The 57,671-nt window shown below is 46.0% G+C and carries 52 protein-coding genes and 1 riboswitch (1 of these 53 running past the window's edge); of the genes, 38 read left to right on the top strand and 14 right to left on the bottom strand.

Features of this window, described 5'->3' with window-relative positions; all coding sequences use genetic code 11:
* Positions 1-387, top strand: partial view of a hypothetical protein gene (locus GJB61_RS32020; protein ID WP_229522505.1) — the 3' end only. Its footprint begins 783 nt before the window's first position; 387 of the gene's 1,170 nt are visible here — the last part of the coding sequence; its start codon lies off the left edge, out of view; it ends in the stop codon at positions 385-387.
* A gap of 102 nt (positions 388-489) precedes the next feature.
* On the opposite strand, the gene GJB61_RS28445 is transcribed toward GJB61_RS32020, so the two are convergent.
* Both GJB61_RS28445 and GJB61_RS28440 read right to left on the bottom strand, forming a co-directional pair.
* A complete protein-coding gene (locus GJB61_RS28445) occupies positions 490-1,320 on the bottom strand; it encodes an arsenite methyltransferase (RefSeq protein ID WP_154122414.1) in 831 nt (276 codons plus the stop codon).
* A 62-nt stretch (positions 1,321-1,382) separates the two neighbouring features.
* Positions 1,383-1,832, bottom strand: coding sequence for a MarR family winged helix-turn-helix transcriptional regulator (locus GJB61_RS28440; protein WP_154122413.1), 450 nt, complete (start codon positions 1,830-1,832; stop codon positions 1,383-1,385).
* Positions 1,833-2,130: 298 nt separating this feature from the next.
* On the opposite strand from GJB61_RS28440, the gene GJB61_RS28435 reads away from it, so the two are divergent.
* The 14 genes from GJB61_RS28435 to GJB61_RS28370 all read left to right on the top strand — a co-directional run bounded on the left by GJB61_RS28435 (position 2,131) and on the right by GJB61_RS28370 (position 18,502).
* Complete coding sequence (locus GJB61_RS28435) at positions 2,131-2,874, top strand: SDR family oxidoreductase (RefSeq protein ID WP_154122412.1); 744 nt, start codon at positions 2,131-2,133, stop codon at positions 2,872-2,874.
* 372 nt (positions 2,875-3,246) lie between these two features.
* Positions 3,247-3,972: a FadR/GntR family transcriptional regulator gene (locus GJB61_RS28430; RefSeq protein WP_154122411.1), complete on the top strand. Its 726-nt coding sequence runs from the start codon at positions 3,247-3,249 to the stop codon at positions 3,970-3,972.
* A gap of 14 nt (positions 3,973-3,986) precedes the next feature.
* Positions 3,987-5,183 carry a M20 metallopeptidase family protein gene (locus GJB61_RS28425; RefSeq protein WP_338116182.1) on the top strand — a complete coding sequence of 399 codons (1,197 nt, stop codon included), beginning with the start codon at positions 3,987-3,989 and terminating at the stop codon, positions 5,181-5,183.
* Between the two features lie 23 nt (positions 5,184-5,206).
* Positions 5,207-6,760, top strand: a complete 1,554-nt coding sequence (locus GJB61_RS28420) for an ABC transporter substrate-binding protein (protein WP_154122410.1) — start codon at positions 5,207-5,209, stop codon at positions 6,758-6,760.
* 80 nt (positions 6,761-6,840) lie between these two features.
* A complete protein-coding gene (locus GJB61_RS28415; protein WP_154122409.1) occupies positions 6,841-7,758 on the top strand; it encodes an ABC transporter permease in 918 nt (305 codons plus the stop codon).
* Between the two features lie 19 nt (positions 7,759-7,777).
* Positions 7,778-8,707 (top strand): ABC transporter permease, encoded by a 930-nt coding sequence (locus tag GJB61_RS28410; RefSeq protein WP_154122445.1) that lies wholly within the window; start codon positions 7,778-7,780, stop codon positions 8,705-8,707.
* Positions 8,708-8,736: 29 nt separating this feature from the next.
* Entirely contained in the window at positions 8,737-9,711 is a 975-nt protein-coding gene (locus GJB61_RS28405; protein ID WP_154122408.1) for an ABC transporter ATP-binding protein, read from the top strand.
* On the top strand, positions 9,708-10,721 hold the full coding sequence (locus GJB61_RS28400) for an ABC transporter ATP-binding protein (RefSeq protein ID WP_154122407.1): 1,014 nt from the start codon (positions 9,708-9,710) through the stop codon (positions 10,719-10,721). Before GJB61_RS28405 ends, GJB61_RS28400 begins: the two co-directional genes overlap by 4 nt.
* On the top strand, positions 10,708-11,493 hold the full coding sequence (locus tag GJB61_RS28395; protein WP_154122406.1) for a creatininase family protein: 786 nt from the start codon (positions 10,708-10,710) through the stop codon (positions 11,491-11,493). Before GJB61_RS28400 ends, GJB61_RS28395 begins: the two co-directional genes overlap by 14 nt.
* Positions 11,494-11,508: 15 nt before the next feature.
* Complete coding sequence (locus GJB61_RS28390) at positions 11,509-12,699, top strand: trans-sulfuration enzyme family protein (protein WP_154122405.1); 1,191 nt, start codon at positions 11,509-11,511, stop codon at positions 12,697-12,699.
* A gap of 14 nt (positions 12,700-12,713) precedes the next feature.
* Positions 12,714-14,720, top strand: a complete 2,007-nt coding sequence (locus GJB61_RS28385) for a S9 family peptidase (protein ID WP_154122404.1) — start codon at positions 12,714-12,716, stop codon at positions 14,718-14,720.
* Between the two features lies 1 nt (position 14,721).
* A complete protein-coding gene (locus GJB61_RS28380) occupies positions 14,722-15,186 on the top strand; it encodes a hypothetical protein (protein WP_154122403.1) in 465 nt (154 codons plus the stop codon).
* A gap of 199 nt (positions 15,187-15,385) precedes the next feature.
* Positions 15,386-16,957, top strand: coding sequence for an FAD-dependent oxidoreductase (locus tag GJB61_RS28375; protein ID WP_154122402.1), 1,572 nt, complete (start codon positions 15,386-15,388; stop codon positions 16,955-16,957).
* Positions 16,958-17,039: 82 nt separating this feature from the next.
* Positions 17,040-17,103: riboswitch (Fluoride riboswitch) on the top strand.
* 64 nt (positions 17,104-17,167) lie between these two features.
* Positions 17,168-18,502, top strand: a complete 1,335-nt coding sequence (locus GJB61_RS28370; protein WP_154122401.1) for a voltage-gated chloride channel family protein — start codon at positions 17,168-17,170, stop codon at positions 18,500-18,502.
* Positions 18,503-18,520: 18 nt separating this feature from the next.
* Here the strand turns inward: GJB61_RS28370 and GJB61_RS28365 are convergent, their stop codons facing one another.
* Positions 18,521-19,678: an oxalate decarboxylase family bicupin gene (locus GJB61_RS28365; RefSeq protein ID WP_154122400.1), complete on the bottom strand. Its 1,158-nt coding sequence runs from the start codon at positions 19,676-19,678 to the stop codon at positions 18,521-18,523.
* A 146-nt stretch (positions 19,679-19,824) separates the two neighbouring features.
* On the opposite strand from GJB61_RS28365, the gene GJB61_RS28360 reads away from it, so the two are divergent.
* Genes GJB61_RS28360 through GJB61_RS28355 form a run of 3 tightly spaced genes read left to right on the top strand, consistent with a single transcriptional unit; the run spans position 19,825 to position 21,663 of the window.
* The gene (locus GJB61_RS28360; RefSeq protein ID WP_154122399.1) at positions 19,825-21,378 is read left to right on the top strand and encodes a tetratricopeptide repeat protein; all 1,554 of its coding nucleotides are present in this window, start codon (positions 19,825-19,827) and stop codon (positions 21,376-21,378) included.
* A complete protein-coding gene (locus GJB61_RS32015) occupies positions 21,378-21,581 on the top strand; it encodes a hypothetical protein (protein WP_229522510.1) in 204 nt (67 codons plus the stop codon). Before GJB61_RS28360 ends, GJB61_RS32015 begins: the two co-directional genes overlap by 1 nt.
* A complete protein-coding gene (locus tag GJB61_RS28355) occupies positions 21,508-21,663 on the top strand; it encodes a hypothetical protein (protein WP_229522509.1) in 156 nt (51 codons plus the stop codon). Before GJB61_RS32015 ends, GJB61_RS28355 begins: the two co-directional genes overlap by 74 nt.
* A 91-nt stretch (positions 21,664-21,754) precedes the next feature.
* Here GJB61_RS28355 and GJB61_RS28350 read toward each other — a convergent pair whose 3' ends face one another.
* Both GJB61_RS28350 and GJB61_RS28345 read right to left on the bottom strand, forming a co-directional pair.
* The gene (locus GJB61_RS28350) at positions 21,755-22,618 is read right to left on the bottom strand and encodes an IS3 family transposase (protein WP_154122397.1); all 864 of its coding nucleotides are present in this window, start codon (positions 22,616-22,618) and stop codon (positions 21,755-21,757) included.
* Entirely contained in the window at positions 22,615-22,932 is a 318-nt protein-coding gene (locus tag GJB61_RS28345; protein ID WP_154122396.1) for a transposase, read from the bottom strand. Before GJB61_RS28345 ends, GJB61_RS28350 begins: the two co-directional genes overlap by 4 nt.
* Before the next feature lie 265 nt (positions 22,933-23,197).
* On the opposite strand from GJB61_RS28345, the gene GJB61_RS28340 reads away from it, so the two are divergent.
* Entirely contained in the window at positions 23,198-24,505 is a 1,308-nt protein-coding gene (locus GJB61_RS28340) for an Nramp family divalent metal transporter (protein WP_154122395.1), read from the top strand.
* 77 nt (positions 24,506-24,582) lie between these two features.
* Here GJB61_RS28340 and GJB61_RS28335 read toward each other — a convergent pair whose 3' ends face one another.
* The 3 genes from GJB61_RS28335 to GJB61_RS28325 all read right to left on the bottom strand — a co-directional run bounded on the left by GJB61_RS28335 (position 24,583) and on the right by GJB61_RS28325 (position 27,740).
* Positions 24,583-25,890, bottom strand: coding sequence for an ABC transporter substrate-binding protein (locus GJB61_RS28335; RefSeq protein WP_154122394.1), 1,308 nt, complete (start codon positions 25,888-25,890; stop codon positions 24,583-24,585).
* A gap of 123 nt (positions 25,891-26,013) precedes the next feature.
* Positions 26,014-26,850 (bottom strand): carbohydrate ABC transporter permease, encoded by an 837-nt coding sequence (locus GJB61_RS28330; RefSeq protein WP_154122393.1) that lies wholly within the window; start codon positions 26,848-26,850, stop codon positions 26,014-26,016.
* Positions 26,850-27,740 (bottom strand): carbohydrate ABC transporter permease, encoded by an 891-nt coding sequence (locus GJB61_RS28325; RefSeq protein WP_154122392.1) that lies wholly within the window; start codon positions 27,738-27,740, stop codon positions 26,850-26,852. Before GJB61_RS28325 ends, GJB61_RS28330 begins: the two co-directional genes overlap by 1 nt.
* Before the next feature lie 250 nt (positions 27,741-27,990).
* Between GJB61_RS28325 and GJB61_RS28320 the strand changes: the two genes are divergently transcribed.
* From GJB61_RS28320 to GJB61_RS28285, 8 genes are all read left to right on the top strand, one after another.
* Positions 27,991-29,820 carry a sensor histidine kinase gene (locus tag GJB61_RS28320; RefSeq protein ID WP_154122391.1) on the top strand — a complete coding sequence of 610 codons (1,830 nt, stop codon included), beginning with the start codon at positions 27,991-27,993 and terminating at the stop codon, positions 29,818-29,820.
* Positions 29,821-29,835: 15 nt separating this feature from the next.
* Positions 29,836-31,410: a response regulator gene (locus GJB61_RS28315; protein ID WP_154122390.1), complete on the top strand. Its 1,575-nt coding sequence runs from the start codon at positions 29,836-29,838 to the stop codon at positions 31,408-31,410.
* Between the two features lie 105 nt (positions 31,411-31,515).
* Positions 31,516-31,878, top strand: coding sequence for a response regulator (locus tag GJB61_RS28310; protein WP_154122389.1), 363 nt, complete (start codon positions 31,516-31,518; stop codon positions 31,876-31,878).
* A 14-nt stretch (positions 31,879-31,892) separates the two neighbouring features.
* On the top strand, positions 31,893-32,354 hold the full coding sequence (locus tag GJB61_RS28305) for a chemotaxis protein CheX (RefSeq protein WP_154122388.1): 462 nt from the start codon (positions 31,893-31,895) through the stop codon (positions 32,352-32,354).
* Positions 32,355-32,395: 41 nt separating this feature from the next.
* Positions 32,396-34,813, top strand: coding sequence for an ATP-binding protein (locus tag GJB61_RS28300; RefSeq protein ID WP_195724505.1), 2,418 nt, complete (start codon positions 32,396-32,398; stop codon positions 34,811-34,813).
* Positions 34,794-35,111, top strand: coding sequence for an Hpt domain-containing protein (locus GJB61_RS28295; protein WP_195724504.1), 318 nt, complete (start codon positions 34,794-34,796; stop codon positions 35,109-35,111). The genes GJB61_RS28300 and GJB61_RS28295 overlap by 20 nt, the downstream gene beginning before the upstream one ends.
* Before the next feature lie 166 nt (positions 35,112-35,277).
* The gene (locus GJB61_RS28290) at positions 35,278-37,638 is read left to right on the top strand and encodes an ATP-binding protein (protein ID WP_195724503.1); all 2,361 of its coding nucleotides are present in this window, start codon (positions 35,278-35,280) and stop codon (positions 37,636-37,638) included.
* A gap of 116 nt (positions 37,639-37,754) precedes the next feature.
* Entirely contained in the window at positions 37,755-38,777 is a 1,023-nt protein-coding gene (locus GJB61_RS28285; RefSeq protein WP_195724502.1) for an HD domain-containing phosphohydrolase, read from the top strand.
* A gap of 65 nt (positions 38,778-38,842) precedes the next feature.
* On the opposite strand, the gene GJB61_RS28280 is transcribed toward GJB61_RS28285, so the two are convergent.
* Positions 38,843-39,529: a response regulator transcription factor gene (locus GJB61_RS28280; protein ID WP_154122383.1), complete on the bottom strand. Its 687-nt coding sequence runs from the start codon at positions 39,527-39,529 to the stop codon at positions 38,843-38,845.
* Positions 39,530-39,730: 201 nt separating this feature from the next.
* Between GJB61_RS28280 and GJB61_RS28275 the strand changes: the two genes are divergently transcribed.
* From GJB61_RS28275 to GJB61_RS28245, 7 genes are all read left to right on the top strand, one after another.
* Complete coding sequence (locus GJB61_RS28275) at positions 39,731-41,344, top strand: methyl-accepting chemotaxis protein (RefSeq protein WP_195724501.1); 1,614 nt, start codon at positions 39,731-39,733, stop codon at positions 41,342-41,344.
* A 137-nt stretch (positions 41,345-41,481) separates the two neighbouring features.
* Positions 41,482-42,312 (top strand): CheR family methyltransferase, encoded by an 831-nt coding sequence (locus GJB61_RS28270; protein ID WP_229522503.1) that lies wholly within the window; start codon positions 41,482-41,484, stop codon positions 42,310-42,312.
* A 76-nt stretch (positions 42,313-42,388) separates the two neighbouring features.
* Positions 42,389-43,024: a TrkA C-terminal domain-containing protein gene (locus tag GJB61_RS28265; protein ID WP_229522502.1), complete on the top strand. Its 636-nt coding sequence runs from the start codon at positions 42,389-42,391 to the stop codon at positions 43,022-43,024.
* 193 nt (positions 43,025-43,217) lie between these two features.
* Entirely contained in the window at positions 43,218-44,354 is a 1,137-nt protein-coding gene (locus tag GJB61_RS28260; protein WP_154122381.1) for a betaine/proline/choline family ABC transporter ATP-binding protein, read from the top strand.
* Positions 44,351-45,007 (top strand): ABC transporter permease, encoded by a 657-nt coding sequence (locus GJB61_RS28255; RefSeq protein WP_154122380.1) that lies wholly within the window; start codon positions 44,351-44,353, stop codon positions 45,005-45,007. The genes GJB61_RS28260 and GJB61_RS28255 overlap by 4 nt, the downstream gene beginning before the upstream one ends.
* A gap of 37 nt (positions 45,008-45,044) precedes the next feature.
* The gene (locus GJB61_RS28250; protein WP_154122379.1) at positions 45,045-45,962 is read left to right on the top strand and encodes a glycine betaine ABC transporter substrate-binding protein; all 918 of its coding nucleotides are present in this window, start codon (positions 45,045-45,047) and stop codon (positions 45,960-45,962) included.
* A 174-nt stretch (positions 45,963-46,136) separates the two neighbouring features.
* Positions 46,137-47,144: an HD-GYP domain-containing protein gene (locus tag GJB61_RS28245; RefSeq protein ID WP_154122378.1), complete on the top strand. Its 1,008-nt coding sequence runs from the start codon at positions 46,137-46,139 to the stop codon at positions 47,142-47,144.
* Between the two features lie 54 nt (positions 47,145-47,198).
* Here the strand turns inward: GJB61_RS28245 and GJB61_RS28240 are convergent, their stop codons facing one another.
* From GJB61_RS28240 to GJB61_RS28220, 5 genes are all read right to left on the bottom strand, one after another.
* Positions 47,199-48,593: a sensor histidine kinase gene (locus GJB61_RS28240; RefSeq protein WP_154122377.1), complete on the bottom strand. Its 1,395-nt coding sequence runs from the start codon at positions 48,591-48,593 to the stop codon at positions 47,199-47,201.
* A complete protein-coding gene (locus GJB61_RS28235) occupies positions 48,590-49,285 on the bottom strand; it encodes a response regulator transcription factor (RefSeq protein WP_154122376.1) in 696 nt (231 codons plus the stop codon). The genes GJB61_RS28240 and GJB61_RS28235 overlap by 4 nt, the downstream gene beginning before the upstream one ends.
* A 16-nt stretch (positions 49,286-49,301) precedes the next feature.
* A complete protein-coding gene (locus GJB61_RS28230; protein WP_154122375.1) occupies positions 49,302-50,771 on the bottom strand; it encodes an FG-GAP repeat domain-containing protein in 1,470 nt (489 codons plus the stop codon).
* 105 nt (positions 50,772-50,876) lie between these two features.
* Complete coding sequence (locus GJB61_RS28225) at positions 50,877-51,998, bottom strand: N-acetylmuramoyl-L-alanine amidase family protein (protein ID WP_154122374.1); 1,122 nt, start codon at positions 51,996-51,998, stop codon at positions 50,877-50,879.
* A 110-nt stretch (positions 51,999-52,108) separates the two neighbouring features.
* Complete coding sequence (locus tag GJB61_RS28220) at positions 52,109-53,206, bottom strand: LLM class flavin-dependent oxidoreductase (protein WP_420819779.1); 1,098 nt, start codon at positions 53,204-53,206, stop codon at positions 52,109-52,111.
* Between the two features lie 290 nt (positions 53,207-53,496).
* On the opposite strand from GJB61_RS28220, the gene GJB61_RS28215 reads away from it, so the two are divergent.
* The 4 genes from GJB61_RS28215 (at position 53,497) to GJB61_RS28200 (ending at position 57,534) form a co-directional block, all read left to right on the top strand.
* A complete protein-coding gene (locus GJB61_RS28215; RefSeq protein ID WP_154122373.1) occupies positions 53,497-54,780 on the top strand; it encodes an ArsB/NhaD family transporter in 1,284 nt (427 codons plus the stop codon).
* A gap of 181 nt (positions 54,781-54,961) precedes the next feature.
* Entirely contained in the window at positions 54,962-55,738 is a 777-nt protein-coding gene (locus tag GJB61_RS28210) for an ABC transporter ATP-binding protein (RefSeq protein ID WP_154122372.1), read from the top strand.
* Positions 55,739-55,837: 99 nt separating this feature from the next.
* A complete protein-coding gene (locus tag GJB61_RS28205; protein ID WP_154122371.1) occupies positions 55,838-56,641 on the top strand; it encodes an ABC transporter permease in 804 nt (267 codons plus the stop codon).
* Complete coding sequence (locus GJB61_RS28200) at positions 56,638-57,534, top strand: ABC transporter permease (protein WP_154122370.1); 897 nt, start codon at positions 56,638-56,640, stop codon at positions 57,532-57,534. The genes GJB61_RS28205 and GJB61_RS28200 overlap by 4 nt, the downstream gene beginning before the upstream one ends.
* The last annotated feature ends 137 nt before the right edge of the window (positions 57,535-57,671 follow it).

Genomic DNA, 57,671 nt, shown 5'->3' with positions numbered 1-57,671 from the left:
ACTATCGAATTTCAGCTGCTGAATGCTCGGGTCGTGGGGAATATCGTACAGTCCGGACATATGGGCAATCTCAACACCTATTTATACTACAGCCGGATCAATACTATGGTTCATAACGGGCTGAATATTCAGCGTATGGTGGATAGCCAATCCGATGGGCTTGTAAATGTGCGTGGGTATTCACATATCACCAATACACTTATAAGTGGTAATGTCACGGTAACACTTGCCTTATCGGATGTACCTCCAACGGGTATCTTTAGCAGCCAGTTTGGTGCAATTACTTGGACTGGGCCACTTACGCTGGATACGGCATCCAATTTCTATTTTGTAAACAGCGGTTCTACCTTGGTCGGTACTAAAACCATTCTATTTAGTCTGGCCTAAGAGCAATGATGCCTAAGGAGAAGCCGAGTCTCTATGCTGAGATGAAAATCTAAGGTAGTACAGCTCTTCAATGAGAGTCGGCTTCCCATAAGCTTTACAGCATCAGTCTTTAGTTGCTTTAATAACGGCGGAGATGATGTAGTTGTCTATATTAGCACCGGGAACCCAGTCTTTGATAAAAGCTTTGGACTCATCTTTAGGCTCGATAGAGATGTCTGAGAAACCGCTTTGCTGAAGCATGGCCTCTAGTTCGCTGATGGAGGATGCACCCGAGATGCAGCCTGAGTATAACTCATTCAGATCATTTTTAATTTCCGGCGGCAATTCAGCGGTAGTTACGATGTCGGAAATAGCAAGACGACCCCCTGGCTGAAGTACCCGGAAGGCTTCATGGAAGACCTGCTGTTTATCAGGGGAGAGGTTAATCACACAGTTGGAGATAATGGCGTTCACTGTATGGTCGGCAACAGGGAGGTGTTCGATCTCGCCCAACCGGAACTCTGTATTGCTAAAATTTCCTTTGATGGCATTATCACGCGCACGACTGACCATTTCAGGTGTCATATCAATCCCCAGGACATGACCGTCTGCACCGACCTGGCGGGAGGCTAGAAAGCAATCAAAACCGCCGCCACTGCCTAAATCCAGCACGGTCTCACCGGCCTGCATATCAGCGATAGCACCTGGATTGCCACAGCCTAACCCCAAATTGGCCCCCTCGGGAACCGCCTGCAGCTCATCAGCAGAGTAACCCAGCTTAGTAGAGATGGTATTGAAATCTGTGGGAGTACTGCAGCAACTTCCGGAAACGTCAGGGCTGTCTGCATTGTCTGTAAAACAGCGGGATGAGTTGGGTTCCACAGTTTGCACGGCGATTTGTTGATACCGGCTGCGAACCTTTTGCCGGATTTGGTCATTCGTAAGCTTGTTCATACATAATCACTCCTTCATAATGTTGGTTATATTTGCACTTTGCAACTATATGACAAGGGGAATCACCCGGTGATGGGTGCACAACATCTGCTTGATTTCCCCATAGCATCATTGAAAATCTGTACGGAACGCAATACGGTTTCTTTCTCGAACTCGCTCATATACGAGAATACTTCATTCAGGTAATCATTCATCTGCTGATCAATGGTTGTAGCTACGAATTTGCCCTGAACGGTTAGAGAGAGCGTGAATACTCTGCGATCACTGGGGTCAGCTGTTTTTTTGACCAGGTCCATTTTCATTAAGGATTGTACTTGCCGGCTGAAGGTTGTAATATCGATCCCCAAGGTTTCGGCAACCTGCTGCATGGAAGGATTATGCCGTCGATCAATCTCATATAGCAGATGACTTTGCGCTAAGGAAATGTCGCAGCCGCCTACGCTGCAGCAGTTCTTATTAAGCAGGCCGAAGCGCCGGGTCATGATTTGAAACAACTCGCGTGTGTTTTCCATTTTGTGTCACCTCATATTTTAGTTATAGCTTAAATTATTGCAAAGTGCAATAAATATTTAGCTTATTGGTTTTGGTGACGATGCCAGTGGAAGGAGAACCAGGCATGAACCTATTGATCCGCCAAACTCCACAATCGTCTGATTCTGAGCAATGCAATCAAGTGACAATAATCATTTATTGTCACTTGATTGCTGTCACTATCTAATATATACTCAAATCACAAGTGAAAGATTTACGCTGCAGCCCATGGATTTGAACTTAAGGCTCAGGGTCGTAAATTCGAGGAGGAATAAACATATGGATAACAAATTAGCAGGTAAAGTAGCTTTGGTAACAGGTGCGTCGAGAGGGATGGGACGGAAGATTGCCGAGGAGTTGGCTCACCATGGAGCGAAGGTCATCGTTAATTATGCGAGCAATCCGGGTTTGGCAGAAGACGTGGTGAACGGAATTAAGCGGAACGGGGGAGATGCATTAGCAATTCAAGCAGACATTAGCAAAGTGGCAGATCTGGAAGCATTGTTCCAAAAAACGCTGGATGCCCATGGGCAGGTTGATATTCTCGTCAATAATGCCGGCATTATGATTACGAAACCCATTCTGGATATGACCGAGGATGATTTCGACAGACAGTTTGCGATCAATGTGAAGGGGACCTTCTTTAGCTGCCAGCTGGCGGCTAAGCATATGAATGAGAACGGCCGTATTATCAATTTCTCAACCTCAGTTACTGGTCAAATGTTCCCTACGTACAGTGTCTATGCAGGAACCAAAGGAGCAGTGGAACAGATTACCCGCCAGTTGGCCAAAGAGTTTGGACCGAAAGGGATCACGATTAATACCGTCTCTCCTGGACCTGTTAATACTGAGCTGTTCACGGTTGGAAAGACAGCAGAACAGATCACAAGTGTCGGGAATATGAACGCCTTCGGACGTTTGGGTGAACCTGAAGATATTGCAAATGTTGTCCTATTCTTGGCTAGTTCTGAATCACAGTGGGTTACGGGTCAGACGATTCGTGTCAACGGTGGATTTGTTTAAGAGTAAGGCAATAAGAGATAATAGTACGTTTGCTAAACCCCAAAACAGCCTTTTCCTCAGCAACAGTGGGGAGGCTGTTTTGGGGTTTGCTATAGAATTTATATAGACAAATCATATATAACCGAGTAGTATAGGTGGATATTCAATTCAATAGGTTGGTGACTAAATTGTTTAGTGAATGGTATGTTTGAGTTATCTTATGTAACATAAAAACTCTCGGATTTAATTAATTTTAAATTTGCGTTATGTATATTGACATACACTCAGATGCACCGTATAGTTACCCTATTAAATCTATTTTTTTTGACATCTTTAAAGGTCTAAGGTATGAACCATATAACATTAAATGGTATTGAAATGGAGTGTGAATAAATGCAACTTCAGTTTCCATTGCAGTTTGAGAAAGTGAATTCCAAAAAGGTGAGCGATTTTATTCTGGAGCAGTTAGAGGAGGCTATTATACTCAAAGAGCTTCTATCTGAGGAACAGCTGCCTACAGAACGCGAACTGGCCACGATATTTAATGCCAGTCGATTAGCCGTGAGGGAGGCCTTGGGGCAGTTGGAAGCCAAGAGACTCATTGAAAAGAGAGTTGGAGCCAAAGGAGGAACCTTTGTCCTTCCGGTGACGATGAACTCTCATCGCCGAACGCGTAAGGAAATTGAGCGTGATTGGGAGAATATGCTTAAAGTATTCGAATTCAGAATGTTGATTGAACCGGAAGCGGCCTTGCTGGCAGCGCAGCGTATCACTACCGAAGAACTGGATCAATTAGAGAGTTATTTAACATTGAGCAAGGCGGAGGATTGTCCCCGGGAGCTGTTTCGTTCACTCGATGTGAAATTTCACCTGACCATTGCCAAAGCATCGAATAACCTTCATTTCGAAAAAGCAGTACGGCGGATTCGCACGCAAATTAACCCTGCACTTGATCTAATGCCATATAACCACTCCATACGATTAGTAAATAACGAGAAACACACCACTCTTTTTGAAGCCATTAAGTCTCGTGATCATGAATTATCCCGAAAAATTATGAAAGAACACATTGAGAAATCGGCAGATGCGATTTATGCAAAGGTATTCGCCGAAGAATAGGGAGGTCGGGCACTGTGTCATTTCAACATATTCTGGATTTATCGGACAAACTTAAGGAACAGCTTGTTGAATGGCGACGGGATTTCCACCAGCATCCAGAGATTGGTTATCAAGAGATACGCACTTCAGCTATTGTTGCTAAGCACTTAAGAAGTCTAGGATTGGAAGTAACCACTAATGTAGGCGGAACTGGGGTGGTTGGTCTACTCCGCGGAGAACAAGAAGGTCCAACTGTGGGCTTAAGAGCGGATATGGACGCATTGCCTATTCAGGACGATAAAGAAGTCTCCTACCGTTCCATGAACTCAGGCTTAGCCCATTTATGCGGACATGATGCGCATACGACAATGTTGATGGGGGCTGCTGAACTACTATGTAGTCTGGGGAGACCGCCACAGGGAAATATTAAATTTATATTTCAACCGGCGGAAGAAGGGTTTGCTGGAGCTAAAGCGATGATGGAGGATGGGGTATTGGATAATCCCGAAGTCGAAGCCATTGTCGGACTTCATGTTTATCCCGGCATGTCCACAGGAACTATAGGGATCGCCAAAGGAGTTGCCTTTGCTTCAGTCGATAGTATGGAGATTCATATTATCGGTAAGGGCGGCCATGCGGCCCGTCCACATGAAGGTGTTGATGCAATTGCCGTTTCAGCTCAAGTGATCACAGCTTTGCAGAATATCGCAAGTCGAATGATTGACCCGTTGGAGACAGTTGTCATTACGATCGGCACGATCGAGGGCGGAGTGATGGGGGCAGCCCTTGCTCCGAGTGTGAAGATGGTGGGGACAATTCGTACGTTATCCCCTGCGGTTCGGGATCAGATGCCTATACTGATCGAACGTGTGATCCGCGGAGTTACAGAGTCATTTGGTGCTGGTTATGAGCTCAATTATATCAAATCCTATCCGGCTGTTTGGAATAATGAAACCATGGTGGACAAGGTTACGGAAGCCAGCGAGCGGTTGTTCGGCTCCAAATGCTGGGATTATATCAAGCCCTCCACAGGTGGAGAAGACTTTGCCTTCTATGCAGAAGCCATTCCAGGAGCGTTTTTCCGCATAGGTACAGGTAATGACGAAGCAAGAACCCGCTATCCGTTGCATCATTCCCATTTTGACTTAGATGAGAATGCTTTGCCTTTCGGAGTTGCTATCCTATCCGCTGTTGCGCTGCATTACTTATCCAGTTCCATTCTTTCATCATAAAACAACTACGAGGAGATGATGTTATGCGTAAATGGCATTTGAAAGGTTTGACGGCGGTATTGGTAATGATGTTGTTAATTACAGCTTGTGGAACGAAGGAGAATAATACGGCGGCGGTTAATGAACCGGTGGAAGAGACCCCTACGGAAGCAAAGGTACTGACCATCGCTAATCCTGCGGATATCCAGAGCTTTGACTTTCAGAACAATAATACGACGATTAGTGAATCTGTTCTTGTGAATATGTATGATTATCTCTTGCGTAATGATGCTGATATGAATAAGGTACCGGTGCTGGCTAAGTCCTGGAAGCAGGTGGATGAGACCACTTGGCGCTTCCTGCTGCGTGATGATGTGAAATTCCACAACGGTGATGCCTTTACTGCAGCTGATGTGAAATTTACACTCGAAAGACTTTCGACCGACACTTCACTTAAACAGAACTCTCTATATAAACAGATTAAGGCCGTTAACGTTATTGATGATTATACAGTTGATATTGTAACGGACGGACCGGACCCGATCCTCTTGAACCGTTTGTCGCGGATGGGCTCCGGCATGCTGCCTTCCAAGTATATTGAAGCAGAAGGAATAGAAGGCTTCCTGGCCGCACCGGTAGGCACTGGACCTTATAAATTCGAGAAATGGACTAAGGATGACCGTGTAGAGCTAATACGCAACGATGATTATTTTGGAGGTGCGCCAAAATGGGACAAGTTGGTCTTCAGAGCCATTCCCGAAGCGTCTACGCGCGTGTCCGAATTGCTCACTGGTGGTGTTGATATCATAGCTGATGTTCCATCTACTGATGTGGAGCGGATCGAAACCGCTGATACTACGTCTATTGTTAAGACACCGGTCCAAAGAGTGCTGCAGCTGGTCCTTCGCAGTACAGAAGGTGCAGTCACGGCTGATCCTAAAGTGCGAGAAGCTATTGATCTGGCGATTGATAAACAGGCTATTGTAGACAGCATTGCCGGCGGGTCGGGAATTGTGACGCGTACCTCGGTAACCCCTGGTAACTTCGGTGCTGATCCAAGTCTTTATAAGCAGACTCTCTATGACCAGGATCTTGCTAAGACACTGTTAACAGAAGCGGGTTATGCGCAAGGTGAGGCCGTATTGTCGCTATCGGTTCAGTCACAGTATAAGGAATATGCAGAAGTAGTATCTGCGATGCTGACACAGGTCGGCTTTACGGTGAATCTGGATATTCTAGAAGCAAGTGCATTCAGCGAGAAAATGAGCTCCAAAACATTTGGTGAGATGTTTATGATCGGGATAGGCAACTCCTTGAATGATGCCTCCAACAACTATAACCGCTTCTTGCTGGAAAGAGCGGCAGGCGAAACGGATTATAACAATCCAGAAGTTGAAACCCTGCTGCAGGCTGCGCTGGTGAACATGGACCCTGAAGAACGGACTACGCAATACCAACAGGTGCAGCAGATACTAGCTGAGGAACGTCCGGCAGTCTATCTCTTCCAGGTTGAGGCAGTCTATGGAGTCGGAGCTAAAGTAGAGTTTGCACCCGGTAAAGATGAAATGTTCTATGCGGAACAAATTAATCCTAAATAATGCAGGATGATCCACAGGGGAGGACGCAGCATGAGGTTCTCCCCTAACTATTAAGTCAGATAAACGGGGGAGGCAAAGTTTTGGGGAAGTACATGATGAAATCCCTTCTTCAGATGATTCCCGTATTGTTCTTTATCTCATTAATTGTTTTTATCCTAGTTCGTGTGACAGGTGATCCGGTAGCCTTGATGCTTCCAGAAACGGCGACTGAGGATGACCGTCAGGTTCTTACTGTAGCGTTAGGTCTGGACAAACCGCTGTATACACAATATGCCATATTTATTACAAGTGCGATCCAAGGGGATTTCGGAAATTCCTTTCATTACGGTCAGTCCGCATTGCCATTAGTGCTGGAAAGACTTCCGGCTAGCTTTGAGCTTGCGGCTGCGGCCATGGTATTGGCGATTGTTATTGCGGTACCGCTGGGCATCTGGTCTGCAGTGAAAAGAAATACATTTGCAGATTTACTTATCTCAGGAGTATCTGTCATTGGCAAGGCGATGCCGAACTTTTGGATGGGGATCATGCTGATTCTGTTGTTCTCTGTTACGCTCGGTTACTTTCCCGTCTCGGGAAGAGGCGGGATCACTCATCTGGTGCTGCCAGCCGTGACCTTAGCTGTGGGTCTCGCGGCGCAAATGACTCGTTTAATTCGTTCGAACATGCTGGAGATCTTGAATCAGGATTATATCCGCACGGCTAGAAGCAAAGGACTTATAGAACTCATTGTCGTAGGGAAACATGCTTTTCGCAACGGACTTATTCCTGTCGTAACCATTATGAGTTTGCAATTTACCAGTTTAATAGGTGGAACGTTGATTACGGAAACCGTCTTTGCCTGGCCAGGATTGGGTCAGCTGCTTGTGACCTCTGTGAACAATCACGACATGGCTATTGTACAAGCTGCCGTATTCGTCATAGCCATTATCGTTATTCTGGGTAACCTATTGACGGACCTGGTTTACCGCTTTCTCGATCCAAGGATCAAGTATAACTAATGAATAGGGAGGGTGTATGATGGTTCAGAAATCAGAGACCCCGGCCTTGAGCCTTCCCTCTAACGGGCAGGAGATAAACGGACAACAGAACCGGTATCTGCGCTTGCTTAAGCTTCTATTGCGAAGCAAGACAGGAACGGTAGGCGCTGTTCTGGTATTGATCGTCATTCTGGTCGCGATATTCGCACCGCTGCTGGCTACTCATGATCCGGCTGAACTTGATCCGCTGCTACGCTTAAAGCCGCCGATGTGGATGGACGGAGGATCATTGGATTACCTGCTCGGAACTGATAACCTCGGGCGTGACATCTATAGCCGCATTCTCTATGGAGCACAGATTTCGCTAATTGTTGGCATAGGCGCAGTATTAGTTTCAGGGGCAATAGGTGCTGTTCTGGGTTTGATCTCCGGTTATTACGGCAAATGGGTAGATGCGCTCATTATGCGGGTGGCTGATTCATTTCTGGCAATCCCGACCATCTTGCTGATGCTTGTGGTGCTCGCAGTTGTGGGTCCAGGGCTGATGACACTTATCTTTGTCATTGGAATAACCAACTGGGTAACGTATGCCCGAGTAGTCCGTGGAGAGGTATTGAGCTTAAAGGAACGTGACTTTGTCAAAGCTGCGAAGGCAGTGGGCTCCACCAATGGACGTATTCTATTCAAACATATTCTTCCCAATGTTGTATCGTCCTTCATTATTATCTCCGGGATGAATGTGGCAACAACGATTATCTTAGAAGCTTCGCTCAGTTTTCTGGGTCTGGGAATTAAACCTCCTTTAGTTTCTTGGGGCGGAATGCTTAGTGATGGCAGACAATACATGGCTACGAGCTGGTGGGTTGCAACCTTTCCGGGGATTGCCATTACGGTGACGGTGTTAGGTGTTATTTTCTTAGGAGACTGGCTTCGCGATGTGTTAGACCCACGCATGAAGGCAAAAGGCTAATTAAGTATTGGATAGGAGGGGAGCCGAAGATGACCCATTTGCTTGAGGTTCACGGATTAAAAACGTATTTTAAAACGGAAGAGGGCCTGGTGCCGTCGGTTAACGGTGTCAGCTTTACTGTAGAGCGTGGAGAGACCTTGGCTATCGTTGGGGAGTCGGGCAGTGGTAAAAGTGTAACCTCCATGTCCATTATGGGATTGGTATCCTCGCCTGGGAAAATTGTCGGGGGCAAGATTACCTTTGAAGGACAAGATCTGCTCAAGCTTTCTGCCAAAGAAATGCGCAAGCTGCGAGGAAACGACATCTCGATTATTTTTCAGGAACCTATGACTTCACTGAATCCTGTATTTACGATAGGCAATCAGATCGGTGAAGTGTATCGCAAGCACCAAGGGTTAAGCAAGCAGCAAGCCCAGGTGAAAAGCATCGAAATGCTGGAAAAGGTAGGCATAGCCAACGCGATAAAGATCGTGCACAGCTTTCCGCATCAGCTCTCGGGTGGCATGCGCCAGCGGGTGATGATTGCCATGGCTCTGGCCTGTCGGCCAAAGCTGCTGATTGCTGATGAACCGACAACCGCCCTGGATGTAACGATTCAAGCGCAAATCCTCGATTTGATCGAGACGTTAAGTAAGGAAGAGAATACAGGCGTTATCCTCATCACACATGATCTCGGCGTTGTTGCGGAGATGGCGGACCGTGTTGCCGTGATGTATGCAGGTGAGATTGTCGAAGAGGCTTCAGTCTATGAATTGTTTGAGCATCCGGGGCATCCCTATACGATCGGTTTATTGGGCTCACTTCCTAATATGAATGAGCAGCGAGAACGACTGGATTCCATTCCAGGCTCCGTTCCAAATATGCTGTCGATGCCAGAGGGCTGTCCCTTTCATCCAAGATGCGCATACGCAGATCAGGAGTGCACGGTGAGTAAGCCTCAGCTAGTAGAGCGAACCGCAGGACATGCTGTCAGCTGTTTGAAAGCAGAGGAGGTGCGCAAATGAATAGCTCATCACAAGTAAAACCGTTATTGGAAGTGAAGGGTCTGAAGAAATACTATCCGGCCAAAAAAGGTTTTCTAGGACGGGAAATAAGCGTTGTGCGTGCGGTGGATGGACTTGATTTCCAAGTATTTCCGGGTGAAACGCTGGGGATAGTTGGGGAATCGGGTTGCGGAAAATCAACGATGGGGCAATTGGTTACACAGCTTCTGGAGCCCACAGAAGGAGAAATTATTTTTGATGGGCAGAATCTGGCCGCTCTAAGTGCTGGAGCAATGAGACATGTACGGCGTGATCTGCAATTTGTGTTTCAGGACCCCTATTCCTCCTTGAATCCGCGCATGAAGGTATTTGATGTCATTGCGGAGCCCTTGATTGTGCACGGTATTGCCAAAGGTAAAGAGCTTAAACAAGAAGTACATCGACTGCTTGCCACTGTAGGTCTCAGTGAGAACCACGGGGAGCGGTACCCGCATGAATTCAGTGGGGGTCAACGGCAGCGAATCGGTATTGCCCGTGCCTTGGCCTTAAATCCCAAGTTGATTGTTTGTGATGAACCTGTATCTGCCCTGGATGTTTCTATTCAAGCCCAAATCTTGAACCTGCTGAAGGATCTTCAACAGCAGTTTCAGTTAACCTATATTTTTATTGCTCATGGCTTGCCCTCGGTCAAGCATATCAGTGACCGGATTGCTGTAATGTATCTGGGCAGAATTGTTGAAATCGCTGCTCGGGATGCTATTTTTGATCAGCCGGATCATCCCTATACTGAAGCGTTATTATCGTCTGTACCTATTCCAGATCCGAAATTGCGGAAGAAGCGGACTCCGCTGACGGGTGAGCTTCCGAATCCGGCAAATCCTCCGAGCGGCTGTGCTTTTCATCCGCGTTGTCCTTATGCTGTTGAACTATGCCGTGAGAAAGCGCCCGTACTGGAAGAGCATCAAGCCGGTCATTGGTCTGCTTGTCATTTTCCATTACACATGAAGGAGCAACTATATGCAACTAAGTAATTATCTTAAAGAGATGAGCTGGCTGACATTTGTAGAACGGAAAAAACAGACGGACCTAGTTATTATACCTACCGGTGCCATGGAGCCTTATGGTCATCACCTGCCCATGGGGGCGGATACGCTAGTGGCCAGCAAATTGGCTGAGCGAGTGGCTGAACGTGTCCATGCTATGATCGGACCGGTGGTTGAGGCAGGTGACTCTTCGATGCTGGATGAATTTCCGGGTACGATTACGATTACACCGGAGAGCCTTAAGGCTTACCTGAATGATGTGATGAATAGTCTCTTGAAATGGGGCTTTAAAGATTTCCTGTTTATAAATGGACATGCCGGCAATGTGGCAGTTATTAATCAGATTGCCTACACACTTCGGGAGAGAACGGATATCCGTAAAGCGCAGATAGATATTTGGCGGTTTATGAAGACCGTCGATCAGGATGTTCTGGAGTCGGGAGAGCTGGCCCATTCCCATGCTGGAGAAGCCGGAACATCGGTCATGCTGGCACTTTATCCCGAACTGGTGAACATTGACCTGACCAGAAAGGTAGTGCGCAAGTCTCCGGATGCTTTTCCGGAAATCATGAAATACGGCAAGCTTTCGGATAACAGTGAGTGGGGTACGATGGGCAATTCTACGCTGGCTTCTGCGGAAAAAGGGACGATTCTCGTCAACCGTTCTGTAGATCGTATGGTGCAGTTTTTGAATGAAAGCTGGAATATCCCAAGGGTGCAGCCACCGGTTAACGAGTCATCGAAAGAAAGAAATCAGTGATGGGAGGCTATTTAGATGGAACAGCAACACTGGCGCTTTGATACGCTAGCCGTTCATGCCGGACAATCACCGGATAAAGAAACAAGGGCCGTTTCACAGGCGATTGTTCCTGCAGTAGCTTATGCCTTCCCGGATACGGATACAGCAGCAGCGGTAGTTGCAGGACATATTGAAGGAACTTATTACGGCAGATACGGCAATCCGACCACGCGCACCTTGGAACGGAAGATCGCTCAGCTCGAGGGTGGAGAAGAGAGTATTGGACTCAGCAGCGGAATGGCGGCCATTTCGTCGGCCCTGCTGGCTTTCCTGCAAGTGGGTGATCATGTACTGGTTACTAAGGATGTTTATGGAGGGACCTATAACTTTATCACTCAAACAGCGCCGCGCTTTGGGATCTCGTATACCTTTGTCGATTGTACTGATATAGAAGTAGTCTCCGCAGCTATTCAGGTCAATACGAAAGCAATATTCGTAGAGACGCCGTCGAATCCACTGCTTACGGTATTGGATTTGCGGGCACTTGCGGATATAGCGAAAGCTAGGCAGCTTCCACTCATCGTGGACAGCACCTTTATGACACCTTGCTTGCAGAGGCCGCTGGAGCTTGGCGCGGATGTGGTTGTCCACAGTGCAACCAAATATATCAATGGGCATGGGGACGTTCTGGCCGGTTTTGTCGTAGGACGTAAATCCGTGATTGAGTTCATCCGCAAACGAATTGCCGGTGATCTCGGACAAAATTTGAACGCTTGGGAATCCTTTCTAATCTTAAGAGGACTCAAGACGATGGGAATCCGGGTGCGGACTCATTGTGAGAATGCGCAGAAGGTTGCTGAATATTTAGACGTTCACCCACAAATTGAGAAAGTGTATTATCCCGGTCTGCTCACTCATCCACAGTATCAATTAGCCAAAGAGCAAATGAGTGGGATGGGTGGGATCGTGTCCTTCGAAGTAAAGGGCGGTTTAGAGGCTGGGAAACGCTTTATGGATCGCTTGAATTTAGCCATGATTTCATTCAGTTTAGGTGACCCTGAAACGCTGGTGCAGCATCCGGCAACGATGACCCATTGCTCTATTCCAGCCGAGGAAAGATTGGCATTTGGCATTACAGACGGATTGATCCGCATATCCGTTGGTTTAGAGGATGCAGCTGATATTATTGCTGATCTGGAACAGGCTCTTGGAAAAACTCAGGGATAAGGGGGATGAAGAAGATGGGGAAAAGACCGATTGAGCCTGAGGTTCTATTAGAATATCAGTGGGTCAGTGACCCTGCTGTTCATCCATTAACTTCAGCAGTAGCGTATATGGTGAAGGAAATAGATCCCGTCAAAAATAATTATCGAACCCATATTCGTGTAGTGTCTATTGAAGGCGAGGATGATACTCCATTGACTGATGGAGACAAAGACAGCTCGCCATTGTGGTCACCAGATGGTAAACAGCTTGCTTTTCTGCGTATTAAAGAGGACGGAAAGCAAGTGTGGACGGTGTCTGCCGATGCGACGCGAATCACACAGCTAACCTATGCTAAACGTAGTGTGGGGAATTTCGTCTGGTCTCCGGACGGCAAGATGATATTGTACTCTTCAAAGGTCAGCAATGACATGAATCTGGAGTCACTCTCTTTGGAAGAAGCCAGGAAAGATGAAGGTAGCCGGGGGAAGATGTATAATCGTACCCTTCCGAAGGCCGAAGGGGCTGGCTGGTGGGATGGGATGTATACACATCTCTTCCTGTTATATCTGGAGAGCGGCGCTATTACACAGCTTACCTCTGGGAATTATAATGCGTCACAGCCTGCTTGGTCCCCGGACGGTCAAGAGATTGCCTTTCTGGCTAAAATCATCAGCGATGCTGTGAATGATCCAGACCTTGTTCCCTATAATGATGTATATACGATGAATTTGACGGATATGAAGCTGAAGAAGCGAACGATCTCCACAATAAATATTAATCAGTTTAATTATTCCCCAGATGGGACCTCGTTCGCTATTATTGGAGATGACCGTAAGTACGGTAGTGGCACACAGAATCGCTTATATACCGTTTCGACATCAGGCGGTACGATAGAAGTGTTCCCTGCAGAGATCGATATGCAGATCGGTAATTATATTCTAAACGATGTGAAGTCAGGGATGGCCGCACCGGGGCCTTTATTTGTTCCGAATGGAACGGAAATCTATTCATTGGGTACTTCTCATGGCCAAGTGCATCTTTACCGTTTCGCCAAGAATGTTGCTCCAGAGGCGGTAACTAAAGGAGATATTGATATTTATCAACTTACCACTACAGCAGAGGGTACATTTGTAGTGGGTACGGCGATGGATGCACAGGGACCAGCTGAAATCGTCCGTATCGATACGCAAACGGGGAGAGTGCTTCGGCTAACGAACGGCAACAAGAAGCTAATGGATGACCTCAATCTAAGTGTGCCTGAAGAGCTGTGGGTAGACGTGCCGGACGGATATCCCCTTCAAGGCTGGATTATGAAACCGCCAGGCCTGTCCGTGGGACAGAAGGTTCCGCTAGCTTTGGTTATCCATGGCGGTCCGCATGCCATGTACTCTCCGACTTACAGTCATGAGCTGCAAACGTTGGCAGCGGAAGGTTATGCCGTATTGTTCGCGAATCCGCGAGGGAGCTTCGGCTACGGACAGGATTTCGCGCAAGGATGCCGCGGTGATTTTGGCGGGGGAGACTATGAGGATCTGATGGCAATGGTGGATACGGCGCTTGCTCGTTATGACTACATCGACGATACCCGTCTCGGCGTTATTGGGGGTAGCTACGGAGGATTGATGACCAACTGGATCGTGACCCAGACTAAACGGTTCCGTGCTGCAGTCTCCCAGCGGAGCATATCGAACTGGTTGTCCTTCTACGGACTTAGTGATATTGGCATCTCCTATACCGAAGGAATTGTCGGCGGAAATCCTTGGGATCAACCCGAATTGCTCTGGCAGAGATCCCCGCTTGCTCACGTCAAGAAGGTGGAAGTCCCCATGCTTATTATGCATGGAGAGCAGGATCTTCGTTGTCCGATCGGACAATCCGACGAGTGGTATACTGCGCTAAAGCGATTAGGGAAAAAAGCGCGCCTGATCCGCTATCCAGGCTCCAATCATTCATTTCTGAAGATAGGCAAGCCGTCTTACCGTGTGGAAGCGCTGGAAGAAGTAAACAGCTGGTTTAACGAACATCTCCGTGGAGGTGAATAACATGACAATCCGTATACAATTGCCGCTGCCACTAGCTTTATTATTTGAGAACTTGCGGACCAGTGGTGAGCCGGATGAAGTCGTCATCGCTAGTATTCAGAACAAGGATTTCTCCGCTTTGCTGGACCATATCGCCGAACCTGCGATGGATATCACGGACCGTGCCGAACTGGCTGAGGAGCTACATATCGATTGGAGTCTTGTCGTCCGGAATGGGTATGAGTTTGGATTTCTGCATACCAATGGCTTGAAGAAGCTGCTGCGTTTCCGGTTTCATAGGATAGAGAATCGGGATTACGTGCAAGAGGGCCTGAGCCTTCAGCAGCTTGCCCTGAGTGGGGAAGAGATTGCTACTCTACAGACGCTGATTCATAGACAATGGAATGTGATTGAAAAGGGAACTGTGACAGAGAATGGCAAGGTAAGAGTTACTCTGCAGAATAAGAGTGAAGAGCTTGCTAAGTAAGACTGAAATAACTGAAGCCAGAATCGCTAGTTGCGGTTCTGGTTTTTTGTGTTGGTAGTGAAGTGATTGTTGTTCAGGGGAAAAGAGGTTGATTGTTTGAAATGGATTATTATGGGTATATATAAATGTTGTTTAATATAGTAATGATTTACATATTATTAAAGGGGAGAGCCCTTATCTGGACATGAAGGAGAGTCAAATGATGAAACATATTCAAGCGGACGTTGTTATTATCGGAGGGGGAACTGGCGGCTGTGCGGCGGCACTGGGCGCTGCAAGATCAGGGCAGTCAGTTGTCATGACCGAAGCCTATGACTGGATTGGCGGACAATTGACCAGTCAGGTGGTACCGCCGGATGAGCCCCGGTGGATCGAGCAATTTGGGTGTACGGCAAGCTACCGGACCTATCGAAATGCGGTGCGTCACTATTATCACAGGTTCTTCCCGCTGACGGAGCAGGCTCGTGCCCGTGTCGCCTTTAATCCTGGAAATGCCTGGGTCAGCAGACTGTCCCACGAGCCGCGCACTGCGCTTGCTGTACTCAGGGATATGCTGGCTCCTTATGTGCACAGCGGGCGAGTGCAGATTTGGACCGGATATAAGCCAGTGAAAGCTGAGACCGATGGAGATGATGTCATATCCGTGACCATATGCGGTCGTGAAGGGGATCATCTGGTTTTGACAGGCCGATACTTTCTCGATGCGACAGAAGAGGGAGATTTGCTGCCACTGGCAGGCGTGGAATATGTGACCGGTGCAGAGTCAGCCACCGAGACAGGAGAGGCTCATGCGCTCGCAGGTCAGGCAGACTCCAAAGATATCCAGGCGTTTACGCATTGTCTGGCGCTCGACTATGCCGAAGGGGAAGATTACACGATCGCCAAACCGCAGGAATATGAGTTCTGGAAGAACTATCAGGCCAATTTCTGGCCGGCTCCGCAGCTCAGTTGGACGGTTCCTTCACCGGCAACGCTGGCACCTATCACTTATGTACTTATGCCGGGAGAAGGAGCAAATCCCCTGTTCACGTATCGCCGACTGGCTGACCGGAGCAACTTTCAGCCGGGAACTTATGAGACGGATATCAGTGTGGTCAACTGGCCACAAAATGACTATTGGCTGGGACCTATTATCGATGTTTCTCCCGAAGAAAGGAACCGACATCTGGAAAGTGCCAAGCAGCTTAGTCTTTCTCTTCTGTATTGGATGCAGAGGGAAGCCCCCCGTGCGGATGGAGGCATCGGTTATCCCGGATTGCGCCCGCGACCTGATGTTACGGGTGCGCCGCATGGCCTGGCCCAGGCCCCTTATATTCGTGAAGGACGCCGTATTCGCGCAGAATTTACGGTATTAGAGCAGCATCTCAGCCCGGTGAATCACCCGGATGGCAAAGCGGAGAAGTTTGCAGATACGGTAGGCATCGGCAGCTACCGGATCGACCTGCATCCCAGCACGGCGCTGCGGACATTTATAGATATCCCCTCGCTGCCGTTCCAGATACCACTGGGCGCACTGATACCTATTAGGGTAAATAACTTAATTCCAGCCGCCAAAAACATTGGCACGACCCACATTACCAATGGCTGCTATCGTCTTCACCCGGTAGAATGGAATATTGGGGAGGCTGCTGGCATGCTGGCAGCCTACTGCATTGAGAACAACGTAAGGCCCCGCGATGTGAGAAATTCACCAGAAATGCTGGTGAGTTTCCAGACCCGCCTGCGCAACAACGGCTTTGAACTGGAATGGCCGTCGATTGGCGCTGTCTGATTATAAAAGAAATCGACTTTTAAACAGTTACCTAAGGTTGGGAATATTGACTTTTACCCCGTTCTTATCTAATATGGATTTAGAGCAATTTGGCGATGGAGTTCGCCATAACCGTCTTTCTAAAGACTAATGACTCCTACCAGTGAGAATGATGCTGGTAGGAGTCTGTTTTGTGTTCATGACTTATACTAATTATAGGAGCTAAATTCGATGAGGAACTGGGAGAGACGATGGATCAAATTCGCTGAGGGGCGAAGTCAGCTGGCGCTGTGGAGCACTTTTGTGAAATGGATTGTATTAGGTGGAATTGTGGGGATATTAAGCGGCACGGCCTCGGCCTTTTTCCTGAAAAGCCTGGATTACGTCAGTGACCTGCGGGTAACTCATTCCTGGCTGCTGTACTTGCTGCCGCTCGGGGGAGCATTAGTCAGTTATTTGTACATGCGCTTCGGGAAAAATAGCTCCAAAGGCAATAACCTCATCCTGGAGCAAATTGGGGAAGGTAACGAAACTATACCTTTACGCATGGCTCCTTTGGTCCTAATAGGAACGCTGATTACACACTTGTTCGGAGGGTCAGCGGGTAGAGAGGGAACGGCTGTGCAAATGGGAGGGAGTCTCGCGGAGTGGTTTGGCCGCTTGATTAGAATCAACCCTATGGACCGTAAAATCTTGTTAATGTGCGGAATAAGCGGCGGTTTCGGCTCTATATTTGGGACCCCGCTCGCCGGAACCCTCTTTGGTCTTGAAGTGATTGCCATCGGTTTAATTAGTCATAAGGCTCTCCTGCCTTGCTTTGTTGCCAGCTTTGTCGGGGATCAGGTCACTACCCGTTTCTGGGGTGTTCATCATATCCATTACCTAGTTGGTGAAGTTCCCGCGATGAGTTTTACGGTTTTGCTTAAGGTCGTAATAGCCTCTATCTTGTTTGGCTTGGTGAGTATTCTATTCAGTGAACTGACGCATTTTCTGAAGCGGACCTTTACAGCCCTGTTTAAGAATCCCATGTTAAAAAGCGCCATAGGCGGCTTTATTATTATCGCCCTAGTATTTATCGTAGGCTCCCGGGACTATCTCGGACTAGGGATTCCGCTGATTCAGGATTCTTTTCAAACCGATGTTTCTCCGTTCGCCTTCCTATGGAAGCTGATCTTTACCTCCTTCACCTTGGGAACCGGTTTTCAAGGCGGAGAGGTTACACCTTTGTTTGCGATTGGGGCCACTTTAGGGAATGCGCTGGCTGGTGTACTGCATGTCTATGGCCCCTTTTTAGCTTCGCTTGGCTTCATTGCCGTATTTTGCGGAGCCACCAATACTCCAATCGCCTGTTTTCTAATGGGAATTGAGCTGTTTGGTTCGACGGGTGCTATTTATATGTTCATTGCCTGCTTGGTCAGTTATTTATTCTCCGGTCATAGCGGAATCTACACGTCACAGCTGATTGGCATATCCAAAAGTCATTTGCTGTCTATTCCTGAAGGCACGACAATTGCTTCTGTTCACAGTCTGCGCAAGAGAAAAGCGGCAGATCAAGAGAAGCAGTGAGGTCGTCCTGGAGTTGAATCATTTGGATGGATGTCCTGGATACTTCACGACAGGCCATTTCACCTTGCGTAACGCATTCATGACCTCGGGTCCCACATGCAGATTACTCTCCACTAATTCAGGTGGCGTCAGCGCCATCCACTGGTTGAGTGAGACATCCTCGAAGCGGTCGCTTTTGAACATTTCAAGGAACCATAAGGTGTCTGTGCCTGTATTCTGAATATAGTGTCCAAAAGCAAAGGGTACATACCCCACATCGCCGGCTCTGTAATTAAAGGTGCGTGCTGCGCCATTTCCGGCGAATACGGTCATACGTCCTTCACCGGTTAGATAATATTGCCATTCATCATTGTTAGGATGCCAGTGCAGCTCCCTCATCGCCCCAGGCTCAATTTCTACCAGAGCGGCAGCGATCGTCTTGGAGATTGGGAAGTTTGAGGAATCTACGATTCTTACACTTCCGCCAGGAGTCTTCAATGGGGGCTGGGCTAACAATTGATGTTTAAAGCTTTGCGGGACCCCGCCATAGGGTGATTGTACCGCTTGACTCTGCAAGGAGCCGGGTACATGATCTTGATAGATGTAGACTTGGGTATTTGGGATGTTATCAAAGGCAGCAGCAGGGACTCCGAAGTTAGCGGATAGCACTTCCTTCGGGGTATGGGCAAACCAATCGGAAATCGATAGTGTGTTGAGATCGGAGAATTTCCCGTCATCGAAGACGAGCAGAAATTCGCAGCCTTCCTCCAGTCCTTGTATAGAATGGGGGATGCCAGGCGGGAAATACCAGAGGTCTCCTGGACTCACATCAGCTATGAAGTTGCGGCCATTCTGATCCATGGCGGTAATGCGGGCTCGGCCTAACAGCATATAGGACCATTCTGCCTGCTGATGCCAATGGAGTTCACGTACTCCGCCAGGGGTAAGGCTCATATTGACGGCGGCAAGGGTCGTAGCGATAGGCAGTTCCCGGACGGTCACTTCGCGTGACCAGCCACCGTGATTCAGCTGCATGTGGGTATCAGAGAATGAAAATTTGAGATTTGGAATTAGGCCGGAATCAGTAACCGGAGGGACGAACATATCCGGGTTCTCCCGATCCCGCATAACATCACGGGGACCTCTGTCTAGTGCACCAGTACCATCGCTTCTAATGGGTTGAGGAATAGAATCCATGGGTTGAGCCTCCTTCTAGATATACTTAATTCTTAATACTTAATAGCAATTAACCCAATGAGAATATATGCGGACTGCTTTTTTTTATGATAAGGGAGCAACATAACAGATACTAACAGATACAAGAGAGAGCGGGTTTAGCGTAAATGACAAGAAATGAACAACAGCGGTACCGCTTCAGTGAAGCGCCGATTTGGGAGCTGCAGCGTACTTATTTTGAAGAACAGGGAATGAAGGCTTGGGAGAATGATCAGGTTCCGCAATATATAACGAGTAATCCCATGATCGCAACGGCCTATGCGGAGATGATCTTCGGATTTCTGCAGGATCGGGCCGGGTTAGGCCATACTTCAGAACCGGTTACGATTCTTGAGCTGGGGGCGGGAGCAGGCCGCTTAGCCTTTCATGTACTCCAGAAACTAGTCGAACTGAGGGATTACGCCGGTATTTCACTGCCTCCTTTCCGATATGTAATGAGTGATTTAGCTTTCAAAAATATCACCAGCTGGCAGCAGAATCCCGGCTTGCATCCTTTTGTGGAGCAAGGGCTGCTGGATTTCGCCCGTTTTGATGCTGTGCATGATACCGAGCTGAAGTTGACAGAAGCTAATATCAGCGTCCGCTCAGGAGAGCTGCAGCAGCCTTTGCTGATTATTGCCAACTATTTCTTTGATAGCATTCCGCAGGAATTAGTCTATATAGATGAAGGGAAAATCTACGAGTGTGAGGTTTCACTGCATTTTCCGAATGATACGGAAGGTGTGGAGCCAGAGAATAGACTGGAAACAGTCATTCCTGAATACCATTATGTACGGGCAACCGCATACGAAGAGGAAACTTACCCCTATCACGATCTGATGGCGCTGTATCAGGAGAAGCTGGAGGATGCACATATTCTATTCCCTGTCGTGGGACTTACTTGTTTGGAGCGGCTCAGTGGGCTGTCCCAATCGGGTTTCCTGCTGCTCACCGCAGATAAAGGCGATCATCGGCTGGCGAACTGGGAGTTTGCCGAACCGCCCCAGCTTATTCATCACGGAAGCTTCTCACTGACGGCGAACTACCATGCCCTTCAATTTGTTTTTGAGCAAAAGGGTGCTTTGTCTCTATTCACGACACATCACTATAAAGACTTAAATGTCGGCAGTATTCTTATGCTGCAGTCGCCAATGCATTATGCGAATACCCGACTGGCGTACCGCCGGTTTATTGATCGCTTCGGGCCGGATGATTTCTTCAGTATGAAGGAATGGATCGATCAGCATTTCGATAGTATGGGATTACAGCAGATTCTGGCCTTTTGGCGATTAGGTCGCTATGATGCGGAATTATTCATCCAAAGCGCTGAACGTATTTCAGACTTGCTGCAGGATGCCAGTGACGAAGAAATGCTGGATATTCAAAGCGGCATCCACTTGATGTGGAACGGCCACTATGCCATGGAGCAGAGTTACGATTTAGCGCTGGACTGTGGGCTGCTGCTGTTCGAGATGGATAGGTTCGAGGATGCACGGTTATTTCTGGAACGTTCATTGAGTGCTAATGAGGAAGAACCTTTATCAACGGTGCTCTTTAGTCTGGCCATCTGTAACTATGAGCTTGGTGCTGAAGCGGCTGCACTGGAATATACGCATAAAGCCTTAGTCCTCGAACCCGGGCATGAAGAAGCCTTGGAGTTGTTGGCGGCGCTGAACGAGTAATGGATTTGACAACGGACCGCCTTCCACATATTTTCTCCACAAAGGTTCTTTATGATAAAGCTATGATGAAGAACCTTGAGGAGGAAGCTTATGAATTGGTCATGGTTAATAATACTTGTCTGTCCGTTAATGATGATATTTATGATGTTCGGCATGCGCGGATCACATGGGCATGGATCGAAGGGGTCGCATTCCCCCAGTAATGAAGAGTTAGTGAAGCAATTGAATGAATTAAAGATGCAGAATGAAAAAATGAGTAAAGATATCCAGAGTCTCACACCGTAAAGCAGTCAGAGTGACTTGATATTTCAAAAAAAACCGGGCAGATACAGGGATTATTTGGTCATCCCCCTGTCAAGTAGACAGATGAAAAAAGCTATGCAGCCAGCGCGTGCCGATACTCAATCGGTGCGCGCTGTTTGAGTTTGGCCTGAAATCGCTGGTAGTTATAAAAGTAGATATAATCCTCGACGGCTTGATGGATCTCCGCTTCTGATTTACACTGGTGAAGATACAACTTCTCTGTTTTGAGATGCGAAAAGAAGGATTCGATGCATGCGTTATCTAGGCAGGTTGCTTTGCGAGAGTGGCTGCCTTTAACGCCGAACGCCTCTAATCGTGTGTTGTACGCCTGAGACGTATACTGGAAGCCTTGGTCCGAATGGAGTACGGCTTCCGAGACGTCTCTTTTTCGCGTCCACTGCTCCACTGTATCCAGGACTAGTTTCACATCGTTACGGTCGGAAATTTGCCAAGCGACAATCTCATTGTTAAAGAGATCCTGAATCACGGACAGATAATAAAATTGGGTGCCATCTGAGATATACGTAATATCGGTGACGAGCTTCTGTTGAGGGGAAGTGGCATGAAACTTACGCTTCAATCGGTTCGGATACACCACGGATGGAGTATTGCTGGAACGATTTCGTTTCTTTCGGATCACCGATTGGATCGACAATTCTTTCATCATTCGTCCTACCTTTTTATGATTGACGAGGTAACCTGCTTCCCACAGAGCTGTCCGCATTCGGGGGTATCCGAAAAAGGGATGTGCCAGGTGAATGGCTACCATGTGCTCTTTAATTTCATGATCCTGCGTGCGTACTTCGACCCGTCGTGACCGTGTGGCTCGCCACTTGTAATAACTGGCCCTAGGGAGCCCTGCAATGGCTAATAGGCGTGTAACGCCGTGTAGGTCACGCAGCTCCTCGATGATTTGGTAATGGTCCTGTGATCTCAATTTCTCTCCTTTACTAGATTGGGATACCGCTTTTTTAGGTAGTCCACCTGCGCTTTCAAGTAATCCCGCTCTTCTTCAATGCTGGCAAACGTCGTACGGGAGCGTCCTTTTATAGGACTGGATAAGCCCTTACGGGTATCGAACGCTTCCCCCTTTTGGTACTTCCTCACCCACACTTTCAGTTGGGTGCTGTTCCGAATACCCAACATTTCTGCCACTACATTATAGCTGGCGGATCCCTCCAGATACTCCCTGACCGCCGCCATCTTGAAATCCTCCGTATACTGTTGAAATACTTGTCCTTTTCTGGCCATAAAAATATCCCCTCCAAGTTTACTCATTCCTAATGATAACATTAGGTTTTTTACGAGTGTCTACTTGAAGGGGATAATACCAATTCCTGCATTTTGCCCGGTTTTTGGTTATTTACAAGGGTAAGGATATCTGTACAAACTTATGAAATCTAAATGAAAAGATATTTACATTTTTCATTTCTCAGCATATAATTTAAATATAAGTTGCACGAAGGAAACTTTCGTGTGTATAGACAACTTTTTTCGGGCAAGAGGAGGGATTGAAATGATGGAGCAAAGTGTAGTGGAACAAGGCGTAGTAGAACCTAAAATAATAAGAACTCATAGAAATTCAATATCCGCACAAGCTGTTTTAAATGGAGAAATTAAAGGTCTGAAAAGGATTTTTCCTTTCCTGGGCCCAGCCTTCATCGCCGCAGTCGCGTATCTCGATCCCGGTAATTTTGCCACTAATATTACAGCAGGCTCAAAATATGGCTATCTCTTATTGTGGGTAATTGCCGGATCTAATCTAATGGCTGTCCTAATACAATCTTTGTCTGCGAAGCTTGGTATTGCTACTGGCAGGAACTTGCCTGAAGTAGCAAGGGAACGATTTCCGAAGGGCGTATCCTTTTTCTTATGGATTCAAAGTGAACTGGTCATTATCGCCACGGATTTGGCGGAGTTTATAGGAGCGGCATTAGGGCTTTATTTACTGTTTAATATACCCATGCTCCCTGCCGCGTTGATTACGGCTGTTGGGTCCTTTGCCATTCTTGAGCTTCAGCGGCGGGGGTATCGTTCGTTGGAGGCTGGTATTGCAGCGATGGTGCTGATTGTAGTCTTAGCCTTCGCCTTTCAGGTGATTGTGGCTCAGCCGGATATAGGTTCGGTTGCTGCAGGAATATTCACTCCAAGATTTGAAGGTGTAGACAGCATTCTGCTAGCCGCAGGGATTCTAGGCGCTACGGTGATGCCGCATGCGATTTATCTTCATTCCTCTCTGACGCAGCATCGTGTAGTTGGAGTAGATGAAGCGGAGAAGAAGCAGATTTTCAAATTGGAATTCATTGATATTATGATCGCGATGGTTATTGCCGGTGCAGTGAATATGGCTATGGTAATTGTTGCGGCGGCATTGTTCTTCAAAAATGGTCTTGTCGTTGAAGATTTGGACGTTGCTTTTACGCAATTCGGTCATTTGGCCGGTCCAGTCACAGCAATTTCATTCGGGTTAGCGTTATTGATTGCAGGCCTGTCAAGTTCTTCCGTAGGGACTATGGCTGGTGATGTGGTCATGCAAGGGTTTATTAACAAAAGAATTAATCTGTATCTGCGACGTGCGATTACGACTCTTCCACCGTTGGCGATCATCTTCTTCGGTGTGAATCCGACAAAGGCGCTGGTTATGAGTCAGGTCGTTCTATCCTTTGGTATTGCGTTCGCCTTAATTCCCTTGGTTATCTTCACAAGCAACCGTCAACTGATGGGCGGGTTAGTGAATCACCGGATTACAGCGGTTCTTGGCTGGATCGTCTCTGGTTTGGTTGTTTCGTTAAATCTGTTTCTCGTATTTGAAATGCTTACTTAATAAGCAATAAAGAACCCAGCCCCCGAAATACACTCAGGCACATACCTGAAGTAATCCGGGGGGCTGGGCTTTTATTATTATTGTTTTACAATATCCTGTACAGCTTTATCCAGCTTCTCTAACAATTGATCGTGGCTCAACTTGCCACCAAGATATTCCTGCATCGCTGCACCGAAACCTTGAGTTACACCGTCAGGGAACATATCCCAGTTCCAACCGAGTGCAGTCGCCGATTTCTCTTGAACAGCAACTGCGACCTGACCGATATCTTCCGCTTTGGTTTCAATATTGGTCTCAGCTGGAATGAACTTGAACTCCTTGGTCAGGTACTGTTTACCCGTTTCTGAGGTTACCAGCCAGTTCAGAAAGGCTTTGGCTTCTTCAGGATGCTCGGACTTGCTATTGACTACATAGTTGTTAGGCACACCGACCAGGATGGTACCTTCTTTATCGCTGATTGGGAGAGGGAGAATTCCCAAATTGAGCGCCGGATCAATCTTATCAATATCACCCTGCGTCCAGTTGCCCTGCAGCATCATCGCCGCTTTGCCGGAGGCAAAATCAGCAACCTGAGTGGCATAGTCAGTGGTCATTTTGTTATCCTGGGCATTGTCGAAGATCACGTCAACCAAATCCAGCCATTGCTTGAATACTTCATTGCCTTTAATGGTCTCTGTTCCTGCTTTAACATCTTCGATAAACTTCTTCGGATCAGGCTGATTTGCCAAACCTACATTGACAAGGTGAATCCCCATGGACCACCATTCATTGGTCGCTTCAAAAGGGGTAATGCCAGCCGCCTTCAACTTCGCAGCAACTTCCTTAAGCTGTGGCAATGTCTTGGGCTCTTCTGTAATTCCGGCTTTTTCAAATAGGGCCTTGTTGTAAATCAATCCATAGCCTTCGACATTCATCGGCATACCGTACAGCTTGCCGTCCACCGTAGCAGGGGTTTTGGAGGTTGGAATCAGATCCTTGACCCATGCTTCCCCTGATAAATCCGTTGCACGGTCCATATAAGGAACGAGGGCAGTATAGCCACCGTTGTTGAATATTTCGGGTTCTGATCCGGAGGCAATCTCAGCTTTGAGCAGTGCGCCGTAGTCTTCGCCACCGCCGTGTGTTTCCACCTCAACCTTTACGCCAGTTTCCTTCTCGTATTCTTCTGCAAGAGTATTCAATTGCTCCGCAATTTCCACCTTGAATTGAAACATTTTGATCGTAACGTCTTTTGCAGGTGCGGTGGTCGCTTCTGGAGCGGCTGACTCTTTTTGCGTGTTGTTAGCGCTATCATTGACTGCTGAATTGTTATTGCCACCGTTGCCGCATCCTGCGATAATAAGTGTGCAAACGATTGCGAAAGTAAATGCAAGCCTTTTCTTCATAATATAACCTCCCTGGTTTTTTGTTTCTACAACTTGATCGTAATGCAATTGGGAATGAACTTGAACTTAATATTTTGCTTGAAAAAGTGGATATTGTTGCAGCATAGGTAATGTGTTGTTGAACTATCCCTTAACAGACCCAGCGGTTACCCCCTCCACAATGTATCGCTGCAGCGACAGGAAGAAGATGAGAATAGGGGTGATGGCCATAACAAGACCTGGTAGGGCAAGATCCCATTTTTTCGTATATTGCCCAAAGAACTTGGTTACGGCAACTGGAAGTGTGGTCAGGTCCTTATTGCCGCCGATGACAAGTACGGGTAGCAGATAGTCATTCCAAATCCATAAGGTATTCAGGATAACAACCGTCACTACAATCGGCATCAGCAGCGGGAAGACGATCCGGAAGAATACTCCATAGGGATTGGAACCATCGACCCGGGCAGCTTCTTCCAGTTCAAAGGGAACAGTCTTGATAAAACCATGAAACAGAAAGACCGAGAGCGGCATCCCAAAGCCGAGGTAGCAGGCTACGATCCCGTACAACTCTCCACGCAGTTCCAGAATACTGGTTACCCGGACCAACTGCAACATTAAGGACTGGAAGGGAATGATCATCGCCGAGATCAACAACAGAAATACAAAGGAGTTGAAGCGTGAAGGTTTTCTCACAATCCGATAGGCTGCCATGGCACTGAACAGGACAATAAAGATTACGCTAAGTACAGTGATTTGCAGCGAGTTCCAGAAGGCTTGCGGGAAATCGATCGCTTTCCATACATCTGCATAATTACTCCATTTAAAGACCTGAGGGAATGAGGCGGCATCCATCAGGATTTCCTTCAGGCCCTTCACTGAATTTGTTAGTACCAGGTAGAAGGGGGAGAGAAAGATAATCGCTAGCAGAATGGCGGCAATTTCCAGAATGAAGGTGCTAAGACGATATCTGCGGGTCTGCATTATGCCGACACCTCTTTTCGTTTGGTTAACCATACTTGGGTTATAGTGATCACTGATACAGCGAAGAAGAAGAGCAGTGCTTTGGCTGTACCCAGACCGTAACGGTTATTGATGAGCGCTTCCGCATAGATGTTATAGGCAAGCGACTGGGTGGAGGTTCCCGGTCCACCTTTGGTCAGCGAAAGGTTGAGATCGAACATCTTAAAGGCATTTGAGGTCGTCAGGAATAGACAGATCGTAATCGCCGGCATGATCAAAGGTACATAGACGCTTTTGAATAATTGGGGAGCACGGGCGCCGTCAATCTTTGCCGCTTCAATCAGATCCTTGGGAATTCCGGCAAGTGCGGCAATATAAATGACCATCATATAGCCAGCAGTCTGCCAGACAAACACAATGACAAGACCCCAGAATCCAGTGCCTGATGTACCCAGCCAAGGCAGTTGGAAGAAGGAAATGCCCGTGATTTCACCAATAGTGGCGAACCCTTTTGTAAAGATGAATTGCCAAATATACCCTAGCAGAATTCCGCCGATTACATTGGGCATAAAGAAGATGGTGCGAAGCAGTTTTTTGGTCTTCAAGGCCGTCATTAGAATAAAGGCGAGCGAGAGCCCTAGAATGTTGGCAGCTATTACGGATACGACTGTGAAGCGGAGCGTAAAGGACAATGAGGCCCAGAACTTATCATCATTGGTGAAGATACGTTTCCAGTTGGCAGCACCTGTCCAGACGGCTTTGTCCAGATCCAGTCCATTCCAGTCAGTAGAGGAGTAATAGAAGCCGAGAATAAAAGGTGTGACCACAATGGCCAGAAAGAAGATAAGGCAGGGTCCCAGAAATATAATTTGCTGGCCCCAGCCTCTTTGCATGCGCAGAGCTTTTCTCATATGGAATCTCCTTTGTCTGTTTTCTTACAGGTTTACACCTTTATTATAGAAAGGACCGCTTGCCTTCAACACTCAATTTGATGATGATAAAGGTGGATTATATTGCAGCGAAACTTAGCGAATGCTTACGAAGTAGTTTTGCGAAGTAATCCAAGTAGTCTATGCTGACAAAACTTAGCGAATGCTTACGAAGTAGTTTTGCGAAGTAATCCAAGTAGTCTATGCTGACAAAACTTTTAGGAGGGGTAGCATGTTCAGAAACAGCATACGGACCCGGCTCATGGCACTTGTGCTGCTGGCCTCTGTCATTCCGTCGGGGATTTCCGTCACCTTCTCATATCTTTATACCAAGCAGTCCGTAACTGAGCAGTCGGTGAAGCAAAATACGAAGCTGCTGACGCTGGGCGAAACTAATCTCAGTAATTATTTCAGCGGCATGAATCAGCGTGCCATGTCGCTATATAGCGGCATCAATGTCCCTGGCTCTTTTTACACGGCTCTTCTCATCGCCAAGAGTCCAGATAAGGTCCCCGCCGGATCTACAGTGTCGGATAACCGCGCGATCATCTCCACCCAGCTGTACAATATGTTTCTTTCCGATCAGAATACATACCAGATTCACTTGTTTGTTAGGGCTCCCAAACAATCCAATATGCTGCGCGGGGGATTATTTCGGCAGGAAATGAACAACCAATACACAGCGGCAGTCAATCCAAGCGGTACGAACCGACCTTTTGTCGAAGTCACGCATATGGATCATAAGTATGGCGTGAAATCCGGATTTCTAAATCTGAAGTCAGGCACAGTTCCGGTATTCACGGCGCATTTCCCAATCTATCGTACGCCAAGTGATGAGGTACTGGCAGATCTGGCAATTGATTTCCGATTAACAGAGCTGGAGGGCATCGCCAGATCCATGTACAATTCGGATACGGAGCGACTGTATGTGCTGAATGAACAGGGACAAGCCTTGTTTGCCTCCGATCCACAGTGGATCGGTAAAACGTTCGCGTCAGGCTGGAGCAAGCTTCCGGAAGGGAAGGAACTCGGACATTTCACATGGACAAAGGATGGTTTTAAAGGCATTGTAATGTTTAGACATATAGATAATCCCTTATTCAAGGGCAGCATTATTAAACTGGTTCCCTATGAGGATCTATATGGCGATGCCAGAATCATTACCAGAATCAATACCGGAATCGGGATCGTGTTCCTTATTCTAGGAGGCATTATGGCGGTTCTGATCTCGATCGGTTTTACAAGACCGATCAAGAAATTGATCTCTTTTACACAGAAGGTTCAAATCGGGCAGCTGGACGCCTTTGTAGATGTGGAACGGGAGGATGAATTCGGGCTTTTAACCCGTAAAATCACGGGAATGACCCGGACGATCAACAATCTGATCGTTAAGGAATACCGTTTGGAGATCGCTAATAAGACGAATCAGCTCAAGGCGCTGCAAGCTCAGGTCAATCCGCACTTTCTGTATAATGCCCTGCAGTCTATCGGCAGTTCCTCTCTGCGCTATAATGCTCCGCAGGTATATGAGCTCATCTATTCACTTGGCAGCATGATGAGATACTCTATGAACACGGAACGGACGCAGGTTCCGCTGCAGGATGAGATCGAGCATGTGAAGAACTATATGGTTCTGCAAACAGAACGGTTCGGAGAGGATAATCTGCGGCTCGATATCGATATAGAGGAGGTTGTACGGGATATAGTTGTACCCAAAATGATCCTGCAGCCTATCGTGGAGAATATTTTCAAACATGGTTTCGTCGATGGAATCAGTCGCGGGGTTATTTCCATAACCTGCTTCCAAGAGGCTAACCGCCAATTGGTTATTGTTATCCAGGACAACGGTAAAGGGATCACACCTGCACGGCTGGAGGAGATAATAGCAAGCTTGGAAACCAGTGACAAGACAGAACAGGGGGAAATCGGCCTAAGTAACGTATTGGCCAGACTTCGACTGCAAATTAGTGGAGAGGCACAGCTATTACTGCAGGGAGAGGCTGGTAAGGGCGTCGTTGTCACTATGATTATTCCACTGGATGAAGATAATAGAGCATTGTAAAGGAGTGATGAAACGATGAAGGTGCTGATTGTAGACGATGAGAAGCATGTGCGTGAGGCTATCCGCTATTTCGTTCCATGGGAGAAATATGGGATTTCTGATATCTGTGAAGCAACCAATGGTCAAGAGGCGATAAATATTATTATGGAACAGCAGCCCGCGATTGTCTTCACTGACATGCGTATGCCTCTGGTAGACGGGGCGGAGCTGCTAGAGTGGCTGCATCAGCATTCTCCCAATACGAAGACTATTGTTATTAGCGGTTATCAGGATTTCAATTATGTGAAGCCAGCGATAGTCTATGGGGGTACGGATTATTTGCTCAAACCGCTGAATAGCAAGCAATTGATCGCTGCCGCAGAGCATGCCTTTAAGCTGTGGCAGGAGGAAGAACGGGAGCGGGAGCAGGCTTTTCGCCAGAATATGCAGTTGAACGTACTTCGTCCGTTGTATTGGGACAAAGTTCTGTCAGATTTACTCTCCGATAATGCCTCCTTTCAGGAGCTGCAGCCTGCTCTATCCGAAGAACTTGGTATGTGTAAGGATGCGGAGAGCTGCAGTATTGCGGTGATTTCCCTGCAGGCGGCCAACTGCCGCTTATTGCAGAGATTTCATGGTGATTTGCAACTGACGTCTTTTGTGCTGGCAAATGTCTGTAACGAAGTGCTCTCTCCGCAGAGAAATGGTTTTGCTTTCCGTTATTGGCAGACGGGTGTCGATATCGTAATTCTGTTCTGGGATGATGCGTCAGAAGCACACAAGTGGCTGCTGCACATTAATGAGGCTATTCAATTAGCGTACGGGGTACAAGTGGATATAGGCTTAAGTCTAGTGAATGCTTTACCACAGCAATTGCATACTGCCTTTTTGCAGGCACAGCAAGGCTTGAGTGAACGGAATCTCCTCCATAGAGCGGGACGGATTCATCTCTACAAGGAGGAATCCCATGAGGGTGGGTCTGTAGAAGACCATGCTTTTCAAGCCTACATAGATAAATTAAAGATAGCCGTCCTGTCCGGGGAAACCGATCGAATGAATCTAACTGTCGAGGATTGGGCCGAGCAGCTTGCCGGGATGAGCGTGCTTACGGAGAGCAACTTTCTGCGCATGCAGGAGGAGATCCGGGCAGTGCTTCTGCGCCTTCAGCAAGAGGACAATACTCAATTTGAGCTTTGTTATGATGAAGAGGGAATGTTCTCTGTGGAAGGCTGGAGGGATCAATTAAAAGCGCTTCTGCTGCGACTATCGAAGGAAAGCAAGCTCTCCGAGACTTCTGACAGTCGGCTTGTACTCGAAATCAGGGACTATCTGGATCAGAACTATCGTCAAGACATGACACTTCAGCATATCGCTGAACGTTTTTTTATCAGCAGGGAGAATGTGTCACGCAAGTTCAAGCAGATCACCGGTGAGAATCTATCTGATTATTTAACCAATCTCAGAATAGTCAGAGCCAAGGCTCTACTGCAGAATACGAACCTGCGGTTATCGCAGATTTCAGAGCTGGTAGGTTATGAGGATGAGAAATATTTCAGTCGGGTCTTTAAGAAAGCCACCGGACAGACGCCCCGGGAATACCGCAAGCAATAAGAATATAGCATTATTTCTTTTTTTATTTTTTATTCATAATTTCGTCATGTTCCCTATAGGATTGCCTACTAGAATGAAGTTATAAATCAGATGGGGAGTGCTAAAATGGCTAGAATATTAATTACAGACGATGCAGCTTTCATGCGGATGATGGTCCGTTCAGCACTAGAATCCAAAGGACATGAAATTGTGGGTGAGGCGGCAAATGGCGCTGATGCGATTAAAGCATATAAACAATTTAAACCAGATGTGGTCACCATGGACATTACAATGCCAGATATGGATGGTGTTACGGCGGTGCGAAATATCATTGAATTCGATCCCAAAGCCAAAATTATTATGTGCAGTGCGATGGGGCAAACGGTAATGGTTATGGATGCTCTGAAGGCGGGAGCCAAGGATTTCGTTGTTAAACCTTTTCAGCCCGATCGTTTACAGCAAGCTATCGATAAGCAATTATCGAATTGAAGGGGGATGCCGATATGATTAATGTACAAGATACTCAACTGAAGGCGGTTCTTACGGGTTTAGAGAAGGTGTTAACAGGGCATTTAGGTTTTACTTTCAGCGTGGGTACTCCCTCGATTCGACAGGCTTTTGTTAATACGGATAATGTCTCAGTTATGGTTGGAATGACAGGTGATATCCGCGGCGAAATCATATTGAGTCTGGATTATGATGTTTTAAAGAACATTGTCAGCACAATGTGCGGTTTTAAAATAGAAGAGATTGATGATATGGGCTGGAGTGCATTTGCCGAGTTTGGTAATTGGGTAGGCGCGGCCTGCTGTTCGGCATTTAATGATCTTCAGCTGAATACAAATATCACCCCTCCGGTGATTCATGAAGGGAAAGGCAGTCTTAGAACAAGCAGTAAATTTATCAGTGTACCGGTCTATGCCAGTGGTCAAATCATCGTTGCACATCTCAGTTTGGGTGAATGATGAGCCCGCGCAAGGTATCGTATAATTGGGGAGAACTGTTCATGAATCATTTGAAAATGTTGCGTTTATATGTGGGACTATCCTTAATAGCGATCTTGGTTATGGGCTTTCTATCTACCTGGATGAATCCGAAAGATCCCAATCTGGATATCACAGAAATCGTCTTTCTATTAATCGGCATACTTTTCCTGACAGCTACCTTCTTCTCGGAGAAGATAAAGAAAAATTCCGAACTCTTGTTATTTGGTTATCTCTGGGTTATTTCAGCAGGAGCTTTCTTTTCTCTGATGCAGCAGCATTATAATTCGATGCTACTGATTGCTGTACTTATGATGTATTTTATTATAAGTCAGATTCTTCCTTCCCTGAATCATCTGAAGATCTATATGGTTGCCATTGAGCTGGAATTGATTTTGTTTTTATTTATCTCGGATGATTTTAAGAAAACTGTATATGCATTCGTCGTATTTATTTTGGCAAGTACAATTATCTATTTGGCCACAGGCAAGCGTTTACAGATGATTACGAAATATCAGGAAACTGAGAATGCTCTGCGTGTAATGGTGCAGGAGAAGAATCTATATGAACGAGCTGTTCGTGATGTGGGAACAGGAGTTATCATTGCGGATGCGTTAGTGTCTGGATTCCCCATCATTTATGTTAACGATGCCTTTACTTCTATTACGGGCTATACGAGTGAAGAAGTTATGGGACGTTCCTGCAAATTTCTGCAGGGCAAAGATACTAAAGAGGAGCACAGGGAACAAATACGTACTGCTCTGAATCATCATTCCAAGGTACAGCTGGAAATCCTGAATTACCGAAAGAATCACGAGCCATTCTGGAATGAACTTGTGATTACTCCCCTCAAAGATGAAGCAGGAATTACGACACATTTCATTGGACTCCAGACTGATGTAACGAAACGTCAGCAGTTAATGCAGAGTGAGCAGCAATCACGCGATATGCTGGAACGGGTGCTTCGGGATTTGAAGGATGCAGTTATTGTGATGCGTCCAGACCAGCTGCAGCTCCAACCCGTTATGATGAATGCCGCTGCACAAGCGATTTTTACTTCTCTTGACCGCTCTATTCTCCCACAGCTGGATGCCTATAAAGAGCTGATCTTTAGCATTATGTCCGGAAATGAAGCGATTGAACAGGAAATACAGCTGCAGGTGGATGAAGGCATTCGCTCCTACCGTGTTGTGATAAGCAGACTTAATGAGTTAGTCATGCTAACGTTTAATGATATTACTATTCACAAGGAAAGCGAACACCAATTAGTCATGAATAAGATTGATTTGGAGCACAGAAATCAAGCGAAGGATCAATTCATGCAAATGCTAAGTCAAGAATTCCGTACCCCATTAAATGCAATGATAGACATCGCGCGGGAACAAGAACACGGAGTGTTTACTTCAGAGGAAAAGCTTAAATTAAAGTACTCCTCCGAGCATCTGCTATTCTTGATCGATCGTTTCTTGGATTATTCCGCCATGGAGAATGGTGAGCTGCACATTGCTGCCCTTCCGTTCAACCTCCATGAACTTGTATTGGAAGCCTCTGATAAATATCGCAGTGATATCGAAAATAAGTTGCTTGACTTTCGGGTGAAGGTTGAACAATTGCCAAACATACTGGTTCTCGGTGATTCCCAGAGAGTCATGCAAATCGTGGATACTCTTCTTGACAATGCCATGAAATTCACACAACAGGGGCATATCGAAATCGTTGCGGCGGTCCGTCCACACCGGGAACTCGGTAAGTTATGGTTCATGCTTACAATTAAAGATACAGGGGTTGGCATTTCCGAAGAGATGGCTGATGATATTTTCCAACCCTTCTTCCAGTTGGATGCTGCCTCACCGAGAGAATATGAAGGTATGGGGTTTGGACTTGCTTTTTCTCGGAGGCTTACAGAAACGCTTGGAGGAACGATTAGCTATCAGAGTAGACTAGGGGAAGGTACAACATTTGTCATGAAGCTCCCGGTTACACCCGCTTCGCCGGAGGATTCAAAGGCGCGACTTGATCGGAAGTTAAGCATATTGCTGGCAGAGGATAATATAGACAATAGGAATCTATTTTTGGCCTTTGTGAAGAAAATGAATTGTTCAGTAGATGTTGCCGTTAATGGATTTGAAGCAGTGAAGGCATTTACAGAAGGCTCTTACGATATGGTCTTTATGGATATCCAAATGCCTTTGATGGATGGATACGAAGCTACAAGACTGATCCGAACATGGGAATTAAGCGAAGGGTTTGAGCAGACTGCGATTATTGCGCTTACTGCACACGCATTTGAGGAGCACCGCAGAGCCAGTTATGAAGCTGGATGTACGGACTTCCTGGAGAAACCAATCTTTATGGATCAGTTGTTCCAAATGATCCGGCGATATGGATTCGGCAGCGCTAGAGAGAGTGGAGGCGAGCGGGATGTCTGGACAACCGATTGAGATTTGGATTGACGAGGATATAGCTGATCTTATTCCAGGGTATCTCGAACGCCGTGAAGAGGATTTGGCTACCATTACTACAGCCTTTCAACAAGGTGATTTCGAGAAAATCCAGAATATTGGACACTCTTTGAAGGGAAGTGGAGGCGGCTACGGATTGCAGATGATCTCAGTAATCGGGCGCCATTTGGAAGAATCCGCGGCGCTTGAAGATATTGACTGCATTCAATTATGCCGCTACCAATTACAGCATTATCTAAATAACTTGGTGATATTTATTAAACCATGCGTACGTTAGGAAACGGGGAAATGTAATGAGGAGAGATACGTCATTATCCTTATTTCAATGGATATGGAGAACGTATATAAAAACGGCTATCGTACCCTTAGTATTAGTTGAAGTAGTGTTTATCAGCATATTTTTTGTGACAAATGAGTGGTCACGTGAACGACAGATAAAGAGTATGAAGAATGAAGTATTGAATGAGCTGCAGATTGTTGCCAGACTAGAGGCAGGTACGATTGGGAATCAGACACATCGGATATCTATACTAACCGATGTGTTTAGAGATTCTGTTTCTAATTCCTTGCAATCCGGGCAGGCGATTTCAGCAGAAGATCGCGAGCGGTTGGAGCTGAATGCAAACGGTGCTTATTATTCAAAAGCTGATAGTTCTGCTGGAGGAGCTGCCGTATTTTATAGTGGACTCACAAAAGTTGGCGCTGAAGAGAAGAATAAGGTGGAGCGCCTGTTATCGCTACAACCGGTTATGAAGTCGCTGGTAACTCGGGAGCCGCTTGCGACAGCGGTATATTTCAACACATTTGATTCTTTGAATATCATGTATCCCTATATGGATGTTATTAATCAATATGCCCCCAAACTAAATATCTCTTCGTTTAATTTCTATTATGAAGCGGATGCCAAGCACAATCCAGAGCGGAATGCGGTCTGGACAGATGCTTATTTAGACCCTGCTGGAAATGGCTGGCTGGCATCATCTATTGCACCAGTGTACAACAACAATGTACTTGAGGGTGTAGTAGGGATAGATGTTACAGTGGAAAGCTTCAGAAAAGATGTTCTGGAGATGGACATCCCCTGGAATGGTCTTGGAATATTAGTCGGCAATAACGGGAAAGTACTGGCTATGCCTGAACAAATGGAGAAGTTGTTTGGCATCGAGGAGCTCACCTCTCATAATTATCAGAACCCCGTTCTTGAAGATACGTTCAAGCCTGACGAATTCAATCTATATGCTCATAAAGATCTCAAGAATATCGCTGCTAAACTTACATCAAATAAGCATGGATTGAGTGAAGTAGAGATTGGCGGCAAGCTGCAGATTTTGGCTTGGTCAACAGTAGATACCACTAATTGGAAATTAATGGTATTATCTGAAGAGGATACTATATTTGCCGAGACGAATCGCCTGGAACTTGAATTGGATCGAATCGGATTGTATCTGATTTTTGGACTCATTTCTTTCTATACTATATATTTTTCCATCCTGTACTGGCGTGCCCGAGTCATGAGCCGAAAAATGTCCAAGCCGCTCCATATTATCAATAGTATTGCCATTGGTATTGGTAATGGTAGATATGAACAGAGTATTCCTGATATTGAAGTCTATGAGATGAAAGAGACAGCTACCATACTAACTGCAGTGGGTAGGAAGCTTGGAAATAGTAATAGGAATTTGACCGAAGTAAGGAATGAACTCGAGGATCGGGAAGCAGATATGCAGGCTATGATTTATTCCCTCGATGATATTATTATGGAAATTGACGAGAATGCCTTAATGGAAAAGGTCTGGACTGTAGGCAAGATATTTAAAATAGAAACGGCTCGAAGTATGGAAGGAACCAAGATTACTGACCTGTTCGATGAAGAAACCACGAAGAGTTATTTGGACACATTAAATAAAGTGCTCCTGACAGGGGAAACGTTAGGACTTGAGTTTTCCGTGCAAACCAGCATCGGTCTAAGGTGGATGCAGGTAAACATTACGCCTATTCACAAAAAGAATGAAATTTCCCGTAAGGCCTGTATGATCGCGCGTGATGTCACGGATAGAAGACAATATGAACAGTCATTGCGCAGTTCTAAAGAAATTGCAGAAAAAGCTAGCAAGGCGAAATCTGAGTTTCTATCCAATATGAGCCATGAATTACGTACACCAATGAATGCCATACTTGGTTTTTCTCAGTTGCTTGAATATGATACGACTGAGCCATTAACTGTTTCTCAGAAAGAGAGTGTAAGAGAAATCATTAAAGCGGGTAAACATTTGCTGCAATTAATCAGTGAAATTCTTGATCTTTCGAGAGTTGAATCAGGGCGATCATCTGTTTATATGGAGAATGTACGTTTGGGAGATATTTTGGAGGAGTGCTTCTCTTGGGTTCAACCCATTTGTGATTTGAGTGGCATTCAACTCCATAATGATTCACGGGCCATGTATGAGGAATCTATTTCTTGTGATCGAATTCGCATGAAACAGGTATTGCTGAATTTACTTTCGAATGCAATCAAATACAATAAGCCCAATGGTTCTGTCACCATCCGAGCTATGCTGGTGGAGGGTAATCAAGTAGCAATTATTATTGAGGATACAGGGATAGGAATACGATCTGAGGACTTAGTGCAGATTTTTGAACCGTTCCAACGCATTTATCAAGGTAAACAGGTTGAAGGTACAGGCATAGGTTTAACGGTTTCCAGTAAGCTTCTGGAGATGATGGGTGGCAAGATTCAAGTGACAAGTGTTTTTGGAGAAGGCAGCCTATTTAAAATTCTGATTCCTCTAAGCTCACTTGCTTGATGAAATCATACGCCGATGAAGGATTAGTGAATAGCGCTCAAATAATCTTTTAAAAGGGCGAGGGTATGCATATGTTAGAGATAGGACTCCACAGTATAGACAACTCGGCAAAAATTATGATTATTGATGATATCAGGTCAAATACTCTGTTGTTGGAAAAGCTGTTTCGTATGGAGGGGCATGAGCATATTTCTGTTATTCATGACTCTACAAAGGCGCTCGAGGCTATAGAGAAGGAAGATCCGGATGTTCTATTGCTTGATTTAAGCATGCCAATTGTAAGTGGATTTGATATTATGTTGGCGTTAAAAGCGCGTAATCATCCATTGCTGCATTCTATATTGGTCATTACAGCATATCACGATACGGAACATCGGCATCGCGCACTGCAGTTGGGTGCAAGTGATTTCCTGACCAAACCGTTTGATCCGCGGGAAGTGGCACTTAAGGTACGTCATTTATTGGAAACCGTCCGTCAACGCAAGCTTCATGAGAAGCAAAATTTGCGATTGGAGGTTATGCTCATGGAGCATACTCTCCAAATTTCGGAACTCCAAGAGGAGTATGTTTTGCGACTGATTCAGACGATGAAACATCGGGACAACGAAACGGGTAGACATTTAATGCGGATGAGTCATTATGTATATGAAGTGGCCAAGCAGTTGGGACTCGAAGAGGGGTTCTGCAATAAGCTTAAGCACGCAAGTTCAATGCATGATATTGGTAAGGTGGCCATCCCTGATGAAATATTACTAAAGAAAGGGCGCTTAACTCCTGAAGAATTCGATATTATGAAGCAGCATACGATCATTGGTGCTGAACTATTATCGAAAAGCAAACATGAGGTATTAATATTAGGTGAGCAGATCGCATTAAGCCATCATGAAAAGTGGGATGGGAGCGGTTATCCCAACCATCTAAAAGGTGAAGAAATCCCACTTGAAGCAAGAATTGTAGCTGTATGTGATGTCTTCGATGCGCTTACTTCAGTAAGACCCTATAAACCAGCTTGGCCTGTGGATAAGGCTTTAGAAGAGATTCTGCAACAAAGTGGAGTTCATTTTGATCCGACAATTGTTGAGGCTTTTTGCGAGGTTTCTACGGAAATAGTTAAGATAAGGAATATGTGGTTAGAATGAAATGCAAAGAGCCAGCCCAAAAGTAATTTTTGATCCAAGGCCGGCTCTTTTATAAATCTAGCACTTCAAATTACGAATTTATATCCAATTCCCCAGATCGTGATAATCATTCGGTGATCCGGATCAATTTTCTTGCGAATATTCTTCAAATAAACGGTTACCGTATTAATATCTCCGTTATCTTCAAATCCCCATACCGCGTTGTAGATCTGCTCTCTGCTCAATACGAGATTCCTGTTGCGTACCAGGTGAAGTAGAATTTCAAATTCTTTTCCGGATAAGTGTACGGTTACCCCATCTACAGATACCTCATACGTTTCTCCATTAATGTTAATCCCCTCAAATTGAAAGATCTTCTGATTCGAAACAGGAGTACTGACACTGCGCATTTCCCGCCTAAGGTGCGATTTAATGCGTGCAGTTAATTCGTCGATACTAAACGGTTTAGTAATATAATCATCCGCCCCTAGTTCCAACCCCACTACCTTATCAATCTCACGATCCTTTGCGCTAAGCAACAGGATAGGTGCGCTAACGAGATTCCGGATTGCCTTACAGATATCTAACCCATTCATACTAGGCATGACAATATCAAGCACGATCAGTGCAAAGTTATTAAGTTTGACCTGCCTAATCACTTCCTCACCTTCGGAAACTGTAAATACCTCGTAACCTTCCATTTCCAATCTTTTTCTCAAGAGTATAAGGATATCGCGGTCGTCATCTACTACAAGGATTTTAGGCTTCTCCATAAACTAGGTGACCTCCAAAGGTATACATTTCTATATATAATTTTACCACATGTTGTACATAAATTTTAATTTTTAAATCATTTTATCGCTAGAAATGCCTGATATAACTAGATTGTAAGAATTAATGAATATCTCTCCACGGAATGTGTTGATAGTGATGAATATAAAGTATCTAAATTAAAAAGAATGCGAGGGAGTATCATGAGTAAATTAAATAACTCGGTGCGAGTTAAATTGCTGTCTGTACTGCTGATCCCCATTCTAGCCTTGGTTGTCACGTCATATCTGTCGCTCAGCCTGGTGAAGTCATCTAATCATAATCTTAAGCGTGTTCTATATGATAACGGTTATCAACTCACTAACTACATGATCAATGCCGACAGAGATATGTATCAAGCGTACTCTGCAGTGCAACTCTACTTATCAACGGGCGACAAGCTGGCATTGGATGACTATCACACTAACGTTTCACAGATCAATGAAAGATTGGGCAATGCTGAGGGTATTTTGAATTCCTACAATGACCCTCGCATGCTTGACTTGAAAAGCGAAAATGGCAACAACATTCAGAAGAATATTGCCGACGCGACAGCACAATTTAATGAATGGGTTGGAATAATAGATACGCAGTTGCTAGCACCGGTTGGGAAATCAGCTAGCGTTACAAACGAACTATTGCGTGTGGATCAGTTTAGTGAAGCTCGCGAGAATCTGGATTCTGGGACAAGTATTGTAGAAATATTTATGGATCAAGAGGTTAAGAATTCGGAGCACTCCATTTCCAGATCACTTACAACAGTCATTTCTATAAGTATTACTTTATTATTGCTTTCGTTTATTATGAGCTATATCTATATTGGTAGAATCAGTAAGGCTTTTAAAATGATACGGGAAGTCATGGAGAAGCTGGCAAACGGCGATCTTACAGCACAACCACTTAAGTTGCGGAGCAAGGATGAGATTGGACAGGTTGCTGAGGCGATCAATAACATGACTGAGATCATTAAGGCCCTAATCGGAAAAATAATTGGCTTGTCACAATCGGTCTCAATAGCCTCCAAAGAGATCTCGATGAATACCGAAGAGGTAGTAAAAAGCAGCACTTATCAGGCTAACGATGCCCAGACGATGACGCTATTGGTCCAAGAATTGACGCTGGCCGTGGCTTCAGTGGCGCATAATGCCGAAAAGGCTTCAACTATGTATAAACAGACCGCTGATATTACTTCAGATAGTATGCATGTGGTGGATGCTTCAATCAATGAAATGAATGCAGCAAGTGTTCAAATGACCAACCTGCAAAGGGATTCCAAGAAAATTGGCAATATATTAAGTATGATCAACGATATTGCCGACCAGACTAACCTATTAGCCCTTAATGCCGCCATCGAGGCAGCTAGAGCCGGAGAGCAAGGCAGAGGGTTTGCTGTAGTTGCGGACGAGGTCCGCAAATTGGCTGAGCGGAGTGGAGAAGCTACGAGACAAATTGCTGAGATTATTGATACCATGCAGGAAAATACAGTGAAAAGCGTTTCCGCGGTGGAAACAGGTGTCAGATCTTCATTAGAGGCCGCACTAGCCTTTAAAAAAATTAAGGAAATGGTGAATGACACCGCGCAGTTCATTACAGAAATTGCTGCAGCAAGTGAAGAACAGGCAGTTCAGGCCGATGATGTGCTGCAATCGGTACAAAGTATAGCAGCTGCAAGCCAGCAGGTATCGGCTTGTGCGGAACAGACAGCGGCTTCTTCACACAATTTGGTGGAATCCACGGTACAGCTCAATAAATCACTTGAAGCGTTTCGAATTTCTTGAAATATTAGGTAAAACACTCCCTAATTTGAAAAAATAGGGGGTATTTTTTTATTATAGTTCCATCGTCGATTTTAAGCTTTACAGATCGAAGCGAACAGATCAAACTGTTAGTTTATAGCCCAGAGGAGGAAGCTCCATTGAATATACAAATCAACTCACTTTATAGTAACTTCATTCTTTGGTTTATGAAGAAATCTGGTATTGATCTATCGCTTTATAAGGAAGAACAGATGAAAAGAAGGATCATTTCGTTCTATCAGAAATACGGTGCCTCTGGCTTTTCAGATGCCAGTCGGATGATGGAGAACGATCCGGAGATGTATAAGTTCTTTGTGGAACATATCACCATTAACGTGACTGAATTCTACCGCAGTCCTGAACAATGGAAGCAACTCAGAAATTCTATCATTCCCGAGCTGATTCTGGATACGAAGAAAGTGAATTGCTGGAGTGCAGCCTGTTCCAGCGGGGAAGAACCCTATTCACTATCCATGGTTTTTGCCTACAACTTTCCGGGTATTCAAGTAAGTATTCTGGCTACGGATCTGGATTCAGCTATTCTAGATCAAGCACAATTGGCTATTTATCCGCAGAATGTGCTACGTAGACTACCTTTAATGCTCAGGGAGGGGTACTTGCTCCCTCAAGGAATGGAGTGGAAAGTTGCATCCCAGATTCGGGAGCAGGTTGAGTTCCGTAAGCATAATCTACTGTCTGATCCCTTCGGCTCGGATCACGATCTGATCCTGTGCCGGAATGTAATGATCTACTTCACAGAAGAGGCTAAGCATCAGATTTATGCACGATTCAGCGCTTCACTGAGGGAAGGTGGATTTCTGTTCGTGGGGGGAACGGAGCAGATCAATAATCCCGGAAGATATGCTCTTGAAGCCGTAGGCAGCTTCTTTTACCGTAAGAAACGGACCCCAGGAGGAACAAACGAGGGGAATCCGCGTATTAATGGTTGACGCTTCTGCTTCACGAAATTATACTGGAGCAAAGTTTTAGTTTTAATAAAATATCCACCTACGTAAGGGGTCGACAATGTCCATGCAGGAGATGGCCGGTTACAAATCAATAGCCCTTGATATTGCGCAAAGAATCGTATGTGGTGAGTTCCCTGTAAATAGTAAGATTTCTGGGCGTTCTTTATTGGCGGGGCAGTACCATGTTTCTCCGGAGACCATTCGCAAAGCAATGGGTTTATTGAAGGATGAGAATATCATTTTTGTCTCCCAGGGTAAAGAGATTATTGTCATCTCTGATCAAAAGGCGCATGAGTATATTACCAAAAATCATTATTTGAAATCCGCCTATTCGCTGAAACAGGATTTGCAGCAATTGCTGCTGGAGAAGAAGGAGATTGACCGGAAGTTTGAGAAGCTCTTGACCGAGATTGTGGAGGCGTCAGACCGACTTCAGAATCTCAAGCCATACCATCCGGGAGAAATAACCATCCATCAGGAATCTCATGTTGCCGGCAAAACGATTGGCGATCTGCAGTTCTGGCAGAATACAGGTGCCACAATTATAGCGCTGCGCCGAGGCACAAGCGTTTCCATTTCTCCAGGTCCACATGTTATTTTGCGAGAAAATGATATATTGGTTGTCGTTGGCGATGACAAAATGTACCAAAGAACAGAACAGTTTATTAATCAAGGATACGGAAATAATATATAACATCAGGTTGAAAAAAGGTTATCCAACGGTGCTTGTACCTGGATAACCTTTTTTTGTTTAATTAATTACCAATATAATACATACAACCTAATAATGTTTCACAAGTTGTATGTTAGGGTTATCTTTGTTATAGTGTGTTACTCAGTCTCCTGAGCGGTGATTTGGTAATGAAAATAAGGATAAGGAGTATCCAATGCTAAAATTTGAAGGTGTAGGGAAAAAATATCCCAACGGTTTTGAAGCTGTGAAGAATATCAGCTTTGAAATAACAGCTGGTGAAATACTTGTCTTAATCGGTCCAAGCGGCTGTGGGAAAACAACGACAATGAAAATGATTAACCGTCTGGTGCCCCACACATCCGGTACAATTACTTTACATGGCAAAGATATAACGAAAGAAAACGTGGTTACCCTCCGCAAAAACATTGGTTATGTTATTCAGCAGGTAGGCTTATTCCCCCATTACACCATCGAAGACAACGTAGGTCTGATTCCTGTGTTAAAGGGCTGGGATGTTAAAAGGAAAAAAGAACGAGTCCTTGAAATGCTTAAGTTGGTGGGGCTTGATCCGACTGTATATGCCAAACGGTATCCGAAGCAATTGTCGGGTGGACAGCAGCAGCGTGTGGGTGTAGCACGAGCACTAGCAGCAGACCCCGAAATCGTACTGATGGATGAGCCGTTTGGTGCACTGGACCCGATCACACGGGAGCAATTGCAGGATGAATTACTTCGACTGCAGCAGGAAGTTAAGAAAACGATTGTATTCGTAACGCATGATATGGACGAAGCACTCAAGCTAGGTGATAAAATCGCCATCCTTAAGGATGGGGAGATCGTACAGTTAGATACGCCGTATGAGCTGCTCAGCCGGCCTGCTAATGATTTTGTAGAGTCATTTATCGGCAAGAACCGCATCTATCAGAATCCTGAGTATATTCCCGTAACTGAAGTTATGCGGGAGAATCCCTCCACAAGCCTTCCAGGGCGTTCACTCGCCAAAGCACTCACCTTTATGCGTCAACGCAAAATTGAAACACTGCTCGTAGGCGACGAATCAGGTAAGCTGCTCGGTATTGTATCGGCCTATGATGTAGCTGCCAAAATGGAAGTAGACCGTACAGTTGAAGAAATTATGACACAACCCCAAGTGGTGCTGCAAGATACAGCTACGGCAAGAGATGCTCTCGGGTTGATCACGCAAGCTCCGCACGGAATCATTCCGGTCGTTAACTCAGACGGTAAGATCACGGGTATCGTCACAAGAGGCAGTCTGTTAACGGCGTTTGCCTCACAATGGGAAGGCGAAAAGGAGGAGACAGCGGAATGAAGGATCAATCCTTATGGCAACAACTGATGTATCAATTAGACATACGCAGAGACGAGCTGTTGCATTCTCTGGGTGTTCATATTCAGCTGGTGTTTTTATCCATGTTATTTGCCGTAATCGTTGGGATTGTACTTGGGATCATGATTACTCGAATAGCTCCTTTAAAGGGTGTTACACTCGGCACGGTCGGAATCCTGCAGACGATCCCCAGTCTGGCGATGTTAGGCTTTATGATTCCCTTGTTTGGGATAGGGATGAAGACGGCAGTCGTAGCTTTGTTTCTATATTCGCTTCTGCCGATTGTCCGTAACACGTATACGGGAATCACGGATGTGGATAAGTCTATTGTGGAAGCGGCCCGCGGTATGGGAATGAAGAGCTGGCAAATTCTGTTCCGGGTTCAGCTTCCGCTGGCCTTAAGTGTCATTATGGCAGGCATTCGAACAGCTGCAGTCATTAATGTCGGTACGGCTACACTTGCTGCCTTTATCGGAGCCGGGGGCTTGGGTGAATTTATTTTTCTCGGAATACAGCGGAATATTGATGCTCTAATCTTGTTGGGAGCAATCCCGGCTGCCTTACTAGCGTTGGTTCTGGATTATTTATTAGGTTTACTTGAAAAGGTAACGACCCCAAAAGGGTTGAAGGTATAATTGCGCACATTAGAAAAAAGGGGAGAAAATCATAGTTATGAAGATTAAGAAATTAACGACTTATCTATTGTTTACAGTTATGTTGGGAACGTTGCTTGCTGGATGCGGAAGTGGAAAAAATAATGAGGCTGCGACTGGAAATGGTGGAGAAATCACTATTGGCTCCAAGAATTTCACGGAAAATGTATTGCTTGCCCATATGATGGCTGACCTGATCGAAGATAAGTCTGATATTAAAGTCAAACGCCAGGTCAATTTGGGAGGTTCTAACGTGGCTTGGACTGCGCTAGAGAATAATGATATTCAGCTGTATCCGGACTACACAGGGACCATTGTAGCGAATTACTATCAAGAGAAAACAGGGACTTCAGCAGAATCCCTCGCCAAAAGCAGAGAATTGATGAAAGCGGACGGTTTGGCATTTCTGGAGCCTATCGGCTTCAATAATACGTATACCTTGGCTGTTAGCAAAGACACTGCGGCAAAGTATAAACTCAAAACATTCAGTGATTTGGCTAAGGTATCAGCAGACATGGTCCTTGGAGTGGAATTTGAGTTTCTGGACCGCGAAGATGGCTATCCGGGCATCAAAAAGCTGTACGGGATGAACTTTAAAGAAGCAAAGGGTATGGATCATGGCATTATGTACCGTGCTATTGAAGACGGCGAAACAGATGTAACCAACGCCTATGCGACCGATGCACAGATTAAAGTGCATAATCTGGTGATCTTGGAAGATGATAAACAGTTCTTCCCACCTTATGATGCAGGACCTGTCATTCGTCAGGATACCTTGGATAAATATCCTGAACTGGAAGATATTCTGAATCAAATGAGTGGTTTGATTACTGCGGAAGAAATGCAGACATTGAATGCTCAGGTAGATGTGGATGCACTGAAGGAACAGGATGTAGCTCATGATTTTCTAGTTAAAAAGGGATTAATCAAAGACTAAAAAATATATGCATTTAAAGAGCAGGCTGGGAGAAACTTCCTTAGTCTGCTCTTTTTGTTAAAAGTGAATTTCAGAAACTCAGCCTATATGCCGATAAAGTAATTATATATACTTTTTGAATATTTAGGGCATACATAGTTCACATATTGAAGCGATGTCATAGGGAGGGCGGGCATGGACAGTTACTTAGGAAGGAAAATAAAGAATGATCTTATCAACTCGTACGGTGTAACTGTTGTTCCCGCTGGAAGTGTTCTTAACCATGAGTATATCGAATTACTGAAGAAACATAAAATTGATGCTATTGATATGATATTCTTAAGTCAGGCGGAATTAGAGCACCTTGCTTGCGGTGAAACTGTAGATCAACTAGTTGATCTTTCCAAGGAAATATTTAGTTCCTTCAGGATTTCCCGAAAGATTCCCTTATTAGATATACGCACTGAGGTCATTCCTGTTGTTCAACAGGTCTCGACGAACCCAGATGTGTTCCAGATGTTTGATGCCATTCAGGGAATGGACGACTACATACATCAACATAGTATTGGAGTAGGTATCTTAGCGACGTTAATCGGCAGATGGATGAATATGGGCGAGTCCGATCTAGCGATTCTTTCACTTGCCGCTACCTTGCATGATGTTGGAAATCTGAAGATTCCTGCTGAGATATTGAACAAACCAGGCAAGCTAACCGAGGCAGAATTTGCTGTAGTTAAAAAGCACACTATCTACGGATATGAGATGTTGAAGGAGACAACGGGTGTAAGTTCTCGTATTGCACTTGTGGCCCTTCAGCATCACGAACGAAATGACGGGCAAGGCTACCCTCTAGGCTTGAAAGAGAATAAACTTGATCTATTCAGCAAAATCGTTGCCGTGGCGGATGTTTTTCATGCCATGTCCTCAAATCGGCCGTATCATGCTCCGATACCTTTCCATATCATTGTGGATCAAATGAGACGAGAAAGTTTTGGAGCGCTTGATCCGCATATTGTCTCCCTCTTTCTAGAGAATATTGTGAATAGAACGGTAGGTCGGAATGTAGTATTAACCGATGGACGAGTAGGTCAAGTGGTATCTTTAAATCTACACGACATTGAAACTCCACTAATTAAAATTGATGATGAGTATATTGATCTCAGTAAAGTTAGCAGCCTTAATATCAAAGAGATCAGTATTTAATGCAAAAGAAAATAGCAAGTCCCCCTAGTTATTGGAGGACTTGCTATTTGATGTTCAATAAACGGGATATAAGGGCAGCTCGACAATAACTGTAGTTCCTTTCATTAGCTCACTCTCGACTTTAAGCAGACCATCGTGCAGCTCAATAATCTCTTTACATATCGCAAGACCCAGTCCACTTCCAGACTGACGTGATCTACCTTTGAAGAACTTGGTTCCGAGCTTCGCCAAATCCTCAGCTTCAATCCCTTCGCCGTTATCGACTACCTTAACTACAATTCGCTTATTCTCAATAAAAGCCGTGAACCGGATGGTGCCCTCTACAGGGGTGAATTTAAAGGCATTATCCAGCAGATTAACAAAGACCTGCTTAAGACGGTTGAAATCACCGTTTACCGGCAGCGGCAGTTCCGGAATCTCGGCATAAAGTTGTATCTGTTTGGTTTGACCACGGTATCTGAATTGCAGAAGAAGCTCTTCAAGCAATCCGCGTAGGTCATAAGGCTGCAGTACGAACTTCATTTCACCTGCCTGAAACTTGGAGAAGTCGAGTAGATCCTCTACGAGTCCGATCAGACGATCCGTTTCCCCGGTCATAACTTCAAGCCCCTGCAGGGTCTCCTCCTTATCTGACAAATCACCGACCAAGAGTGTTTCACCCCAGCCTTTTATTGAGGTGAGGGGAGTCCGTAGCTCGTGAGTGACCGAGGAGATGAAATCGTATTTCATTTTTTCGTTTTTGGCCAGTTCCTCTGACATATAGTTTAGCGTTACTGCCAGTGTGCCGATCTCATCATTATGCTGTTTGTTGGCCCGGATGGTGAAATTTCCAGTAGCCATCTCTTTCGCAATTTGGGTTAACTGTTGAATCGGTCCTACAATGCGTTTGGCAATAATAAGACTTAAGCCAAAACCGAAGAGAATGACAAGCAGACCTACTCCGGCAGCATTGAGCGCAATTTTGATGATAACATTATACAGGGGCTCAGCAGAGACCGAGAAACGAAGAACACCTATGGTTGTGCCAAATTCCTGCAAGGGTACAGATACAGCCAATATTCGTTCACCGTTAAGGGGCTTCATATTTTGATAGGTTCCGGTATGATTTCCCAGTGCCGACCTTACATCTGGAGTGTCAATAGGCTCTGAGCTGGAGAAACCAAAAGAGTTAATAATCACAGCCCCCTGCGGATTCAGCACCTCAACCTTGCTGCTCTCTTCACGAGACAGGTTCTCCAAGATATATCTGGCTCTTTCATTGATGGAGTAACCTTCTAAATATTTATTGAAAAAGGTAGCAGAGGTAGTAGCCCGGGAAGTGAGGGTCTCCATCGCGGTACCTAAATAGTAGGAGTGCATGGCGCCAATAAATACACCTTCCAACAACAGAACAATCAACAGCAACACGAGCGTGATATAAACAATTAGCCGCGATTTAATTCCTTTCATGAATTCTGGACCCTCCATAGATAACCAAATCCCCAGACCGTCTCCAAGTATTGTGGCCCAGCAGAATCTTGCCCGATTTTTTGGCGGATACGGCTAATATTTACATCTACAATCTTAAGCTCTCCCATAAAATATTGTCCCCATACGGAGCTCAGGATAACATCTCGGCTAACGGCTTTATTGGGCTGCTCCATAAGCAGCTTCACGATGGAGAATTCCGTTGGTGTAAGTGGAATATCGTCCCCGTTCTTTAATAATCTGCGTTCATCGAGCATCAGTGTGAACGGAAGCCGCTCCATGGAGCTCTCTTGGGGAGGAATATCCCCTGGATACATGCGCCGAACCAGCGATCTGACCCGAGCGACCAGTTCAACCGGACTGAAGGGTTTCACAACATAATCGTCAGCGCCGCTTTCGAGTCCCATTACTTTATCCACTTCCTGGCTTTTGGCTGTCAGCATAATAATTCCAAGTCTAGGGAAATTGCTGCGCAGTCTTTCGCATACATGGAAGCCGCTAATACCGGGAAGCATCAGGTCCAGAATAGCAATATCGAAATCTCTCTGTTCCAAGGCGACGGATAATGCGTATTCACCAGTCTCTGCTTCTACGACATCAAAGCCTGCGCGCTTCAGATTTACTCGAATGAAGTCGCGAATAGGCTTCTCGTCCTCCAGTAACAGCACTTTCATGGATCGGTCCTCCTTGTTATTCTATGGGTTTCTGCGGGGTGCCCGCCAGCTTCTGCACTTCGTCCAGCGTCAACTGCAGTTGTTGATATTCTTGAAGCGCTGCTCCTACCAACTTATTGGATTCTGATGCTGCTGGCAGAACCGCAACGATAACGTTTGAGGCTGTAGTATCCTCTGTATTGGGTACCTCATATAGCATCTTATAGGAAGCATGCTCCGCACGCAGTTTAATTTCAGCTGTTTTCCAATCCTTTTTGGGAAGCAGACGCAACTTCAGGAGAGGGACGGGTTCACTGCTAGCTCCATTACTGTAACTGAACTGAATACTTTCCCAGGGAGTTGGAGATTCAGTTGGAACCTCTAGCGTATATTTGCCGGCCCAGTTCTGCGGAATATGGAAGTTGAAGCCCCATCTGTCGAACTGTTCCTCTTTAAAGTTAAGTTTGGAGCCGCCATCCCATTGATAATATTTGCTGATAAAAGGGGTGGCGAGCGGAGCCATGGCCTCCATACCGGCAGGAGGCACTAGAAATCCGATTTCGATAATCCCGTCACCGTTTATGTCTGTACTATATAATGGATAATCCTTCATAGCCATATTGTGCTCACCAATGAGTCCTGCTTGGGCAGAATGTTGGGGACTGAGTTCAATATTTTTGCTGTCCGCAAGCTCCGAATGATGGTAATTATTGGACGCGAGTTTATCTATAAAGGCACCATGTTCCCAAGTCATAAGGGCGGTGTAAGAGGAATGTGCACCAATGGCGACATCCACAAACAAGCCGGAGCTTGCAGGAGAAGCCTTGTCGAAAAGCACTTGTATTACTGTTCCGTCAATGCTCTGGCTGGACAAAATTTGCAACTGGCCCCCACTTAGAGCAATAAGTTGGAGGTTAGATCCGGGCTGCGTGTCACTTATGACACTGCTCTGGAACAGGGCGATTTCGCTCTTTCCTTCATTTGTGATATCTCCTACGACCATATGGTCATAAGGCTGTTTCAGAATTTCGGTAAGCTGTGAGTTTTTAAGGCTGTACACAGACAACTCTTTGCTTAGTCCTGTCCCCCCGCTAAACCCGAGCAGCATATCAGTGGATCCATCTGCGGTAACATCGATAAATTGCACATAGTCCAGTTCACTGCCAACTCCGGTAATGGTAGTAAGTTTCTTCCACGTTCCGTCTTTTTGGGACAACACAAGGGCATTGACTTCATAATCTGTTTTGTCTGTCTTATAGAAGGCCAAGATTTCATCCTGTCCATCCTGGTCCAAATCCTGTAATTGAATGGCACTGCCTGACTGTGATTGAACGGGCACGGTCAGGTGGGCATTAGCAGGCAGAAAAGGGTTCACAATTCCAGAAATCGTTCCATCTGCTTTATCTTGCAATGGGGCACGAAGCAAATCGCTGGGAGTCTTCACAGCGCTGCAGCCTGTTGCAAGTACGGTCAATAATAGTAAGACACTTAGCCGAATTGTTTTCATAAGGTAGGCTCCTTTGTTCGATCTTTGGCTAGTATATCCCACAAAGGTCCGCAAAGTAGTTTCAAAATAGTAAAGGCAGCTTAACTTTTGTAATATGCCATACGATTACCTCCTGAAATAGTCTGCCAACCCATCTGCGATGGCCTTGGCTGCTTTCTTCTGATAGGAGGCTTTGCGGACAATGGCTTCATCCGCGGGATTAGTGAGAAATCCGAGCTCGATCAGCGCTGCTGGTAGAGGATTTCCCCTCAGAACGCGGTAGTCGCCGAACGATAATCCATTGCTCTTAAGGCCTATACCTTGTCCGAGTCGATTCTCGATCGCGCGAGCCAGCAACAAATCATCTGCTTCTGAATAAAAAAAGGTCAGTGTACCCGATACCTTCTTCGGAGAGGAATTATAATGGATGCTTACAAATGCATCTGCACCGAGTGCATCGCTGAACTGCACCCGCTGACCAAGAGAGGGTTTCTGATTATTCCGCGTGCGTGTCATTTCGACACGAGCCCCCCTGGATTTCAAATCATCTCGAACATAAATAGCTGTCTGGAGATTCAGATCCTTCTCCATCGTGTTATAGGTAGTGCCGAGCATTCCCGGATCGCTGCCACCATGACCAGGATCAATGACGATCAGCTTGCCACTCAGCCCCCCACCACTTGATCGTACTGTACTGCTCTTTGATGACCCGCTCCGTATGTATTGCTCTGCAACCCAGCCGGTTTCTCCATTCACTGTCCGAATCTGTATCCAGCCGTTTTGTCGCTGGATAATCGTAACGGAATCATGTGATTGTAAAGAACCCAACACTTTATAATGCGTACCTGGACCTCCCCTGATGCGCAGGGAATTAGCAATGACCGTTGCTTTTGTTGAACTGCCTCCAGAGGTAGAAGTTTTTACGTTTGTGGCAACGGAGCCAGATGAGCCTGATGCCTGACCTGAACCGTTAATTTTCTTAAGGTAATATCCTGCCACCCAGCCGGATGTGTTCCCAGCTTGCACCTTTAGCCAGCCGTGATCTTCATCGGTAACTGTAACTAGTACACCGTTCCTTAAGCTTCCCTTGACGGACGAACCCGCAGCCGGTTCACTACGAACATTTAAGGAATTCGCCTGTACTTTGGCTGTATAATTTCCCGCTGCGGCTGCGCTTGACGGGTGGATTCCTCCTAACAGAATGAAGAAACCTGCAAGGAATGCGGCGTAACCTGTTATTTTATTCATAGGAACCTCACTTCTAGGGTGTGTTTTTTGTAGCCACCCGTAAAAGAGGCAGCACGTAGTTATTTACCCCATTCAGCGGGTTTAGAATAAATTCAGAGGATAATTAATCGTCAGCGTGCAGAGATGCTTGTCTTCTTAGCGACCTCCCGCCGCACGACTGGGGCAACCTCGGTTGCCAGCAGTTCAATAGCTGCTGCGACTTTGGAGAAGGGGAGCCCTCCGATATCAAGCTGGGTCATAAAGCGGCTATGGCCGAACAGCTCATGCTGGTAAAGAATTTTCTCGATGATCTGCTGTGGGCTGCCGACTGCCAGTGTATTGTCTGGGGAGACGAATTGTCCAAACTCGCTGCGTGATACGCTATATTCTTGAATGCGTTGTGGACTGATGGAGTTGCGATAGCTATAGTAGTAAGGATAATATTCATCCAGCGCTTGGTTTGAAGTGTGGGCAATATAGCCGTGGCTCGTGATAGCGATCTTCAAAGCTTCGGGAGCATGACCGGCCTTGGCACCCGCATTGCGATAGATATCGGCGAGATGCTGTAGCGGTTCTGGTCTGCCGTTCAGGATAGCGATGGCCATGCCGATTCCAAGCGTTCCTGCTTTTTCAGCACTTTCAGGAGAGCCGCCGATACCCATCCAGAGCGGGAGCTTGTGCTGCAACGGACGCGGAGCAATTTCGGCATTCTTCAGGGAAGAACGGAACTCACCCTCCCAATTCATAATTTCATGCTTATTTAGCTCCAGTAGCAGATTGATGTTCTCGGTGAACAGTCGGTGATAATCCTCAAGCTCATACCCGAACAGGGGGAAGGACTCCACAAATGCCCCACGCCCGGCAATAATCTCAGCACGGCCATTCGAGAGCAGATCAAGCGTGGCGAAATCTTCGAATACCCGCACAGGGTCGATAGTGCTCAGGACAGTTGTGGCGCTGGTCAATTTGATTCTGCTAGTCACCTGAGAGATGGCTGCCAGAACGACGGGGACCGAGGAGATGACAAAATCAAGCCGATGATGCTCACCTACACCGAACACATCAAGTCCGGCTTCATCGGCAAGCTTGGCTGCAGCTATAACCTCATTTAGGCGTTGTCTCGGGCTGATCGTCTGTCCGGTATGGCAATCGGAGACGATATCCCCCAGTGTATAAATTCCAAATTCGAAGGCAGGTACAATCTCTTTATTTGTTTTGTTGTCCATCATCAGAAACTCCTTGTTATTCATATTGTTTATGTAGTGTTTAAAGCTTGTCCGGCAGACAGAGGATTGTAAACATTATATCATTATTGCTTACTAAATGTAAGCTTGTGAAAAATATTCATCATGATACTGCTATATATATTCATTATATACGTTTATTGTTTTATGATTAAATCAAAGGACAAAAATAATGGGTTCATATCACGATTTGCATAATTGAAAATATAATTTTAATCTATTATTTGGTATAATAAAACCTTGAGAAAATATAGAAGAAGTACGGGGGAGAAAGAATGGAGCAGCAAGCGATTTGGGCGATTGGTATTTTCCTGCTTACTTATGGGCTGATCATTTCCGAGAAGATTCACCGCACTATCCTGGCTATGGTTGGAGCTATACTCATGATAGGGCTGGGCATTCTCGATCAGGAAACCGCCCTGCGGCATATCGATTTCAATACGCTGGGGTTGCTGGTGGGGATGATGATGATTGTTGGCATTACCGCGGATACCGGTGTATTTAAATACGTAGCGGTGAAAGCAGCCAAAGTGTCCAAAGGAAAACCGGAAAGAATACTGATTGCGCTGATGGTTATTACAGCCGTGGCCTCAGCCTTTTTGGATAACGTTACAACGGTGCTTCTCATCGTTCCTGTTACCTTTAGTATTACGAAGCAGTTGCGCATCAATCCGCTGCCGTTTCTGATCTCACAGATTATCGCCTCAAATGTTGGCGGTACGGCAACGCTGATCGGTGACCCACCTAATATTATGATCGGTAGTGCAGTGAAAGAGCTGACGTTCATGTCATTTATCAGTAATCTGGCACCGGTAATCATCATTATTGTTCTGGCGTATATTCCGCTATTCTTACTGCTGTTCCGTAAGCAAATCAGATCGACACCTGAACTGCAGCAAAGCATTATGGAGATGGATGAGAAAGCGATGATTACCGATCATAAGCTGCTGAAAAAGTGTCTGATCGTGCTGGGCCTCACCATTTCCGGCTTCTTCCTTCATCAGACTCTGCATTTGGAGTCGGCTACGGTTGCCTTGGCAGGTGCATTTCTACTGCTGTTGTTAACCGGAGGGGAGAACATGCTGGAGAAGGCCTTTTACAGTGCAGAATGGATCACAATATTTTTCTTTATCGGCCTGTTTGTTCTGGTAGGAGGTCTTGTCGAGACAGGCGTAGTTGCGGAGTTGGCGGCAAAAGCTATTGAACTCACTGGCGGGAACCTGTTGGCAAGCTCCATGCTGATCCTGTGGATGAGTGCCATTACTTCCGCATTTCTGGATAATATTCCTTTTGTGGCCACGATGATTCCGCTGATTCAGGAGATGGGAAAGATGGGGATTACTAATCTAGAACCATTGTGGTGGAGTTTGTCCCTGGGAGCTTGTCTGGGTGGGAATGGAACACTGATTGGTGCTAGTGCAAATCTGATCGTTGCCGGCTTGGCAGCCAAAGAAGGTCATCCGATTTCATTCATGAAGTATTTGAAGGTCGGTTTTCCGTTAATGATTCTATCCGTTGCCATAGCCAGTGTGTACATCTATCTGAGGTATTTGATCTAAGATGTGAATTTTTGTTGACAGATTTTCAGATAGATGATATTTTAAATATACAAATTCAAATTGATTTACTATGAATTATATTTACCGACTGTTCAGACAGAGGTATTCGCGGGTGTTACATCGCGATGCCTCTGTTTTTTTATGTGAATTTCAATCGTTTGGGTAGGAGGAGGAGTTAGAAATGGGAGAAGCACTGCTCTCTATATCGAATCTCAATAAACGTTTTGACACCGCTGGAGGGCATATACAAGCCTTGCAAAATATTAACCTTCACGTGCAGGAGGGAGAATTCATCACGGTGATAGGACCCAGTGGCTGCGGAAAAAGCACGCTGCTGCGCATCGTGGCCGGCCTGGACAGTAACTATTCCGGCAGTGTTACGCTAGAAGGAGCGGAGATCCGCGGGCCCGGCATTGACAAAGGCTTTATTTTTCAAGAGCACCGCCTCTTTCCCTGGCTTACCGTAGAGAAGAATATCGCCTCCGATCTGCCGCTTAGCAACAAAGAGGTAAGACGGAAGGTGGATGAGCTCATTGAGCTGGTAAAGCTGAAGGGTTTTGAGAAGTCTTATCCTCGCGAGTTGTCAGGCGGGATGGCCCAACGTGTAGCGATTGCCAGAGCACTCTTGCGTAATCCCAAGATTCTGCTGCTGGATGAGCCCTTTGGTGCACTTGATGCTTTTACCCGGGCGCATATGCAATCCGTCTTGCTGGATATTTGGCGTACGAACCGAACTACGATGATTTTTGTGACGCATGATATTGATGAGGCCGTATTTTTGGGTAACCGTGTAGTTATTCTGGAGCCAAGGCCAGGGAAAATAAGCAGAATCGTGCCTGTAGATTTGCCTTATCCGCGGAAGAAGACGACAACTTCTTTTCAGGAACTGCGCCTGCGGGTGCTGAATTATTTTGAAAAGGTGGATGAGCTGGAGCTTATGGATGGAGCAGGGATATAAGAACTTCAAAATCAGGGGTTACTTCGCCCATAAATCCGACTTAACTGATGTGAATTATGAATTAAAAGAAATGAGGGACGACAAAGGAGTGAAGAAAACATGGCGAATCGGGCTATAGCAGCAAGATCTACGGGGAGACCTGGGAAGGCGGCAACGCTAGGACTAGGCTTGCTGCTGCCGGGGAGTGTAATCATTCTGTGGCAGATGCTCGGCCACTACGGAATCATATCGGAGATGCTGTTCCCGACACCGTATACGATCGCTGACTCTTTTATCACGCTGGCCTCTTCCGGTGATTTATGGATTAATCTCAGAATCAGTGTGGCTAGAGCGCTATCGGGTTTTCTGCTAGGGGGTGGGCTCGGTCTCTTCTTCGGCATTCTGGTTGGCTTGTTCCGCAGATCGGAGAAACTGCTTGATCCTTCCTTGCAAATGATTCGGATGATTCCGAGTCTGGCGGTAGTGCCACTATTCATTCTCTGGTTCGGCATCGGTGAGGAGTCGAAGGTGCTGTTAATTGCCAAAGGGGCCTTCTTTCCGCTCTATATCAATACATTCATGGGCATTCGCGGTGTGGATAATAAGTTGTTTGAAGTATCAAGGGTGCTTGGCTTCAGTCGGGTGAAGCAAATACTCAGGCTGGTGCTTCCAGCAGCTGTGCCGTACATTATGCTGGGAGTACGCCTGTCATTGGGATTATCTTGGTTGGGTCTGGTAGTGGCTGAGCTTATTGCGTCCACTTCCGGCATTGGTTATATGATGTCAGACGCCCGCCAGTTCGCAGATACACCTGTCGTATTTGTGGGTATTATTATTTTCGCGCTTGCGGGCTTACTGAGTGATACGATTGTTCGTCTCATAGAGCGGCGATTGCTGAGATGGGAAAGAGGGATGACATCATGAACGATGGAGTCGAGGTATTACTCAAGAATACTAAAAGCGCAAGAGAGGTGCGTGACCACAGTGGTACGGCATCTATAAGTCCTAAACGCATCAAGGATACCAAGAAACTAATATCGCCTGAAGTTTGGAAGCTGTATCTGTCTGATCTGGGTGCCGGAGCCCTTATCCCTATAACTACTGTTGCTGTTTGGCAGTTGGCAGGTAGTACTGGTCTGATCTCCACAGTCTTTCTGCCAACACCGCTGGCGATATTCAAAGCATTGGTCAGTCTTGCGGTTACGGGAGAGCTTACGCATCATCTGGGTGTCAGTATGGGAAGGGCAGGGCTAGGTTTCCTCATTGGCGGCATTCTTGGTTTGCTGTTTGGCGTGCTGACCGGTTTGTTCCGCAGTGCGGAATACCTGCTGGACCCGAGCATACAGGTGTTGCGCCTTGTTCCGCATCTGGCAATCGCTCCACTGATCATCCTATGGTTCGGTTTTGGGGAGGCTTCCAAAGTAGTTATTATTCTGAGTGGCTCATTCTTCCCACTCTATATCAATACATTTATGGGCATCCGGGGGGTGGACAGTAAGCTGCTTGAAGTGGCAAAAGTACTCGGCTTTAGTCCTTACCAGAAGCTACGCAGGCTGATTCTACCAGCAGCGTTGCCTAGTATTCTTTTAGGTCTGCGATTGTCACTGGCTATAGCCTGGATTGGTCTGGTAGTGGCGGAGCTTATCGGCTCGCAGTCTGGTGTGGGCTTCCTCATTAATGAAGCGAAGCAAAACTCGAATACAGAGGTTGTTTTTGTGGGCATTATTATTTTTGCTGTCGTTGGTAAATTAATCGATTCGTTCTTCCGCGCTATTGAACGTAAGCTCCTGTTCTGGCGGGATAGCTATCAGGGTTGATACAAAAACTTTTGATGGGAAAATAACGCGGACAGCCAAAGTCACTCCAACGTCCTTCTAGTCCAAACGTACTTCCATATCGCGAGGTGACGCAAAAAAAGGCAATAGGATGCCCGGGAAGCTGAAGATAGACTTTT

This window comes from Paenibacillus monticola, from assembly GCF_009664975.1.
GTDB classification, from domain to species: Bacteria; Bacillota; Bacilli; order Paenibacillales; family Paenibacillaceae; genus Paenibacillus_AQ; species Paenibacillus_AQ monticola.
This window is presented reverse-complemented; position numbering and strand designations above follow the sequence as displayed.

Bases quoted from the DNA above. Each gene is read 5' to 3' on its own strand.
- GJB61_RS28445 (WP_154122414.1), bottom strand. From the start codon at position 1,320: ATGAACAAGCTTACGAATGACCAAATCCGGCAAAAGGTTCGCAGCCGG.
- GJB61_RS28440 (WP_154122413.1), bottom strand. From the start codon at position 1,832: ATGGAAAACACACGCGAGTTGTTTCAAATCATGACCCGGCGCTTCGGC.
- GJB61_RS28435 (WP_154122412.1), top strand. From the start codon at position 2,131: ATGGATAACAAATTAGCAGGTAAAGTAGCTTTGGTAACAGGTGCGTCG.
- GJB61_RS28430 (WP_154122411.1), top strand. From the start codon at position 3,247: ATGCAACTTCAGTTTCCATTGCAGTTTGAGAAAGTGAATTCCAAAAAG.
- GJB61_RS28420 (WP_154122410.1), top strand. From the start codon at position 5,207: ATGCGTAAATGGCATTTGAAAGGTTTGACGGCGGTATTGGTAATGATG.
- GJB61_RS28410 (WP_154122445.1), top strand. From the start codon at position 7,778: ATGGTTCAGAAATCAGAGACCCCGGCCTTGAGCCTTCCCTCTAACGGG.
- GJB61_RS28405 (WP_154122408.1), top strand. From the start codon at position 8,737: ATGACCCATTTGCTTGAGGTTCACGGATTAAAAACGTATTTTAAAACG.
- GJB61_RS28400 (WP_154122407.1), top strand. From the start codon at position 9,708: ATGAATAGCTCATCACAAGTAAAACCGTTATTGGAAGTGAAGGGTCTG.
- GJB61_RS28395 (WP_154122406.1), top strand. From the start codon at position 10,708: ATGCAACTAAGTAATTATCTTAAAGAGATGAGCTGGCTGACATTTGTA.
- GJB61_RS28390 (WP_154122405.1), top strand. From the start codon at position 11,509: ATGGAACAGCAACACTGGCGCTTTGATACGCTAGCCGTTCATGCCGGA.
- GJB61_RS28385 (WP_154122404.1), top strand. From the start codon at position 12,714: ATGGGGAAAAGACCGATTGAGCCTGAGGTTCTATTAGAATATCAGTGG.
- GJB61_RS28380 (WP_154122403.1), top strand. From the start codon at position 14,722: ATGACAATCCGTATACAATTGCCGCTGCCACTAGCTTTATTATTTGAG.
- GJB61_RS28375 (WP_154122402.1), top strand. From the start codon at position 15,386: ATGATGAAACATATTCAAGCGGACGTTGTTATTATCGGAGGGGGAACT.
- GJB61_RS28370 (WP_154122401.1), top strand. From the start codon at position 17,168: ATGAGGAACTGGGAGAGACGATGGATCAAATTCGCTGAGGGGCGAAGT.
- GJB61_RS28365 (WP_154122400.1), bottom strand. From the start codon at position 19,678: ATGGATTCTATTCCTCAACCCATTAGAAGCGATGGTACTGGTGCACTA.
- GJB61_RS28360 (WP_154122399.1), top strand. From the start codon at position 19,825: ATGACAAGAAATGAACAACAGCGGTACCGCTTCAGTGAAGCGCCGATT.
- GJB61_RS32015 (WP_229522510.1), top strand. From the start codon at position 21,378: ATGGATTTGACAACGGACCGCCTTCCACATATTTTCTCCACAAAGGTT.
- GJB61_RS28355 (WP_229522509.1), top strand. From the start codon at position 21,508: ATGATGATATTTATGATGTTCGGCATGCGCGGATCACATGGGCATGGA.
- GJB61_RS28345 (WP_154122396.1), bottom strand. From the start codon at position 22,932: ATGGCCAGAAAAGGACAAGTATTTCAACAGTATACGGAGGATTTCAAG.
- GJB61_RS28340 (WP_154122395.1), top strand. From the start codon at position 23,198: ATGATGGAGCAAAGTGTAGTGGAACAAGGCGTAGTAGAACCTAAAATA.
- GJB61_RS28335 (WP_154122394.1), bottom strand. From the start codon at position 25,890: ATGAAGAAAAGGCTTGCATTTACTTTCGCAATCGTTTGCACACTTATT.
- GJB61_RS28330 (WP_154122393.1), bottom strand. From the start codon at position 26,850: ATGCAGACCCGCAGATATCGTCTTAGCACCTTCATTCTGGAAATTGCC.
- GJB61_RS28325 (WP_154122392.1), bottom strand. From the start codon at position 27,740: ATGAGAAAAGCTCTGCGCATGCAAAGAGGCTGGGGCCAGCAAATTATA.
- GJB61_RS28320 (WP_154122391.1), top strand. From the start codon at position 27,991: ATGTTCAGAAACAGCATACGGACCCGGCTCATGGCACTTGTGCTGCTG.
- GJB61_RS28315 (WP_154122390.1), top strand. From the start codon at position 29,836: ATGAAGGTGCTGATTGTAGACGATGAGAAGCATGTGCGTGAGGCTATC.
- GJB61_RS28310 (WP_154122389.1), top strand. From the start codon at position 31,516: ATGGCTAGAATATTAATTACAGACGATGCAGCTTTCATGCGGATGATG.
- GJB61_RS28305 (WP_154122388.1), top strand. From the start codon at position 31,893: ATGATTAATGTACAAGATACTCAACTGAAGGCGGTTCTTACGGGTTTA.
- GJB61_RS28300 (WP_195724505.1), top strand. From the start codon at position 32,396: ATGAATCATTTGAAAATGTTGCGTTTATATGTGGGACTATCCTTAATA.
- GJB61_RS28295 (WP_195724504.1), top strand. From the start codon at position 34,794: ATGTCTGGACAACCGATTGAGATTTGGATTGACGAGGATATAGCTGAT.
- GJB61_RS28290 (WP_195724503.1), top strand. From the start codon at position 35,278: ATGAAGAATGAAGTATTGAATGAGCTGCAGATTGTTGCCAGACTAGAG.
- GJB61_RS28285 (WP_195724502.1), top strand. From the start codon at position 37,755: ATGATTATTGATGATATCAGGTCAAATACTCTGTTGTTGGAAAAGCTG.
- GJB61_RS28280 (WP_154122383.1), bottom strand. From the start codon at position 39,529: ATGGAGAAGCCTAAAATCCTTGTAGTAGATGACGACCGCGATATCCTT.
- GJB61_RS28275 (WP_195724501.1), top strand. From the start codon at position 39,731: ATGAGTAAATTAAATAACTCGGTGCGAGTTAAATTGCTGTCTGTACTG.
- GJB61_RS28265 (WP_229522502.1), top strand. From the start codon at position 42,389: ATGTCCATGCAGGAGATGGCCGGTTACAAATCAATAGCCCTTGATATT.
- GJB61_RS28260 (WP_154122381.1), top strand. From the start codon at position 43,218: ATGCTAAAATTTGAAGGTGTAGGGAAAAAATATCCCAACGGTTTTGAA.
- GJB61_RS28255 (WP_154122380.1), top strand. From the start codon at position 44,351: ATGAAGGATCAATCCTTATGGCAACAACTGATGTATCAATTAGACATA.
- GJB61_RS28250 (WP_154122379.1), top strand. From the start codon at position 45,045: ATGAAGATTAAGAAATTAACGACTTATCTATTGTTTACAGTTATGTTG.
- GJB61_RS28245 (WP_154122378.1), top strand. From the start codon at position 46,137: ATGGACAGTTACTTAGGAAGGAAAATAAAGAATGATCTTATCAACTCG.
- GJB61_RS28240 (WP_154122377.1), bottom strand. From the start codon at position 48,593: ATGAAAGGAATTAAATCGCGGCTAATTGTTTATATCACGCTCGTGTTG.
- GJB61_RS28235 (WP_154122376.1), bottom strand. From the start codon at position 49,285: ATGAAAGTGCTGTTACTGGAGGACGAGAAGCCTATTCGCGACTTCATT.
- GJB61_RS28230 (WP_154122375.1), bottom strand. From the start codon at position 50,771: ATGAAAACAATTCGGCTAAGTGTCTTACTATTATTGACCGTACTTGCA.
- GJB61_RS28225 (WP_154122374.1), bottom strand. From the start codon at position 51,998: ATGAATAAAATAACAGGTTACGCCGCATTCCTTGCAGGTTTCTTCATT.
- GJB61_RS28220 (WP_420819779.1), bottom strand. From the start codon at position 53,206: ATGATGGACAACAAAACAAATAAAGAGATTGTACCTGCCTTCGAATTT.
- GJB61_RS28215 (WP_154122373.1), top strand. From the start codon at position 53,497: ATGGAGCAGCAAGCGATTTGGGCGATTGGTATTTTCCTGCTTACTTAT.
- GJB61_RS28210 (WP_154122372.1), top strand. From the start codon at position 54,962: ATGGGAGAAGCACTGCTCTCTATATCGAATCTCAATAAACGTTTTGAC.
- GJB61_RS28205 (WP_154122371.1), top strand. From the start codon at position 55,838: ATGGCGAATCGGGCTATAGCAGCAAGATCTACGGGGAGACCTGGGAAG.
- GJB61_RS28200 (WP_154122370.1), top strand. From the start codon at position 56,638: ATGAACGATGGAGTCGAGGTATTACTCAAGAATACTAAAAGCGCAAGA.